Source organism: Bacillus sp. CH140a_4T (genome assembly GCF_008923725.1).
Lineage (GTDB): Bacteria > Bacillota > Bacilli > Bacillales > Bacillaceae_G > Bacillus_A.
This window is the reverse complement of the sequence record NZ_WBPF01000005.1, coordinates 230,687-288,357: the sequence shown is the minus strand read 5'-3', so window position 1 is coordinate 288,357 and position 57,671 is coordinate 230,687. Positions and strand designations below refer to the sequence as shown.

The following is a 57,671-nucleotide window of genomic DNA, read 5'->3' as shown; positions in this document are numbered from 1 at the left end:
AAAACGGATGACACATTTAAATAAAGGTACGAGAGAGTCGTTAGAGATAAGTCCTAACTTGTGGGCAGGTATTGGGCTTGTAAGAGGTGGTGCAGGTACTGCGCTTGTAGGAGATCCGCATACAGTAGCAGATAGAATAAAAGAATATGAAGCGTTAGGAATTGATACGTTTGTTTTATCAGGATATCCTCATTTAGAAGAAGCATATGAAGTGGCAGAACTGTTATTTCCTTTATTGAAAGAAGATAAGAAACAAGAAAATAAAATTGTTGGTGAAATGATAGCTGATGCGTATGCATTAAAAAAATAGTGAGAAATAAAGTGAAACTTTAATCCTTTGGGTGAATTGTCCCAAAGGATTATTAGTTGAACCAATCAGGCATTAACAGGCAGTTTCACCTATGTTTTGCTTCATTTTGTTTACTGCCTGTTAATACGGGATAAAAAAACTCGCAAGTATTTCACTTGCGGGTTTTCATCGTAAACTATTAGAAAATATGGTAAAATTAAAAAGTAACTTAAGGTACGGTTGGTTGTTCAATTATCACTTCTCCGAATAGGAGGGGGGTGATAATACATGAGTGAAATAGCGTTGCTACTGCAGGGTGGACTGTTTCTCGTTGCATTGTTAACGTTCGTCGTTGTTTTAATAGACAAGCTCAAAAAATAACAACCCACCTATGCCAATAGAATGTGGGTTGTTTTGTTTGTAAGAAACAAATAGGATAAATGAACAATCCAATCTGCTAAGTTACGTGGACTAGTGTGTAGCCGCACACTAGTCTTTTTTATTTATATACAATTAATAATTAGTTTATGTGATTGTATTGTTCTTTTCATACTTATTATAACACAGTGTCTTTTCATCAAGAAAGGAGACCGTATGTTCTGATTTCGATTAAATAGAAGGGGTTTTTTCTTTAAATAGCCCATCCATATACTGTTTTAAAGTTTGGACATAAAATTCCTGCTTACTTACATTATTTACGCCGACAATTGGTGATGGAAGTTCATACCTCTTTTCTGATAAATGAACGACAACATCAAAGATATCAAATAGACGAATGAAACAGAACAGGCCATCTTTATCGCTTAATAAAATAAAGTAATGGTTTTCACTATTTGTATTTAATGTATTCCATAAAGAACTTTTGCTTAAATCGCGAACAATATTCTTTTCTTTTAATTCCATGAAATCGGCGTTTGCTAGAATGTTAGAAATATCAATCGCATCTGGATCTTCAAAATAGCCATCAACAGCTTGTACAGCGAAAGTATAAGCCATTTTTAATACACTCATTTTGTATTTACGGTTATCTAAAAGTAATTCACGTTGAATAGAGCTAGCTACTTTCGTTACACGTTCTTCTTTCCAAATTTCATTATGTAGTGAAATATCGTGCTTTTTACATAGTTTCATAATTAATGCATTGGAATAAAGTATTTCATCACTTACTTCAACAACATCTGTCTCAGCAGCCGCAAGTTCCTCACCATGTTCATTCGTATAGAGCGGGGAATCAATTTGTTTTTTCATCTGCTCAATCTTAAATTGACTTAATTTATGCCGAATTAAGGGACGATCGATATTTGTTATCATTTGTTCATGACAAGTATCACAAATTGAGTTTGTGAAATAATATCCACATAATATTTCGGGGATGACATATTGTTCACTAAGTTCTTTCGTATCTTTTCTGCAAATGATGCATTGTGTCATTTTTATCACCTTTACCTACAAATTTGTATGTAATCTCATTGTAGTGTATTTATTGGCATTTTGGAATATTGTAAAGGAAAATATTATGTGAAATTCTTGCTTATTTTGGTACAATGAAGAGAAGTGCTAGTTTAAAGGAGGAAGTTTTTTTGAAATCGAAAGTGCACTTTTGGACATTAGAAGTGCTAATGGTTGTAGGAATCATATTTATTTGCACAAAAATATCGTTTCTATTTCAACCGATTGGTATCTTCGTATCAACGTTGTTTTTCCCAATCTTAATCGCATTATTTTTATACTTCATATTTAACCCATTGTTAGTCTTTTTGGAGAACAAAAAAGTACCTAGAGGTTTAGCGATTTTACTGTTATATCTTTTTATCATAACATTAACTGCGGTTGGAGTTGGGGTAGTTGTTCCAACAATCTCACAACAGCTAATGGATTTAGTAAAAAATATGCCAGGTTATATTAAAGAGGGAAAACTATACATACAAGATTTATCCCACCACAGACTATTTGAATGGTTATCTACACAAAATTATGTTTCCATTGAAACAATTGAAAAAAATGCGATTGAATACTTAAAGGAGATACCAAACACTATTACGTCGAGTGCAACGGCTTTATTTGGTATTATCACGAACGTCGCATTAGTGATCTTCACAGTACCATTCATTTTATTTTATATGTTTAAAGATGGACATGCCTTTCCAGGTAAAGCAGTAAGTCTATTACCAGAGTCTTACCGTGAAGAGGGGCTTCGCATTATTAAGGAAACGAATGAAACATTATCTGCATATATTCAAGGGCAAGCGCTCGTTTGTATATTTGTAGGTGCGTTTACTTTTATCGGTTATTTAATTATCGATTTACCGTACGCTTTCGTTTTAGGAATTATAGCAGCATTTACAAATATCATTCCTAACTTAGGTCCATTTATCGGTGCAGCACCAGCTGTTATTGTAGGTCTGTTCGTATCTCCGATGCAAGCGTTGTACGTAATTATTATCGTAACAATTGTACAACAGTTTGAAAGTAATATTATTTCACCGCGTATTATGAGTTCAAAATTAAATATCCATCCGTTAACAATTATTATTTTAATTTTAGGGGTAGGTAACTTTGCGGGAATTATCGGAATGATTTTGGCAGTACCAGTTTATGCAGTAACAAAAACAGTTGTATCGAACTTAGTGAGATTGTTTAAGACGAAACGAAGTAATCGAAAATAGTATAAGTTGAGAAAGATACACCGCTTTTTAAGTGGTGTATCTTTTGTTTATTACTCAATATTTAAAAGTGTACGGGTGTAATTTTATTATATATTTATTACACATCAAATATAACGATATACTTGTGTAATATTATGTCTATAAAACTATGTGGAATCCCTCTGAACTATCCAAATCATTTCTTTAGAACGTGCTATCAACATCATAATCGACTCCTTTCAATTTTTATATTTTAAAGATTTATAGGTGAGAGTAGTATTTGCTTCTACGATCTCGAATTTCGTCTATAACCTGTTTATATTGTTGTTCTTGTTTTAATTCCGCATCAGAATAGTTTTTTTCTGGATTGTAATTGTTAAAAAGAATAGATGAAACTTCATAATACATTCCTCCTTTCGAAAGGAATTATAGATGGCTACAGTAATGACTTTGACGTTCTTTTACTTCTTCCATAGCTTTATTAATTTGATGATCATGCAATTTCTCACTGTCCGAGAACTTAGTTTTTTGAATCGTAATTGTCAAAAAGAATACTTTAAATTTCATTAGTTTTTGCCCCTTTATTAATTATTTAGAAAAGACGGCTGTAATAAAAAGCTTGGTGCTCTTTCACTTCGTCCATAATAGTTTGAATGTGTTGCTCACGTAAAATCTCATTCTGTGAAGGCTTACGTTTTTTAATGGTGATTGTTAAAAAGAATGCTTTAAATTTCATTAGGATATTGCTCCTTTAAAAGTTATTTAGAAAAGACGGCTGTAATAAGAAGCTTGATGCTCTTTCACTTCGTCCATAATAGTTTGAATGTGTTGCTCACGCAAAATCTCACTTTGAGAAAGCTTACGTTTTTGAATGGTGATTATTAAAAAGAATGCTTTAAATTTCATGAAGGTATTGCTCCTTTAAAATATATTTTTAATATATATGCGTATAGTATGAACTTTTAATGTCAGTCATTTTATCAGTCAGTTGTTTTAATTGTTGTTTACGAATGATTTCATCTTCAGATAAAGTATTTTTCTGAAGTACAGTTGTAAAAAAGAAAATATGAAAAGTCATAAATGAATTCCTCCTTTCGAAAAGGAATTACAGGTGATCACAATAAAGCGCTTGGCGCTCCTTAACATCATTCATAGCTTTTTCAATTTGCTCGTTATGAAAAATTTCATCTTTGGAAATTGTATTTCTTTGAATCGTAATACTTAAAAACAATACGCTAATAGTCATCGAATGTTGCTCCTTTCTTTAAAAAATAATATAAGAGGCTAAAAAATCGCATAAAAAAGCCACAGGAAGATATAGTTCTCCTATGGCTGGGCGTCAAAAAGCCACAGGAAAGTATACGACCTCCTGTGGCGAATTTATGAATTAATAGAAATAAAGTGCGATTTTCAATTCTCCATTAGGGTGGTCGAATTTATATTTAATTGTCCAGAAAACACAGGTGCAGTTAACGCTAAAGTTAAAGCATGTAATTGTAATTTCATCATTTTGTTCGACCTCCTTTTAGAATATTTTTCTTACGTTAGTAAGTATATACAATTAATGGATAATTGTAAACAGGAAAATTGAAAATTTTTAATTTTGATTAAAATGCGTATATTTTAAAGGGTTTTGAGAAGAAGTATTGTAATGAACGAAATATCGATAAAAATGGGGGATGCTAAATGAAATATATGCATCGTAATATAATTGTTATGCTAACAATTTTTTTAATTATTTCTGCTTGTTCTAACGGAGAAAGAATAAGAGAAATATCTGATGTTGAACCTGGTGACTTTAAGAAATATGCTGGGACATACGTTGGTAATAACTCAGATATGATTGCAATTGTTAATCATTTACCCGGTGGTGAAACATTTCAAAGTATTAGTTTGGAGAATGAAAGCATAAAGGTGAACTATGGTGCAAATGGAAATGGAACTCTGTCAGCAGACATGGTTGCGACGTATTGGTTTGATAGTAAGTACACGATGGAGAAGAATTTTCTCTTTAACGTAATTTATCTATCGATTTTAGTACCAAATGCGAAAAGTTACGAGTTTCAAGTAGAAAATAAAAAATTCACTATAAAAAGAGAAGAAATACTATCAATCTTGTATGAAAAATTTAATGATTTTCCAAAAGAAGATGATATATGGGATAAAAAGAAAGTAATAAAATTCCTTAACGATAATAACGAAAAAATTACAATGCTTATGAATGATAAAGAGTTTCGGAAATCATTATTTGTTAAATATCCAGTGCAGTAGTTGAAATGATAGGAGGAGAAAAGGTGGAGTTAGTATACAAAATTACTTATCATAGAATGCAAGATCATTATTTATCTAAGTTATTACAGACAATTAGCCTCTTTAGTGAAGAAGATTTGTGGAAACAAGGGGATTCTGTTAATTCAATTGGTGGAATCGTACTGCATATTTGTGAACATATACAGAGAAATGCTAGTCGTTATAAAAATCCCAATATAGTTTTTGAAAAGGGAATCGAGGAGTATTTTCCAGTAAAACTACAACGTACTGAAGTTTTGCTACAGTACGTTGTAGAAGTATTTGATGAATGGGGAACAGCATATATACAAGCATGGGAAGAAAAAAGACATATTGATCTTCATAGTTTATTACATTTAGTGGAGCATACAAGTTATCATTTAGGGCAAGTAGTAGATCGTACAAAGTCTATAATGGGACAACAATTTAATTTTTGCCAAAATGGTATAAATGAAAAGAATTTGAGAACAAGAGTTGAAACTTCGAACTTTTAGAAAGAGAGTCATTCTTAAACGAATGACTCTCTTTTTTTATAAAAGAAATTTATGGAAATAAATATTTTTATGTGGTATGGTTAATTACATAAGTAATGAACCTATGAACCTAAGGTGGTGAAATTGTGAAACCTACTCTGGAGCAAAATAAATTAATATACTTACAAATTGCAGAAACGATCGAATCTGATATTTTAAAAGACATATTACTTGAAGAAGAACAAGTTCCATCAACAAATCAATTTGCGAAGATGTTACAAATAAATCCAGCTACTGCAGCTAAAGGGGTAAACGTATTAGTGGATGAAGGGATTTTATATAAAAAGAGAGGGATCGGGATGTTTGTTGCAAAGGGAGCGAAAGAAGTCGTACTTAAAAAAAGACAAAATACTTTTATGACCGAATATTTACCTAAAGTGTGGGAGGAAGCAAAAGTATTAGAAATATCAAAAGACGAATTGATGGATATGATTCAAAAAATTACGAAGGAGGGGAAATAGGGATGATTGCACTTGAAACAAAAGGTGTAACGAAAAAATATAAAAAGAAAGTAGCAGTTAACGAAGTAACGATTTCTTTGGAAGAGAATAAAATATATGGTTTGCTCGGTAGAAATGGAGCAGGAAAAACGACACTATTAAATTTACTTGCAGGCCAAATTACTTCAAGTAGTGGAAGCGTATCAATATTTGATGAACATGTTTTTGAAAATAGTAAAGCGATGCAAAATATTTGTTTTGTTAGAGTGAAAGAAGAAGCACATTTAAGTTATAAAGTAAAAGAAATTTTTAAGATGTGCAGCATGTTTTATAAAAACTGGGATGGAAAGTATGCTGAAGAACTCGCTGATAAATTTCAGCTTAATATGACAGTGAAATACAATAAACTATCACACGGCATGCAAACAGTCGTCGGCATTATTCAAGGGTTAGCAAGTAGGGCACCTATAACAATTTTTGATGAACCGACTACCGGTTTGGATGCAGCACATCGAGAGTTATTTTATAGTTTACTACTAGAAGATTACGGTGAGTATCCACGAACAATTATATTATCAACACATTTAGTAGAAGAAGTAACCCATGTGATTGAAGATGTAATCATCATAAAAGAAGGAAGGCTAGTTGTTCAATCATCAGTGGAAGATTTATTACAACAGGGTCATATTATTTCAGGGAAAAAAGATAAAGTGGATGAGTTTTCAATCAATAAGAAAGTAATAAATCGAGAAGTTTATGGAAATAAGGGGATTGCTATTATATGGGAAGAGCTTTCTAATGAAGATTATTACTCTCTTGAAAAGGAGGGTTTAGTAATTGATAGAATTACATTACAAAAACTATTTATTTATATAACTGGTGGTGAAGTGAAATGACGATGTTAATGAAGCAGTTGAAGTTACATATAAATTTTCATTATAAAGCAATTATAATATTTTGGATTGTAGCTTTATTAATAAACGGGACGTTAAATGCTGCTCATTTAAATGGAGCGAACATGGGTTATTTACCCGAAATTATCAATAACCCTTCAATAGCAATTATGTTATTTATAGTAGGGAGTGTTTTCCTCATACAAGATGATCTATTTCGTTTAGCTGTTTCATTCGGTGTAACGAGAATACAATATTTTATCGGAGCAATTTTTTATATTGTACTTCAATCTGCATTATTTTCATTTCTTCAAGTTACACTTTTACAAGATTTAAAATATAACGTAGTAAATGTTAATTTTGGGGAGCAATCGGTACAACAATTTATTTTGCAATTTTTATTTTATGTTACAACAGCATGTTTTTTCCAAGTGGTAGTAGTTTTTAAACAACGATTTCAATGGATTGGTCTTATGATTGGTGGATCCCTTTTCTTATCAACAAATAGTGTGCTTTATGGGGAAGCGGGGGTAACCGGTTTATTATTTACGAGTGATGGATCTTTAGTAGATATACCGTATTTTACTGTTATTTCAATTGGATTAACTGTTCTTTATATCATAACTAGTAGTATATTTATTCGTAAAGTATCATTCGAAAAAACGATTTGAAATAGTATTAGATTACTATAGAGAGAAGGATAGCAAATGGGAGACACATCTTCACTCATTACAGTTTTCTTATGCATTGCACTACTAATATTCTGGCGTCGTTATCGATCTATGTATAAACCTATAAAGGGAACTGGGCTACGTATTTTGTGGCCATTAGTATTTTTAACACCGAGTGTTTTATGGTTTTTTGGTCCCATACATCCAGCTATATTACAAGTAGTTATAGCAGTATCGATTGGAATTTTTCTCGCCGTACCACTTATAGTTTTAACAAATTATGAACGAAGAGCTGATGGGAATATTTATACGAAAAAAAGTGCAACTTTTTTAATTACTTTTATTGCACTTGTCGTTTTGAGATACTGTTCAAGACAATATATTGTTGACTTAGATCAGCAAACAATAGGTTTATTATTTTATGTTGTTGCTGTCTCGTATATTATCCCTTGGAGGATTGCTTGTTATATAAAATTTAGGAAAGTTTGGCGGGGAAATAATAATCATGCTTTATAAGAAAAAACTTTTCTTTTGAGAAGTTTTTTCTTTTTATATGTAATTGAAATCATTTGTTGAAGTGCAAGCTACCATACAATATTATGAATGTAAAAAAGATAAAGTAGGGGATATAAAAATGCGTACAATTTTACTTTTTCTAAACGACATGTCTATTAATGAAATAGAGGACATTAGGAAACAACATGATCCTTTATTCGGCTTAATCCCACCGCATATTACAATTGTATTCCCATTTGAAAGCTCGATTTCAAATGATGAGCTGAAATTACATATTCTAAAATTATCAAAAGGGATACAAGAGATAGAAATTGAATTTGCGAATCAAATTACGAATGAAGGGGAATATTTATTTTTACGAATTGAAAAGGGGCAAAAACAAATATAAGAATTACATGATTTGCTGTATACAGGCGCTTTATTACAATTTTTGAAAGAAGATATTCCGTACATACCGCATGTAACAGTCGGGAGAAAAGAAAGTGCTGAGCTAGCTGCTGAAGTAGCTAAGAAAATTCATAGTTTCCCTGAAAAGTTACAATGTGTAGTTGATAGAATTAGTGTAGAGCGAATTGGAGAGAACGGGGAATCAATTATTGAATTTGAAGTACTGTTGCAAAAAAGCTGACAAGTGTCAGCTTTTTTTATTCGTAACATGAAGTAAAGCACCAATCGCACCGCTATTACCACCATCTTGTAAAAAGATTGGTGTTTTATTTTGATATTTTGTGTAGCTACTAATAATATTTTGAAGGTGTACGTTATTACATAGAGTGGAACCAATATAAATAATATGGTCAATGTTTTTTGTTTCGGCGAATTGAAGGCTTAATGCAGTAACGACTTCACCGACAAGTCCTTGCACAGTTGCTAGTATATCAGCACTACTAAAATTTGAATCTGTTTTGGTAGCTTTTCCGAAATTGCTAGCAGTTAAGCTATTATCAATAGGAGAGAGAATACCACCATAAATATCTCCAACCGTAATATCTAGTTCTTTTCTATAGCCAACTTTTGTTAAAGGAATCACATCTTCAAAATGATCTATATTTGTTAACAATCTTGAAAGCCCCATAATAGTACCACCGCCAACACCAGTTCCACCAGCTCGAATATATTTGTCATTATAAACGTAATGAATGGAAGTACCTGTACCGATATTAGTTAAAATAAAGTTGTTTATATCATATCTCTCTTCTTTTAATATGTATCGTACACCTACAAGAGTAGCTTCAAATTCGTTTAGTTCTACTATTTTATATGAGTGTGAAAGTAGTTGCTGTAATTGTTTTGCTTTACCACCTGTAATACATATTTGTTTTATACGAGTATTTTTCTTAAGCCAATCTATTATTTTATCTAGTTCATTTGAATAAAATTTTTCGAAAACCAATTGCTTTCTTTCGTTCAAATAAGCAATTTTCGTTAATGTTCCTCCAGCATCAATACCGATAGTACTTTCCATTTTCCTGCTCCTAACCAAGTAATTTATTTACGCTGTTCATGTTGGTGAAACGAATTTGTAGGAGATAGATTCCCGTAGAATTACATAGTCTCTATTCTGCTTGATATATTAATAGCTTTTCTATCGTTACAATCGGCTGATTGTTAACAGTTGCAGTACCTGTACCGAGAATAAAACCTCGGCGATTGCGAGTTAGCTCATAATGTAAATCAAGTTTATCACCGGGATATGCTTTTCCGTGGAATTCAACCCCATCTAATGAGGAAAGGAAGCCTAAACTTTCAGAGTCATTTGGATGTACAAATGCACTAAGCTGAGCAAGTGCTTCTACAATTAACATATGAGGCATATGGTCTTGACTATCATTTATAAACCACTCATTATTTGTAATGAGTTTATATCCCGTAACGGACTCACCATGTTTTACATTGGTTACTTTATCAATCATTAAAAATGGAAAACGATGGGGAAGTGTGTCTTTAATATGCATATGAAAGTACCTCCAATGAATAATACCCCTGCTACAGTTAAGCAGGGGAGTTACCATTAATTTTTAACTAATTCATTTACTTTTTCAAGAGAAAAAATGCCACTATTTCTAATGTTTTCAACAACTTGTTGTAACACTTCTTTATCTTGAACGAGTGCAATACGTACAAAACCTTCTCCGTGAGGTCCAAATGCATGACCTGGTGTAACAACGACATTCGCACGATCCATTAACGCATAAGCGAAATCTATAGAAGTCCAGTCTTTCGGAATTTCGGCCCAGACGAACATACTACCAGCTGGCTTATCGACATTCCAGCCAAATGTGCGGAATCCATCAACTAAAGTGTCTCTACGTTCTTGATAAATACCGCGATTTTTCTCGCAAAACGAAGCACCATTTCTTAGTGCAGCTGATGCCGCTTTTTGAATTGGTAAAAACACACCATAATCAGTATTAGATTTAAACTGAGTAAGCGCACGAACAATTTCTTCGTTTCCAATCATATATCCAATACGGCTACCTGCCAAACTATAACTTTTTGACAAAGAGTTAATTTCTACTCCAACTTCTTTAGCCCCAGGTACAGAGAGGAAGCTGATTGGTTTATTACCATCAAAATAAAATTCAGCATAAGCAAAATCATGGACAACAATAATATTATGCTTTTTCGCGAATGCGATTACCTCTTTAAAGAAATCTTCATGAGCCATTGCTGGAACTGGATTTCCTGGGAAGTTTAAAATCATCATCTTCGCTTGATTAGCAATATCTTCGGGGATAGCTGCTAAGTTAGGTAAGAATTCATTTTCTTTCTTTAAAGGCATGTAATACGAGGTTGCACCAGCCATTTGAATTCCAGTTTCATAAGCTGTATATCCAGGATCAGGAACTAATATAATATCTCCCGGATTCGCATAAACCATAGGTAAGTGAACGAGTCCGTCTTGTGAACCCATTAATAATAAAACTTCTTTATCGGCATGTAATGTAACGTTATGAGTGTTGTTGTAATATTCAGTTACAGCTTCGTGAAATTCTTGAATACCACTTAATGTGTATCCGTAGCTTTCTTTTTCACTTGCTGTATGTACCATTTCTTCTCTTACGAAGTCAGCAGGTGGCATATCAGGATTCCCAATACTTAAATCAATCATTTTGTGACCTGCTACAATTTTTTCTTTTTTATAAGCCCCTAATTCACTAAATATAGAAGATTGGAATGCTTTCATTCTAGTTGCTAACGTGTAAGTCATCAAAACCCCTCCTAAAAACAGTGTTTTCTTTCTGCGTATTTAATTATTCTGAAAACACATATTTACATTTTATCATTTTTTTATGAAAATTAAAATGATTGACAAATTTAGAGGGAGGAAAACAAGGAGAAACACAAAATAACGCAGAAAATATTTTCTGCGTCTTATATGAAGTGTAATCATTTCTTTTTATATGTACATAATTTTTCAACTGCATAAAAGTATACGTTTAATTTGCCATCGACAATTTGTAAAGTTTGATCCGATGTAAAGGAGTTACCATAATCAATGTGATACACATTAGAATCCTTTACAAAGGAACCTTTGTATAAATCTTCTTTTTGCTTCGTTGTTTGCATTTCCACTAAGTTTTGAACAATTTTTTCTTTCTTTTCTTCTTTTACAATTGTTTCAAATTTATAAGAGGCAGGGCAAAGCCCATTTTTGTTGTCAACGACTTCCCAAGAACCGTATATATCATTATTGCTACATCCGCTAAGTAGAACGATGAATGTGGGAATAATTAATAAAATCTTTTTCATTTTGTACTCCTTTCTTTTCATTTTCAATAAACGTGCGAATACGATAGGACTAGTATAATAAATAAAGTTTAAATTTTTATAAAGAATTATTTAATTTCATATAAAAAATGGGAAAGGTAAGGTTTTTAAAATAAAAAGGCATGAATCTGTATTACATAAGATTCATGCCTAGTACGCTATTTTACATTTTGTTTTTTGAAGATAAATGAAGCGGAAAGAAGAATGACAATGCCGTTTAAAATATACATATTTACAATAGAAGAGGTTAGGTTAATTGATCCAAAACCAGCGTTATTGAATAAAGAAGTGAGTGTCGTGGTTGTCAAAAAAATAATAGGCGTTAGCAGTAAAAATAGGAAGCCTGCCACAATTCTTCTTTTAAAGTTATGTTGGGATAGGGAAATTGCTAAAAAGTTTATGATGCTAAACATAACGAATATAACAAAAAGGATAATAAATAACTGGATGCCATCAGCCATTTTGCACCTCCTATATACCATATTTATATATTATATTCGAAAGCAAAATGGGGTACTCCTTTAAATAATTTTAATAAGCGTAATAAATAAGATTTTATATAACAAAGAAGCATGGATTAATCTAATGATCCATGCTTCTTTAATTATGTTATAAATTCGCAGATTGGGAAGGTTGTTTTTCATATTGTTTCTGTTTAGATAGCGATATGAAAATAATTAATAATGAAATAACTCCGAAGATAAGAACCATATATTGCAGTCCAATCGTATCTAAGAAGAAACCTGTACCAAGTAAGACAATTTGGAACATAACTCTCTCAAACATATTACGGAATGAGAAGAGACGGCCGTGATAGCTTTTTTCCACTTTCGTTTGGAAGATTGTCGACATAATAGGGAAGAAGCAACCGACACTAAAACCAAACAAACCAAATGATGTAAGAGACATCCATTTTATATCGCTAAAGAACAATGATAAGTGTGCAAAAGCGGTACAAACAGCGAAGAAATATAGTGATTTTTCAGGTTTGTAATGGTCAGATAAACGTTTAATAACGAAGGCCCCTAACATAAATGCGATACCTTCAATGGTATATATAAAGCCTTTAATCGTTGGATCATGTTGCATTTCACTAATGTTAATTACCATTAAATTAAATCCAGCTATAAATAATAGAGGGATAATACTTAATATAAGTGCTGTAAAAGCAATAGGAATTCCTTTTAATATACGAAATACTTCCATAAAGCTATTATCTTTTGTAGCTTGTTTACTTGGTGTTGTTGATTTCTTATCTTCGAATTGTAGGAAGAAAGTTGAGAGGAATAATAAAGCGTACGCTGCCATTGAGAAGGCATACATATACTGTAAACTCATTATAACTAAAAGAATTCCACCTAGTGAAGTACCTGCAATACGAGCGATTGTACCTACATTCATATGTACACCGTTCATCTGTAATAACTCATGCTCACGTACGATAAGTGGAATTACAGATTGTAATGCAGGGAAGTAAAATGCTGCTGAAATTTGAAGAGCAACCATAAATGCAATCATAAAGGCAATGCTTTCAAATTGGATAGCGAAAAACATAAAAATAACACTAATAACGCGGCCGAACCCAGCGTATAGAAGAACTTTTTTCTTTTCATACTGGTCAATAATGCGACCAGCCATAGGACCGACTAGAACTCCTGCTAATAATCCGATAAATAATATAACGGATTTCATGAAATCAGAAGGGACATATTTTTGCATAAATTCAAGGTTACCAAGAATACCAAGCCATAAGCCTAGACCAGCAATAAACTCCCCAATTAAAACAATCCAAACATTTTTATTACGCCACATAATGTAAAACCTCTCCGTCTTTTAAAATGAAAAACTCGTATATAAAACCTCCGTATTTTATGTATTATTATTAACGAACTTTTTTAGAGTCAGAGTCTATATTACGTGTTTCATGAGTGGATTTCAATCTTTTTGATTTGTCAAAAATTCAATGTGTTAATACATGAAAAATAAGTAAATCAAAATGTAAAAAACTTCTGATTAGATATTCATTGAAAGTGAGGATAAATAAAATAAAAGCATCAAGAAAATATCCCGAGTAAATGATATTTTTCTGGATGCTTTTTATACTTTAGGCCGAAAATTCTTCTTTACGTGCTTCGAAAAATTCGTTACGACGTAAGTAATTATAAACTTTCTCGGAAACCTCTTCTTCTTCAGACATTAAGAAGCGATGATCAAAAGCATAGAATGATTGACCTTTAATTAGTTTTACGTAGTATATTTTACACGCCTCCTCTCGCATAATTGGTATTTACCTAATGTTATGATGGCCTATATGCTTGTGAATCATACTTGAAGTTTCAAAGGATAGAAGAAGAGAAGCTAAATAAATTATAAAGTTTTACAAAACTGTAATGTAATTATTGTGGTCTCCAATAGTTTATCCTAATCAAATAATATGTATTTTACATATCTTTAAAATAAATCTTTATATTTGAATGTTATAATTATAAATAGTGAACGGAGGTGAGTATAATAGAAATCCATTTATATGAGGTAAATCCATCTAATGTGTTTATAATTAAAACTCCAGTCCAAGGTGAAGTTTATACATTTCTTCTTCGTAAAAATGAATTAGTGGGGGAAAGCCTATGTTTAGTAGTAAATGAAATGGAATATGTGTTATTACATGAAGACAAGGCTATTAAATCAGGGATTATTCTAACTAATCAATTAAGAAAAGAGTTGTTTGAAGGTTGGTTATGGATTAATGTGAATGAATTCGGATTAAATAGAAGGAAAGTAACGAAGTCAGAATTAGAAATATATAAATATATAAAGCAAAATATCAATATTGACCTATTTTATTATTAGTAAATTAAGAAGAGTATTCCTCTATACGTAGTTCAAAAACATTATGCTGTAAGTAATTATAAATCTTCTCGGAAACACTTTCTTTTTCTTCAGACATTTAGAAATGAAATTGAAAAGAATAGAACGATAGACCTTTAATTAATGTTACACGTCTGATCAATGAGCATTGTTACTTATCGAATTTTATGATGGCCTATATGCTAGTCAATCATATTTGGAAATAGAAGCTAAATAAATTGAAAAAGCTTACAAAAATGTAATGTTGTTGTCACGTTTTCCGATAGTTAAAAACAATTACTCTCTTCTATACTACAAATAAGTTACATAAAATAAGGGGGAAAAAGGTGGATGAAGTAATTGGAGAAGTAGTAGCAGGTATTTGTGAATTTGTAGTTGAAGTAACGGCGGATGCTATTGGTAGCCTACCTTCAGGAAATGAAGAAAGGGAAAAAGAAACTATATAGAAAGCTAAAAAACTGTGAGATATATTCTTACGGTTTTTTTTATTTTTTCAAAGCAGCATATAATCTATCCAAAAGAGGAATTGAAAATATGAAATAGAACTTATTAGTTATCTGAATCGTGTAAATAACAATAGAAAGAAGATGATAAAATGAGTAAAGAAGAGCTTGTAAAACAACAGTTTGGTAATAATGCGGAAAAGTATGTGAAAAGTAAAATTCATGCTAAAGGACCAGATTTACAATATGTAGTTCAACAGGTAGAGTCTCGTCATAATAATCGTCTTCTTGATATTGCTACAGGCGGTGGGCATGTTGCGAATGTATTAGCCCCATTGTTTCAAGAAGTAGTTGCTTTAGACTTAACAGAAAAAATGTTAGAGAATGCGAAAAAATTCATTGTAAGCAATGGACATGAAAATGTATCTTTTATCGCTGGAAACGCAGAAAGTTTACCGTTTGCTGATCGTTCTTTTGATACGATAACATGCCGAATTGCAGCACATCATTTTACGAATCCAGCTCAGTTTATTTATGAAGTAAATCGTACGTTAGAACATAATGGATTGTTTATTTTAATAGATAATGTTTCACCGGAAAATAATGAATACGATACATTTTATAATTTTATAGAAAAAAAGCGGGACCCGAGTCATGAACGTGCGTTGAAAAAAACAGAATGGATTGCCTTGTTAGAAAAGAACGGTTTGCAAATGCAGTCATGTCTAACTTTTGACAAGAAATTTGATTTTGACTGGTGGTGCGATATGATGAATGTACCTTCGCAGAAACGTATGAAGTTAACAGAATGTATGATGAAAACACCAGTTGAAATGCAAGAATTCTTTCATATTCAATTTGAAAATAATAAAATAGATTCATTTTATACTGAAATGGCACTGTTTGTATGTAAAAAAAGTGCGACATTAAAAAGATAAATTTCTTGCAGTCTTTTCAAAGTACGTTATACTTAGTACAGAGAAAATGAGAATTGAGGAAAAGTAATAATGATTCGCGTACGTATTGAAGGAACTGAAGAAGAAATGCTTGAATTTATGGAGAAAATGCCGGACATTCCTGGATTTGAAAAAACTCATATGAGAGAACCGAGAAAAGGAAATAATCCGAAATACAATTCAAGTAAAAATGTATTAGCATATTTATCTTATAAAAAGATTGAAGTCGCCAATAAATAGGCGGCTTTTTTAGTTTGCATCGTTTCACAGCCTTGTCTTTTTCACATAATAATAATAGTAGATTATGCTGAAGAGGGGTGAGGATAGTTAATAAGAAAATCATCTTTTTTGGAGACTTTGGTATTGACGATGCTGTGGCGTTAATTTATGCAAATAAAACATGTCAATTAGATATTATAGGTATTGTTGCTGAATATGGGAATGTATCGCGAGATATTGTAACGGAAAATGTGTATTTTTTAGAAAGATACTATGCTACAGAAGTAAAAATCATTGAGGGTGCAGCAAGACCGATGACAGCTGAAGAACCTTTGTTTTTTCCTGAAATTCATGGGGGTCACGGTTTAGGTCCAATTATTCCACCTGATACGAGGATTTGTAAACGGGAAAATTTTTGTGAATTAATTAAATTAATTGAGCCTTGTCCAGAAGATATTATTATCGTAGCGACAGGACGATTAACAACTTTGGCAACGTTATTTTTATTATATCCAAATGTAATGGATAAAGTATGTGCGTATTATATTATGGGCGGTGCTTTTTTATTTCCTGGTAACGTTACTCCTGTATCAGAAGCAAATTTTTACGGAGATCCAATTGCCGCAAATATTGTAATGAAGTATGCAAAGAATGCGACTATTTATCCGCTAAATGTAACGCAAGAAGCACTAATTACTCCTGAAATGGTGGATATTATTAATAAAGAAGGAACAGGGCAAGCGAAATTGATTAAACCGATGATTGATTTTTATTATGAGAACTTTTATAAAAAAGAATACCCGGGTATTGCTGGAAGTCCGATTCATGATTTACTTCCATTCATTTCTTTTATAAATGATGATATTTTCGAATATAAAAAATCTGCAGTTTGGATTAGTACGACAAATGATGTAACAAGAGGACAAAGTGTGGCAGACTTTAGAAAAATAGCTGAGCCGACAACGTTTGATAATAGGCCTATTCAAAAAATTGCGGTTGGTTTTAACTATCCGGCTTTTAAAGAAGAATTTATGCGAACGATATTAAAGCCAGATTGTCCTTAATATATGGATCAGTATAAATTTTTAGTTCTAAAAAGATCATTCATTTTTCTGAAAGAACTTAATGATTGAGCGGTATGAATAACTAATGAAAAATGTAACATAACTAATGGTAAGCAATTGTTTCTAATTATAATTTGATTTGTGAAATATAAAGGAGGTTATCATATGATTTGGTCTTTAATCGTCGGTGGTATATTAGGATGGTTTGCAAGCTTAATTACTGGAAAGGACGTACCTGGTGGTGTAATTGGCAATATTATTGCTGGTATTATCGGTTCTTGGATTGGTACGAAATTACTTGGGAGTTTTGGCCCAGTAATTGGCGGATTTGCAATTATTCCAGCTTTAATTGGAGCGATTATTTTAATTTTCATTGTAAGTTTCTTATTACGAGCAATGCGGAAATGAATGCAAGGACTGTTTACATTTGTAAGCAGTCCTTTTTATATGTTATGCTAGTATTATACAATCAGGAGGTGTCAGCATTGAAAACATTTACAGTAAATTTCCATCAAGAAGATAATGCTAAAGCGACAACAGTACATAAATTAAGTGAAGAGGATTTCAACAAAGCAACAGAAAAAGGCACTCGTCATCTATTTGATTTAGATACAAACGTTGGCTTCTTCGTATTCTTTGATGCAGAAGATGCAGAAGGAAACGATCAATACTTAATGTTACAATACGAAGGCGATCATGAAGAGCCAACTGCGTGCTACGGATTTGATTTGAAACTATACTATCAATTTTTAGCACTATACTTAAATGATCTTGAGTTCCAAGGTGAAACAGACGAAGAAGAGGAAGAGTATGGTCCAATTCATCATTTAGCTCATTTACTTTATCATATTGTTGAAGATGGTAAGTCAATCGAAGTGTAAAAATACATATGTAAAGCTGTCCTTTTTGGACAGCTTTTTTCATTTTCTAAAGCAAAATATATAAAACTTTTGCTATAATTTTATATATCTCGATAAATATATGAAATGAATAGGAAGTGAAGTATTTGTTTACGATTGAGAGCTATAAAAATTCGATAATAAATGGACTCGAAGCAAAATCCTCTGATTTGATTGAAAAGTTAAAGGTAACAACAGAGCATAATTATTATAAAGAAATAGATTTATTAGATTTTACTGCTTTTGTTCAGTCATTTGAACTGTCTATCGTTATGTTTTCAATGGATGGGGAAGCGAATGAAGTTTTTTATGAAGGAACTGATAAAGGGATTTTTTCTGGTAGCTATAATGTAATGGACGATGTTACATATTATACGTTCAGTGGTGAAGAATCTGATGAATTTTGGGATTTTTACGAAAAAAATGATGAAAAGTTATCTGAAATTGAAATGAAAGTTATAGTAGAATGGTTTGCGACTTGCTGGAATAAAGCTGGTGGCATGAATGTTACATTACCATCGTACTTTAGTTTTCATGATTATGATGAATGTTACGATTTGCATAATGGTAAATGGATTTCTGATGGTGATAAATGGTTTGATTAAACAGAAAAAGCAACAAAGAAGGCTCATCTTTCTTTGTTGCTTTTTCTACGTTTAAGGAAGGATTGCTGTGTAAATGACGAGAAGGGATATATAAGGAGATGAGAAAAATGATAAATAATACAATTCCAAGTTTTTTAAAATTATGGGAAAGTGACGATTTAGAATTAGAAGTCCTCAATCAATACTTTACTTCGAATACAGAGATATTTGAAGAATACTTTAAGTATCATTGTCCACATACGAGCGAACGTCTTTCGAATGCCATTAAACAATATCCTGCAAAAATAGAAGATATTCGTATCATTGCAGAAACATTACCGACCATTATTCAAGAGATAACGAATGAATATCATTATAAATATAACTTTGATTTAAATATGAAATTTCATTTATTTGTTGGAGGGTTTGGTTCAAATGCATTTGTGGAAAGGGAAATCATTGGAGACATATTTTTTGCGGTAGAAAAATTATCTCCAGATTTGAATCATCTTCGTGTAATTGTTGCTCACGAAATAGGACATATATATCATAATGTTAAGTTACAAAATGATGGAATGGATTGGAGTAAAGCCGAGTGGACTGACGCGGCAGTTAGTTTGTATCGTGAAGGTGTTGCAACATATTTATCAAAACAAATTATGAAAGGTTTAAATGAATCAGTGTATTACTCATATAACGATGATGGTGAACGTTGGTTACAATGCTATATAGAAAATGAAGAACATATAAAGAAACGTTTTTTGGAAGATTATATAGAAGGATGGACGTTAGAAAAAGAGAAAGAGTGGTTCCGGTTATCTGGCGGACAATATTTTGGATACAACCGACTTGGTTATTTTTTAGGAACAGCTTATGTAGAATATGTTGTGCAAGCATTAAGAGAGAGTGAAGCATTTACTTTTTGGAACAAACACGATTTGAAAAGTAGTGTAATGGATTGGTTATCAAGATGAATAAGATTATGATAGGGGGCTGAAATGTATGAAAGTGTATGTAAAGGTAGTTATATTATTACTCTCTTTTACATGCCTATTTTCATTAGCAGCATGTAAAGGGACAGATGAAAAGAAGGAAACAAACCAAACATCAGAAAATAGTAAAAACGAACAGAATAATTCTTCTGAAGACAAGAAGGAGCCTGAAGCAGAATCAAATAATGAAGGATCAACAAAACCAAAGACAGATTCAAGCACGAAAGATACAGTAATAAATCAAAAATCAATTAACCACATTAAAGATTTGTTCGAACTAGCGAAAGAAGGAAAAGTACCTAACGCTCCGTTTGCAGCACATACAGGAGATATTGAAGAAATAGAAAAAGCGTGGGGGAAAGCAGATAAAACGGAACAAGCAGGTAACGGAATGTACGCTACCTTTACAAATAAAAATGTTAGCTTCGGTTTTAATAAAGGCTCACAAGTTTTTGATGTACGCTCCTATCATGCAGAGCTAAAATCAATTACATTACAAGAAATAGAGAAAGCATTAGGAAGAGCAGCTTCAGTTAAAGTAAATGGGGAAGACAAAATATATGTATATAAAGTAAACAATCAGTTTGAGTTAAAATTCATTATTCCAAAATCGACTGGTAAGGTAAATCATATTTCGGTATTTTCGCCAGAAGATAGTATTAATAACATGGCAGGGTAAAAAAGGATATCACAATAGTCTTGAGACTTTTGTGATATCCTTCTTTTTTACTGTTAAAAGGATTAAGAAAGCAGCTTATAAAATATGAGGAATATGCTCCGAAATGTCTTTTTTTAGTTTATTACGCTCTAAATTTCGAACAAAAAGAGCTTGCATAATTCCTCCAGTTATTAAGAAACAAGCGCAAATATAAAATAGCATACTACCATCTAGTTGACTTAATAAAACTGCACCAACTACAGGGCCACACGTTCGAGATATATCCCAATGTAACCCGTAAATCGAAAAATACAATCCACGTTGATCTGGAGGAGCGATTTCTGAAACGAATCGAAGTAAATGGTTTAAAGCGATACTTTGCCCAATGACTAAAAAGAATAATGTGAAGAATAGGGACGTGATTGTTGCTGAAAGCCCGTAGCCAATCGCAGCTATCGTATAGCAAGTGTAAGAAATAAGGATAATTTTCGCCATGGAAAATCGTTCAGACCATTTCACGAGAAAAATTTGCAGAATGATTTCCATAATAGCTTTGCATGTTGAAATAAAAGCGAGTATGAATACGAAATCTGGAAATATATCTTTAGCGAAAATACGATAATTTGTTTCAGTTTGTGCATAAAAAAAGCTAATAGGAAGTGTAGAAATCATAAGTCCCAAAACGGCGTAATGTTTGTGTACAAATTGTTTTGGAGATGATACTTCGAGTTTTTGTGTTGTTTTTGTCATTGCTGGAGCAGTTTCTGGAAGCTGCGTCCAAACAACGACTGCATATACCATCAGTGTAATGCTTTGCATTATAAATAAATATTCAGGGTGAGTACGATAAAAGATAGCGCCAATTATTGGACCAATTACGGAACCAATTGCAGCCGTCGTATGCAAAAGAGCAAAAATTTCTGCTTGTTGTTTTTGTTTTGTTAAATCAGCAATTTGTGCACGTTGAGCGGGAATATATAAGGAACGGCCCACCCCATTTATGACGTATAACATTGCAAATATAAAAACAGATTGAGCAAAGATGAAGCTGCCAATTGCAACGCCTTGTAGCAATAAGCCGAGTAACATAATTTTCTTTCGCCCATATTTATCAGTGACTCCCCCAGCAATAAGTGTAAATACGATGTCTGAAAGAGGTTGTAGACCGAAAATGAGCATGGTTATTATTATATTACCGTTTAACATTTTATTAACGTAAATAATCATTATGAGAGCTAACATAGATTCAGTTGTTCGGGTTAATAATTCGCCGCACAGTCTTATAATAATTGGTTTGTTATAACGTATTAAGAGATTGTTCAATATTAATTCCTCCTTTCTATATTGAAATGATAAGATGAAAGGAGAAATGGAAAAAGGGTAGAAACAAAAGGGGTTATTTTTCACCTTTTAGGGGGATTATGATGTTTATTTTAGATCAATATATTGAACTATGGTGTATCTATGGTAAAGGTAGACGAGAAGGAGAGCAATTAGAAGTAACAGTACAGATGATAGCAGAAACATTATTTTGTACGGAGCGTAATAGTAAATTAATTATAAAAAAATTAGAAGAGTTACATTGGATCACTTGGTTTCCAGGTCGCGGGAGAGGGAATCGTTCTAAATTAATATTTCAAATGCAACCAATGACATTAATTTTAGAGAGAGGAAAAGAACTAACGAAAAAAGGAGATGTGAAAAGTGGAATCTCATTTGTGGAACGCTACAGCTCACGATTTCCTTTAGTAAAGAAAGAGTATGAAGCTTGGATAGATTCATTATTTGGTCATCAAATAGAAAGGACGCCCGAAGGAAGAGAAGATGTCCTTCGTTTGCAAGTACGAATGAATCTAGACATCGCTTTAGATCCGGTTTACGCTACGATGCGATCAGAATGTCATATGGTTAAACATATTTTTGATACACTCGTATATGTAAATGAGGAAACAAATTCTATAGAACCAAGGCTTGTTTTTCACTGGGAATATAGTGATGCTGATAAGGTTTGGACATTTTATTTAAGAAAAGGCGTTTATCTTCATAATGGAAGACGACTTACTGCACAACATGTTATACAGTCATTGAATCGATTTATGAAAGCTGAAAACAACCCACACGCATGGATGTTACAACATGTTGAAAGTGTCCGTGCAGTGGATGAATATGTTGTTGAAATTCGATTACATACTGAAAATATGATGTTTTTACATATGCTTAGCGCAGAACAGTGTTCTATCGTAAATGAAGATGAGGCAGGAAACTTCATTGGTACAGGCCCATTTATATTACGAGAGAAGAATGCACATTTATTTGTACTAGAAGTACATGATTTATATTATCGTGAAAGACCTTTTCTTGACCGAATTGAACTAATGAATGTAGAGCAAAATGTAAATACGTATGACGTGTTAGTCAAGGCGCAGTATAAAGATAAAGAAAAGCCTAATAAAGAGTTATCTCGGCTTGAATCGAACGTAACATACGTAACGTGCAATCTTGTAAAAGAAGGGCCGATGCAAGATGAGCTATTTCGAAAGGTACTATATCAAATTATTCATGGCGATAAAATTGTTCAAGAACTCGGCGGAGAACGTGGAGAAGTGGCAAAGAAACTAATATTAGTAAATGAAAGCATAGTAGAGATTGAGGAAGATATAGATTGTTTAATGAAAAGGAGTACGTATCATAATGAAGTGTTACAACTCTATACATTTACAGGACAAGATCACGTTGAAGATGCACAATGGATACAAAAAGAGTGTGCGAAGTACGGGATTCGTGTAGAAACTAATTTTCTTGAGATAGAAGAGTTATTGGAAATGAGTACGATACAAAAGGCCGATATGATGCATGATAGTGCAACAATTAGCGAGCGAATAGAAGATAGTCTGCTATATATGTTTCTGACAAAAAACAGTTTTATTCATGGGCAAAGCAGCATGGACTTTCATAAAAAGTTGTCCCCTTATTTTAAACAAGAACAATTAGAGAAAAGAGTTACATTGTTACGCGATATTGAGGACACTTTGTTACGTCACATTCATATTATTCCTTTATACCGTAACAAACAACAAGTAACTTCTCACGAAAAAGTACAAAATATAATGATTAATTCACAAGGATGGATTGATTTTTATGAAATATGGTTTACATGTTGATATATAAGGGTTCTTACGCATTTTATAGGATGCGTGAGAACCCTATTTTTTTGTGTGAAACGAGGTTGTTTTGCACATTGTTACGCTTCTTATGATAAAAGTCCATTTACAACGTAACAGTGTTATGTTACATTGTTGTTAGGAAGGAGTGTTATACAGTTGAGTACAGATTTAATTTCAAAAAAAGATTTATTAGAACTAACTGGTATTTCATACGGACAGTTATATAGGTGGAAAAGAAAAAATTTAATACCGGAAGCTTGGTTTGTACGAAAGTCAACATTTACGGGTCAAGAGACATTTTTTCCGAAAGAAAAGATATTAGAGCGTATTGATAAAATCCAAACGATGAAAGAGGATTTATCACTTGATGAACTAGCAAATATGTTTTCACCGAGTGTAAGAGAAATCCTTTTAACAAAGGAAGACCTTTTACGTAAAGAGATTGCATCAGAGCCAGTTTTACAATTCTTCATAGAACAAACGAATAAAACAACAGAGTTTCAATTTGTAGATATTCTTTATGTGTATATGCTTGAAGAATTACTACAATCAGGAGAGATTAGTTTAGAAGAAGGAAAAATGGTCTTACAAGTTTTACGTGAAAATTATGAAGCGATTAAGCATAAAACTTGTGATTTAATCATCGTCCGAAAGTTAGGGATTTCTACTTGTTTCTTAGTTTCAAACGTAGACGATTTAATTTTTGAAAAAGGCACCAAAATTGTTTTACGCGAAGCGATTATGAAATATACCGAAGCATTAAAAACTAAACTGTTGTAGTGGAGGAAAAAGTATGCGTACAGATAATTTGATTATAAATGGTTACGGTTCATCGAATGGCGGCGAGTTTCATAAAGTGCAATTAAACGGAAAAGGGACTGTTACTGGAAATGTTGAATGTGACCAATTTGAATGTAACGGTTACGGTGCCGTTACTGGGAATTTGAAAAGCGGCAATGCAAGAATTAGTGGATCTGGTAAAGTCGAAGGCACAGTACATGCGGAAACGATGCGAATTGATGGGAAAGCAACAATTACGCAAGATGTAAAGGCAAACAGTTTGAAAATTGCAGGAAAAGGTACAATAGGTGGAAATGTCACTGGTGAAGAATTTAAAGTCAATGGTCAAGCAACGATTGATGGGAATTGTGAAGTGGATACTTTTTCTTCAGAAGGACAATTTACAATTGGTGGATTATTAAGTGCCGATGAAATAAATATTAATATTCACGGTACATGTCGAGCGAAAGAAATTGGTGGTCAAACGATTAAAGTAAAACATAGACTAAGTACTTTTAGTAGACTGTTTAAATCGGTATTTGGTATGCAATTAGAGGCTGAACTATTAGAAGGTGACAATATCGATATTGATTATGCTCACATAAAAACGGTAAGAGGAAACAATGTTACAGTAGGAGCGAACTGTGAGATTGAATTGATTGAATATACTGGTGTTCTTACTGTTGATAAAAACGCAAATGTAAAAGAAATGAAGCAGGTTTAATGGGAGGGAGAAAATAATATGGAACATCAACATAGTCTTACTGTCAATGGTTCTGGTAGTTCAGCAGGCGGGGATTATAACAAAGTGAAGATTCGTGGTGAAGGAACGATTTCTAATGATATGAGCTGTAATGAATTTAAAACGTACGGCACGAGTGAAGTACGCGGTAATATGAAAGTGAAAAATTATGTCGTGTATGGAGATAGTGAAGTACAAGGAAATGTAACTGCGGAATATGTAAAAGTATACGGAAATACACAAATGAATAGTGATGCCCATATTGAAAAAACGAAAGTAAGAGGTATGATAGAAGTTAAAGGGAAGTTTACTGGTGATTTCGTAGATGTGAAAGGCGCCTTAAATGTGAAAGGAGATATTGAAGTTGAAGAACTATCACTAACTGGTGGCCTTGAAAGTGATGGATTACTTAATGCTGAAAATATTGATATTTCACTTCGTTATGAAGGAAGTAAAGTGAGAGAGATTGGTGGTAAGAAGATTACCGTTCATAAAAAAGCGAGATTTATTCCATTTTCAAGTCATGCTGGAAGCCTCCAAACGTCTATCATTGAAGGAGATGAGATTTATTTAGAGCATACTATCGCTGAAGTAGTAAGAGGAAACAACGTTACCATTGGTCCAGGTTGTGAAATTAGTGTTGTAGAATATCATACTAGTTTTAACCAAAAAGGTAATGCAGTCGTAAAAGAACATAAACAAATATAAGTAGTACGAGGGAGAGCAAGGTTATGGTTGAGAAGAATAATAAGCTCGGCTTTGTTGTGGCGGGCTTATTGCTAGGTATTTTAATGGCATCAATGGATAATACCATTGTCGTAACAGCGATGGGAACAATCGTTGGTGACTTAGGAGGCCTTGAAAACTTTGTTTGGGTCGTTTCTGCCTATATGGTCGCAGAAATGGCAGGTATGCCGATATTCGGTAAACTATCAGATATGTATGGTAGAAAGAGATTCTTTATTTTCGGTTTAATCGTCTTTATGATTGGTTCGGCACTTTGTGGTACTGCTGAAAATATTACACAGTTAGGTATTTATCGTGCCATTCAAGGTATTGGCGGCGGGGCATTAGTGCCGATCGCGTTTACTATCGTTTTTGATATTTTCCCTCCAGAAAAGCGCGGAAAAATGGGTGGATTATTCGGAGCAGTATTTGGTTTATCAAGTATTTTTGGTCCATTGCTTGGTGCGTATATTACAGATTACATTAGCTGGCATTGGGTATTTTATATTAACTTACCCCTTGGCGTTTTAGCACTTATTTTTATTACATTCTTTTATAAAGAGTCACGAGTTCATAGAAAGCAAAAAATTGACTGGTTTGGTGCAATTACTTTAGTTGGTGCAGTAGTTTCTTTAATGTTTGCTTTAGAGCTTGGTGGACAAAAGTATGATTGGGATTCTAGTTTTATTTTAAGTTTATTTGGTGGATTCGCTATTTTAATTATTGCATTTATATGTATTGAACGTAAAGTAGAGGAACCGATTATTTCATTTGAAATGTTTAAACAACGTTTATTCGGAATGAGTACTATTATTGCTTTATGTTACGGTGCTGCGTTTATGTCGGCAACTGTGTACATACCGTTATTCATTCAAGGTGTATACGGCGGCACTGCAACAAACTCAGGATTATTACTTTTACCGATGATGTTAGGATCAGTCGTAACAGCGCAGTTAGGCGGATTTTTAACTACGAAGCTTAGCTACCGAAACATTATGATTATTTCTGCGGTTATTATGCTAATTGGACTATTCTTATTAAGCACATTAACGCCAGAAACAAGTCGTGCATTATTAACAGTGTATATGATTATTATCGGATTTGGAGTTGGATTCTCATTCTCTGTACTAAGTATGGCAGCTATTCACAACTTCGGTATGGAACAGCGAGGATCTGCGACTTCAACAAGTAACTTCATTCGTTCGTTAGGAATGACACTAGGTATTACAATCTTCGGAATGATCCAAAGAACAGGTTTCCAAGATCAATTAGAAGAAGCTTTTAAAGGTATGAGCGGAGGAATGAATACAAACGCTTTAGGAGATTCAAGAGCTATTCTATCAGAATCGGCAAGATCTAAAATCCCGCCGCAAATATTAGATAAAATTATTGATGCTCTTTCTAGCTCAATTGTCCAAACATTTATGTGGGCATTGGTACCAGCTGGTTTAGCATTCATATTTATTTTCTTTATGGGAAATGAGCGCATGGTAATTAAGAAACAACAAACAAATAAAAAGAGCGAAACATCAAAAGCGTAATGAAAAAGCTCCTTTCCAATTGGAAGGGAGCTTTTTCGTATGTACGGATTGAGATTAGCCTTCGATGATTTCGTATTCTTCGTCTGCTAATAATAATATTTGTGTTTTCTTACCTTTGTTTTGTACTTCGATTACATCGTAAGCACCTAAGTCTCTTACTTTGCTTTGAGAAACGTTAACCATCACTTCAATAGAATCAATTAAGATATCTTCTTCAATGTATGATTCAGGCAATGCCATATCTTCCGTATCTAATACACATGCGTATAGATTTTGTAAGTTTTCAGCAGTTGGGTTTTGTTCTTCAACATCAATAATGTTTTTTACTGTTTCCATATTTTCTTCTGTTGCTTGGTATACTTTAATTTTAGCCATTGTTTTAATCTCCTTTATAACGTAATCGTAGAGGCTACACTTCATTATAACGTTTTTTTCATGAAAGATGAAATTGTTATATGTGTTTATAGGGGAATTTATGTGTTATTACTCATTTTTAATGTGCTGAGTAGGTACTATATTCATACGTTAAAGTTATATTATCCAAGTTTTTCACATCGAGTGGATACCTCAACATCTCGAACTGCTTGAAAATCGAGAGTGGAGCTGGTAATACTGAGATAGAAGAGATGAAAAAGATGATATTGAATGACGATAATACGTACACATCAGTTGTTCAAGTGACTAAAGTATATAAAAACGGAGGAACGGAATCATTTGTTTATAAGAATGAGTTATTACTTATTTCTTTAAATGAGCCCTCAAACGAGTATTGAGGGGTACTACATAATAGAAGATAATAATCTGTTACTATTCATTAGATGTTATAATACTTTTATATTTATGAATAATATAAAAGTATATGGAGTTTAGTATACATTTGCTTATATGTAGAAAAAAGTAGAAGTACATTGATTCTAACGAAAGAAGGAATGTGAATGATATATGAAGCGAATATACATACAAGAGAAAAATTAGTTACAATGTTCGAAGATTTCAATAACGTTGTTTTACTTTCTTATTTACAAGGACATATGGGTACTGCTTGGGTAAATGATCTTGAAAATCCAACAGTAGCGCAAGTTACGGTAGGGATCTTTACATTTTACGCTGGTGATTCGAATGCGAAAGAAACTGAAGAATTAGTGCGTAACATTCCTGATAGAATGTTAGTAATCGTAAATAGTGAAGATTGGAAAAAGCGTTTAGAAACATGTTACGAAAGAAAAATAGATAAGTTTTTACGCTATAAATTCAAACGGATTGTGGAAGTTTTTAATCGTTCAAAATTGCAATCTTTTATATCAGCGCTTCCAAAAGGATACGAGTTACGAAGAATAGATGAACATATCGTAAATATCCCTACACTACATAAGGTCTCTGAAGATTTTATAAGTCAATTTCAATCAGTAGAAGATTATTTAAACCGAGGTATAGGGTATAGTATTTTGTACAACGGAGAAGTTGTATGCGGTGCATCATCATATAGCATTTATGATAATGGGATTGAAATTGAGGTGGCGACTGATCAAAATCATAGAAGAAAAGGATTGGCAACTTTAGTTAGCGCGGCTTTAATTTTGGACTGTCTAGACAAAGGGATATACCCAAACTGGGATGCAGCAAATACTACATCTGCTAAACTAGCTGAAAAGCTAGGATATGTTTTTGATAAGGCGTATGATACTTATTTTGTGGATAATAGATGAAATTATTTTTAAATAAAAGAGCAGCTAGCAAAAGCTAACTGCTCTTCTCCAAGGGGGAATGGAGAAATACATTCATGTTATTTACATTATTAACGGAACAGTGATTTTTAATCAAGCAACTATAATAATTTAGAAAAAATATCTTTATTTAATCCTGAGGCTCCGATTAAGAGTACTGATAGAAAAACGATTGAAAATATACTTTTTTTAGGTTTATTAAATTCTAGGTAAATGTTAATAATGGCACCAATTGCAACAGCAATAAAGATAAAAAGTCTTACTACATCTAGCATGAATAACGCTCCTTTTAATTACTTTATTGTATTATATAGGAATTTCCCTTCTGACTAGTTTGTTGGAATACGATTTAAGGTAATTTTAAACAAATTAATCAATTACAAAAAAGTAATGCTAGGAGAGAAAGGAAACATATGTAGTAACTGTACCTCTTCTAGAAGCTGATGGTGACCAAATAAAGTACGGTTATTATCTGAGTAGAAGAAGTAATTAATATTTTTATATACGTTCTCTTTAGTCGCACTTACAGCTTACATAATAAAACATGCTTATCATAATGATCTAAACACCAATTATATTTTTTTAGAATAATTGGATGAACCGCTTCTTTCGTAGTATCGACCTCAGTATAGCCATATTTATTATAAAAGTTTTCTAATTCCTCAAAAGGAAGACAATATACATGTTGTACTTGTAATTTCTTCGCAGTTTCTACTAAAAATGAAACAAGTTCCTCAGCTAAGTGTAAACCTCTAAATTTAGGAAGAATAAAAATCCCGCCCATCTCTAAAGTATCTACATCTATTTTAACTAATCGACCAACACCTGCATAAGCATTCTCGTATGTAATGATTGCCACCATATCTCGATTTAAATCACTTCGTACAAATCCTATAGCGTCATATTGTTTATTAACCCATTCTAAATCATTAGAGGTGGCTAGTTGAATACTCATTTGTATCACTCCTTTGGAAAATTCGATATATTTTTATTATACAGAATGTAAAGCGGTTAAATTTAGATGATTTTAATAACAGTTCAAGTTTTGAAGAATAGTGCATACAATATAAAGTCTTTTCCTTTCTTCATTTAAGTTTTACGTATATAATTTAAAAGTACTATTTTTATTTTATATTTTTTATATTTATAACAGAATAGAGGTTTAAAAATGGGTGTTAAAATCATTACGGATAGTGCGGCGGATTTACCGGTAGAATTGCTGCAAGCATATGATATTGATTTAATTCCACTCCGTGTTTATGATGAAGCAGAAACAGAGTATTTAGATGGAGTTACATTAGAATCAGTTACATTATTGCAAAATATGAGAGAAGGCGCTGTTTATAGAACATCATTGCCTTCACTTGAAACTTTCCAAGAAAAATTTGTTTCTTATGCAAAAGAAGGTAATCCTTGTATATATTTAGCTTTTTCATCTGAACTGTCTGGTACATATCAATCGTCAGTAGTTATTAAAGAAGAAGTAAAAGAAACATATGCTGATTTAGATTTAGAAATTATCGATACGAAATGTGCTTCGCTTGGTCAAGGGCTTGTTGTATTAGAAGCTGCTAAGATGGCAAAAGACGGTGCATCAAAAGAAGATATTTTAAAACGTGTTGATTTTCTAATGAATCATATAGAACATATCTTCACAGTAGCTGACTTACAGTACTTAGTGAGAGGTGGGCGTTTAAGTAAAGTAGCTGGTTTTATCGGTGGTTTACTAAACATTAAGCCGATCTTAAACGTGGAAGAAGGAAAACTTGTACCACTTGAAAAGGTAAGAGGAAAAAAGAAAGTACTAAGCCGAATTGTAGATATTATGGAAGAGCGCGGAAAAGACCTTAAAGGTCAAACAATCGCTATGACTCATGGCGATGACTTAGAAACAGCTGAAGCGTTAAAAGCATTAATTACAGAAAGATTTGGCTGTGAAGTATTTATCGTAAATACAATTGGAGCGGCAATCGGAGCTCATACAGGACCTGGTGCGTTAACATTGTTCTTCTTAAATGAGGTAGAGTAAAGGATTGATCTTTTGATCAATCCTTTTTTCTTATTAATCAGTAATAATCGGTCGATATGGTATTGGTGAAGATAAAATCATTGAAGTTTTGACTGTTCCAAATGGTATAACAAAATCAATTAATTCCTCTAATTCCTTCATAGAGTGAACCGCAACTTTTAAGTAATAGCTACTTTCACCTGTTACTCGATGACATTCGAGTATTCTATATTCTTCGTAGATTTTCTCCTCAAATTTTTTACAAGGAATCTTTAGATTTTCAATTCTTAAAAATGATTGAATTGATTTTCCAACTGCATCTAATGATATCCGTGCGGTATATTTTTCAATTATTCCAGTATCTTGTAATCTCTTTAGTCTCTCGGTAACACTAGGGCGGCTGAGGTGTAAGTGTTCGGTCATTTCTGTAATTGTCATTCTGGCATCTTCTTGTAGTAATAGCGTTATTTTCTTATCAATTTCATCCATGAATTATGCTACTTTGCAAAATTGAAAGTAAATTTCTTAAACAAATACATAATAGAAAGCCTTATGTAAAAATACATACACTTTTGTATATTGAATAGACTGATAACTTTCTATAATTAAAATATAAATAGAGGTGCTTGTAATGTCTAATCATTTTGACGAAACAATTTCTATTAAAAGAGGAACAGCCTTATATGTCGGAGCAGTTTTAGGATCGGGAATCCTTATATTACCTGGTATGACAGCGAGTGTAGCAGAAGGGAATGCGATTGTTTCTTGGCTTGTTATGATATTATTTAGTATTCCACTTGCATTTACGTTCGCTTTTTTATCGATTGAGTACTCAAGTGCAGGTGGAATTGCCACGTTTGCAGAAAAAGCTTTCGGTAAAAATATAGGTGCTTATTATAGGATGGTGTTTTTTTATTGCGGGTAGCGTTGGTCAAATCGTAGTCTCAATGACTGGTGGAATGTATATAGTGAGAGTGCTTGCTTTATCACCATATTTCTCTTACGTTATAGCGCTTATTATTTTAAGTATTTCAATTGGTTTTAATTTATACGGGTTAAAAATGAGTGGTTGGTTTCAAGTATGTATTGGTGTATTAACTTTCTTTATTTTAATTGTAACGATTATTAGCTCACTACCTTATATTGAAATGAAAAATATAAATGTACATATTTCTATGCATGAAATAAATCCAATTTTAGAGGCATCATTATTAATTTTTTGGTCTTTTTTCGGCTGGGAAGCTATTGCAAGTTTAGCTCCAGAATTTAAAACACCTAGAAAAAGAAATATTATTTTATCTACGGGATTTGCGATTGTTATTATTGGAGTTTTATATATAGGTATTGCGTTATCGGTAATTGGAATGAAATCCTATTATATAAATGCTGATAATACTACGGCTCTCGTGCTTGTAATGAAACAAACATTAGGCGAGCGATTTGCATGGATAATTGGATTTGTAGCTTTTATAATTTGTTTAGGAACGACAAATGCATTTATCGCAAGTATGGGTCGCTTAGGTTATTCATTAGGAAAAGCTGAAGTTGCACCACGTTATTTAGCACATATAAATAAAAAAAGAGAAACCCCAACAAATGCAGTAAAAGTTGTAGGTTGCACTGCAATAATAGGTTTGTTAATAAGTTTCGTTTTCCATATTAGTATAGATAAAATTGTATTAATACCGAATTCGTTAGGAATTGTTACATATATAGTCGGTACTGCGGCTGGAATGAAATTAATAAAGAATAGGTTAGGTAAAATTTTTTCTATAGTAGCTTTTACATGTTGTGTAGTTATTTATCCTTTTATTGGAGGAGTAATACTGATTCCAGTATCTGTATCGTTTATCTGTTTATGTTATGTACGTTTCAGTAGCAGAAGAAAGGAGTATTAATAAGAATGCGTTTGTGGAAATCTAAATATTTAAAGATATTAAAATTTTCTTGTTTCATATATAATTGTGTAGGGAGAAACAACTGTAACTATTTGTAAAAATAGGAGGCGGCTAAAAATTGCATGAAATTGCTAGGTGGAATTTAGATCGATTGTATTTGATTGAAGATATTCTAACTCCGATATTGGGGTTGAAAGAACAATATTATGCGACAAAAGATGTAGGGATCCTTTCAAAACTTATACAAGCTATTGAAAAGGCTGAATATTATTTGTATTGCCGATCGGCTGAAGAAAGTGTTTCATCTGACCTTACTATATTGACTACGGCAGTAAAAGATCTGAAAAGGGAAGTACAGTAAGTAATACAGCAAAGTGCAATGGAAACTTCCAATAATATTAATACTAATTTAATAAAAGAAGAACTACATGCATGGGAAAATATGTACATACAATTAAGAAATAAGATAGAAATAGAGCACAATAATAAACAAATATCATTTGGTCAAGCAAATAATATTGCAATGAATAGTAATAATGAAAAGGAAAGAGTAGAAGTATTCGAGTTATTAACAAATGCCCTACATAAGGAAAAAGAAATCTTTGCTACTGTATTGAATCAAATAGGGAGATTACGTAATACAAAGAGTAATGAATTAGGAGGCAGAGATATTTTAACTCAATCTTTACATGCGAATGGTATTACTGAAACTGTATTATTAAAAATGTGGAATGCGACAGAAGAAAATCTTGATAAATTAGTAAGTGTTTTAAACGTGTTTAAGAAGGGGGAAGCTTCGATCACATGGCATGAACTTATGACAGTAAAGGAAAATAATGAGATTAATATCCCTTTTTCAGTAGCAGTTCAAAACATATACGATGCGTTTGAAAATATAGATAAAGAATTAGCAGAATTTGCACGTAATGCAATAGAGAGTGGATGGGTAGATGCGGAGCCAAGAGATAATAAAGCACCAGGCCGGTTTTGCGCTCCTTTCTTCAGTGAGAAAGAATCGCGAATTTCAATGCGTTATGACGGAAGTATAGATAGTGTAAGAGTACTTGCGCATGAACTAGGACATGCTTGGCATTTTTATAATATGAGCTTTGAACAATCTACTTCTTTTTTAGATGATTATTTGCCAATGAGTACAGCAGAATCTGCGTCTATATTCTTTGAAACCGTGCTTATAAACTATCTAATTCAAACAACAGATAGTATAGATATAAAAAAGTCATTGCTTAGTTGGAAAATAAGAAACAGTTTTAATTATGTAATGGCAATACGAGCATCATTTGAATTTGAGAAGAACTTTTATGAAAAGTGTAAAGAAGGTCCTTTAAGTGCTGATGAAATCGAGAAATTATCTATAGCATCACAAGAAAAAGCATACGGGCATGCATTATTAGAATACCAGCCGTTTGTTTGGATGAAATATGTTCAGTTTTATATAGCAGATGTTCCATTTTATAATTATCCATACACATTTGGGTATTTAGCTAGTTTTAGTTTAATAGAAATAGCTCAAGAAAGTAAAAGTACTTTTCATTCGAAATATAAAGAGTTTTTACGAGAAACAGGAAAAGCTCCAGTAGAAGAGCTTATGAAAAAACATTTTGAAATAGATATAACAAGCTATGCATTCTGGGATAAAGCTTTTAGACAAATTTCGAAAGATGTTGATGAATATTTGCAACTGATGTAAAGAACGCCAAGTTAAGAAAGGATAAGTAAGATGATTGAGCCATTATGTAATAAAAAAGCTGCAATGATTTTTCAAGAGCTGAAAGTGGAGTGTGAGTCTTTATTTAAGTTTAAAATTCGAAATGCAATACCTATTCATCGTGGTTGGCTAAATTTAAAGTGGAAACTCGAAACGAATGCAGGATTTTTTGTATTAAAGCAATATAATAAAGAACGGTACAAAATGTATAACCCAGAACTTTTAATACAAGCATTACAACAACAGCAAAGACTACATAATAATGGTGTAAGTTGTCCAAAGCTCCTAACTTATAAAAATAATGTAATGCATACATCAAAAAATAATGAAAGATTTATAGTTTTAGAACATAAAGAAGGTAATCTAATTTTACCAGGAAAATTGAATGAAAAGGAAATCTACTCTCTTGGTAAGACAATAGGTCATATGCATAAATTGTTAAATGATGGCTCTTTAATAGAAGGAAAAAAACCTAAATTTGTTCCGCCTACTAAAGAAGAAAGGTTGAAACATTGGGAAGATAAAAGGAGAGAAGCAGAACAGCTAGGAAAAGAACATATTCTCTCCCGTATAAAATTACAGCAAGAAGCAACACAATTAGTAAATATAAATCAATTTTATAATAGTAAAAGCGGATGGGTGCACCGTGATCTATGGGTAGATAATTTCTTATTCCATAACGATGAAGTCTCAGCAATTCTAGATTTTGATCGGATGGATTATGATTATGTCGAATTAGATATTGGGCGTGCGGTTATATCTTGTGCCTTACATAATGGAGTATTAAATAAGAGTCTAGTTGCATCATTTTTAGCGGGATACCGTCATAAATTAGACTTTCCAGTAGGGAGTATTGTTCGGGCAATTCAAATGCTTTGGTATATGGAGAGCACATGGTGGATCCATGCCAATATGGATCAGCAAAGTGTACCACCTTCACGCTTTGCGGATGAAATGAATTGGATAGCTGAAAATTACAGTGCCTTACATAATATATTGGCAGATTTATAAGAAAAAAGGAGACTACATTCATGAACAGAATCGGCATTATCGGAGCAATGCAAATTGAAATAGATTTACTTTTAGAAAAACTAGTTATAGAAGAAAAACAGACGATTGCAGGAATGCCTTTTTACGTTGGAGAATTTATGGAAACCGAAGTGATTGTCACAAGATGTGGTGTAGGGAAAGTAAATGCAGCCGCATGTACGCAAACATTAATTCATAAATTTGATGTAGATGCTATTATCAATACGGGTGTTGCTGGAGGGTTACACGGAGATGTAAAAGTTGGTGATATCGTTATTTCAACGAATGTTACCCATCATGATGTAAGTAAATCTCAAATGAAAAACTTATTCCCGTTCCAAGAAGAGTTTATCGCAAATAAGGAATTAATAGAGTTAGCACGTATTGCATGCAATAGTAGTGATTTACACATGGAGGTTCATGAAGGAAGAATTGTAAGCGGTGAATGTTTTGTTGAAGATTCAAAACTAAAAGCGAAATTAATAGATGAATATGCGCCGCTTTGTACAGAAATGGAAGGTGCAGCAATTGGACATGTTGCTTATATAAATGACGTACCATTTCTTGTTATAAGATGTATTTCTGACAGTGCAGACGATGAAGCTCAAGTTTCCTATGATGATTTCGCGAAAACAGCCGCAAATTATTGTTCAGAAATTATAGTTGAGATGCTGAAAAATAAATCAAGTAATACTTATAGTTCAAAAGGAGAGAATGACATGTTACAAGCATTAATTTTTGATATGGACGGAACGCTATTTCAAACAGATAAAATCTTAGAATTATCGTTAGATGATACATTTGCCCACTTAAGATCACTACAATTATGGGATACGGTAACACCTATTGATAAATACCGTAAAATTATGGGTGTGCCTTTACCGAAAGTTTGGGAAGCTTTATTACCGGATCATTCTCTTAAAATAAGAGAACAAACGGATGCATATTTTTTAGAAAGATTAATTGAAAACATTAAAAGCGGAAAAGGTGCTTTATATCCGAACGTAAAAGAAATTTTTACATATATAAAAGAAAATAATTGTTCAATTTATATTGCTAGTAATGGTCTAACTGAATATTTACGAGCAATCGTATCTTATTATGATTTAGATCAATGGGTTACTGAAACGTTTAGTATTGAACAAATAAACTCACTTAATAAAAGCGACTTAGTAAAAAATATTTTAAATAAATATGATATAAAAGAAGCAGCTGTAATTGGGGACCGGTTATCTGATATAAACGCAGCTAAAGATAATGGCTTGATTGCGATTGGTTGCAATTTTGATTTTGCACAAGAAGATGAACTTGCGCAGGCGGATATAGTAATAGAAGATTTACTGGAGTTGAAGGGGATATTGCCTATTGTGCAGAGAAAATAATTCATTCTAAAAAATTATATAATTGTATAAAAAGCCTTCTTTCACTAACGTAGTAGAATTCATTTGTGATAGATCAGTAATAGTTTGATTTGTTTTAAAACTGAGTAGAGGATTATAAAGTGTGCAGTTTTGCCAATTCCTATATGTCGTATTCCAAGGAGTAAAATATGCTTAAAGATAATTTTAAAATTGGTAATATTCCTACGGTTTTATGGGGAGATAAAAGTGAAAAAATTTTTATTGCAGTACATGGAAATATGTCAAATAAGGAAGATGCAATTATTCAAATATTAGCTGAAGCAGCCAATCAAAAAGGTTATCAAGTATTAAGCTTTGATTTACCTGAGCATGGAGAAAGGAAAAATGATAATACACCTTGCAAAGTACAGTTTTGTGTTAGTGAATTATCTATAATTATGAATTACGCAAAAGAACATTGGAAAGAAGTAAGCGTGTTTGCATGTAGTATCGGAGCTTATTTTAGCCTTGTAGCCTATCAAAATGATGTGATAGAAAAGGCATTATTTTTATCACCAGTAGTTAATATGGAACGAATTATCAAAAATATGATGAAATGGTTTAATGTAACACCAGAAATTTTGCAAAAAGAAATGACTATAGAGACACCGATTGGTCAAAAGTTATATTGGGATTATTTATGTTATGTAAAAGAACATCCTATTAATACATGGAATACGGATACATATATTATGTACGGGGCCAAGGATGAACTGTGCGAATTTGAAACTATTAACGATTTTAGAAAAAAACATCGTTGTGAATTAGAAATCATGGAGACGGGTGAACATTATTTTCATACTGCCGAACAGTTAAAGATATTTGAGCAGTGGTTATACAAACATATCAATTAATAAATTATAATTTATCTTAAACCTGTTAGAGAAGAATAGTGAATATATAAACTAATATTATATTTGAGAGACATTATAAATGTAAAAGTATTCACTTAAACAAACAATCGCCTTAGTCCAATAAGAATTAAACAACTTTATTAAAGATTTTTGAGTACAAATACCTTTAAACGTATAGAAATGAAACAACTTTAAAGAGCTTTAAAGAGCTTTAAAGAGCTTTACCCACATTAGAGTGTAGCAAGGCTCTTATATTTTCGTAATAAAATAAAACAACTATATTATCGATTTACATCTGAATTGAAGAATAGCCATTCTACGAATTGAATAAAGTAACAACCATAAAATGCTCAGAACAAAAGATTCTTGAGCATTTTTACGTATTTTTATATTAAGGGGGAACTCACTTGAAAGATATACATATTCAACAAATTGAAGATTTAATGATATACGAACACGATTGTCTTGTTCAAGAAAGCAAAGAAGAAGGATTTAATTTTCTAATAAGACTTATAAGTGAATATGAATATAAAATAAACATATTTAATAAAACTGGTGAATGCTTATATGGCATTTTTCAAGGGGAAAAGTTAATTGGAATAGGAGGATTAAATGAGGACCCATATACAGAAAATAATAAGATTGGTAGGGTGAGGAGATTTTATATTTCAAAGGACTACCGTTGTATAGGGATAGGGAACTTGTTATTAATCCGACTATTATCTCATGCGGAAAAGTATTTTAAAGTGGTTGTTTTACATACAGATACAAAGCAAGGTGATGCGTTTTATACTGCAAATGGATTTGTGAAAGGAGAATTTTATAAAGGATCTAGTCATTATAAAGTATTATATGAGTAAAAAAAGGGACCTCTGCTTATAAAAATAAGCTTATGAAGTCTCTTTTTTCTAGTCAATTATGTTTAACATTCATTTCTTTCAATAATCCCTTCGGATCACCTTTTACATAATAAAAATGCGGATTATTTTCATCATCGTAAAGCATAATATAAGGCTTTTGATTAAGTGGTAGAAGAATTAGTACTTCATCAATTGTTGTATGTAACCATTGATTTGTAATAGAAACTGGTTTAGATAAAGGGATTTTTATCATGTGACCATCTTTCGGAACGACGTTTAAGTTTTTGAACGGACCAGTAATGGATTTAGCATATTGAACAGCTTCTTTTTGAATAGCTGGATCTAAAGATTGTTTTTGAACGACCATTTCTTTTTGACAATCAAATACTTCAATTTGTTGATTACTATTTGCGAACACATTTGTTGATAATAAGAAACAAAGAAGAGTAATGACCCCGATTTTTTTAATCATAATACAACACCTCGTCTTTACTATCCCCTTAAACGGTTCAAATATTTTTCTGTCACATTGATGTAACAAAGAAGTTGTATAATACAATTGATTTTTGTTTAAAAGCAATGGAGGATCATGTATGAGAGTATTAATAGCAGATGATGAACAAGATATGTTAAGGATTTTAAAGGCTTATTTCGAGAAAGAAGGCTTCGAAGTTTTATTAGCGAAAGATGGAGAGGAAGCACTTCAAATATTTTATGATGAGAAAATTGATTTAGCTATTTTAGACTGGATGATGCCGAAACATAGTGGTATTACTGTTTGTCAGGAAATAAAAAAGAACTCAAGCGTTAAAGTATTAATGCTTACAGCGAAAAGTGAAAGCGAAGATGAACTAGCGGCGCTTCAAAGTGGTGCAGATGAGTACGTAAAAAAACCATTTCATCCAGGCGTACTCATTACACGAGCGAAAAAGTTAATACAGCATGATGATGTCATTCAAGTTCAAGATTTGAAAATAGATTTCACTAAAAATAAAGTTTATAAAAATGACAAAGAGTTAGATATTACAAAAACAGAGCTAGAATTAATAAAGTGTTTTTTAAATCATAAAGGCATGATTTTAACTCGTAAAAAATTGTTAGATATCGTATGGGGATTTGACTATTTTGGTGAAGAGCGAACTGTTGATACACATGTAAGAAGATTACGTAAAAAAGTAGGAGGAAATATTATAAAGACGCACCGCGGGCTAGGATATAGTTTGGAGGAACAGAGTGAATAAACTTGGAAAAAAGCTATTTCTCAGTATTTCTTTAACTGTGGTTCTTATTTTTACGATATCGTTATTATTAATTAACTATCTTTTACCGAAATATAATATTTACAAAACGCGAGAAAGTTTAGAAGGTATAACAGCACAAATACAATCCATACCGAGCAATCAACTGGATGAAGCGATTACTAGCATTGAAAATGAGGGGAATGTTACGATTACGTATACATCGATAAACGATTCAGAAGATCATATTAATGAAGAGTTACGTATGCAACTTACAAAGAAAAGAGTTGCCCTTAATAAACTTTGGATTACAAAAGAAGAAATAATGAAAGTAAAGAACTTCGGGCATTCGAATAAAATATATGATCAAGAGAAGATGAAATCTAGTTTTTTTGTGAAATATATTGCGAAAGACAATTTGCTGATTTTAGTAGGAGTTTCGATCGCACATTCAAATGAAGTGATAAAAACGTTAAACTCATTTTATTTGTACATATTAGGTGTTACGATTTTTCTTATTGTCGTACTTGTATGGATACTTTCAAAAACAATTACGAGACCATTGAAAGAATTAAGTGATGTTGCAGAAGATATTTCAAATTTGAAATTTGAACGAGCGAAAGTGAAAACAAATGATGAAATTGGAGACTTAGCTAATAGTATTAATATCATGAGTGATAAACTACATGAAGCGCATCAAAATTTAACAGATCGAAATGAACATTTAAAACGATTTATGGGTGATGTGACGCATGAATTAAAAACTCCGATCGCATTAGTGAAAGCATATTCTATGGGAATAAAAGATGGTTTAGATGATGGTACATACATAGATACTATTATTAAACAAACTGATCAAATTTCGAACTTAATTGAAGAGTTATTACGATTTTCTAAACTAGAGAGAGATGTTTTACAAAAAGAAGAATTCTCTATTAAATCACTAGTCCAAAGTATATTAGATAAGCATAAGATTGAGTTAGAGTCGAAAGAAATAGATTTGCATGTGAACTATAATGTTGGTGATGCGGTTGTTTATGCAGATGTAAATAAAATGAGAATGGTGTTTCAAAATTTAATATCTAATGCGATAAAATATACAGCAAATCAAAATATAAAAATTACTTTAGAAGAACGAAATGAAAGTGCATATTTTCAAATTCAAAATGGTATGAATGCGGAACAGATGAAAGATATCGATAAAATTTGGGAACCTTTTTACGTCTTAGAATCTTCTCGTAGTAAAGACCATTCAGGTACAGGATTAGGCTTAGCGATAGTGAAAAGTATTTTAGAGAGACATGGTTTTGACTATGGAGTATCTACTATAGAGGGAGAAATACGATTTTATATTAATATGAAGAATGTTTAATTCAATACTATTAGGAGCATCGTCTATTATTAGGCGATGTTTTTTATTGATTATAAGAGAGTGGTAAATCAGGATATATAATCTTGAAAGCTCGTTGGAAGAGTGTTCTATAAATTTCTCAAGTTTTTGTATAAATTATAAACTGAATTTTCAGTAATTTTATTGTATAGTAAAAGGAGACATATATGGGGAGGAAAGAGTATGGGGAAAAAGAAAATAGCAATTACATTATCAACAATTTTATCTTTATCAGTTACATCGGGAGTTTCTAGTATGACTGCGTATGCAGACAATAAAGAAACAAACTACATAAATGAGAATGATGTGAAGTTAAATGGGAAAGTTTCAGAAGGGGTACAATCAAATACGAAGATCGAATTAGAAAATGGGATGACAAAACCAATTTACTCGCTTGATGAAGCAATTATCGAAAATCTATTTGTAGAGACGGAAGTTGATAGTGATCGAGATGGGAAAAAGGATCGTGTATCAGTAAAAGTTATGCGTCCAAAAACTGATTCGAATGTGAAAGTTCCCGTTATTTATGAAATGAGTCCATATCGAGCTGGCTTAAAAGATGTTCCTGTATATAATGTAGATGAAGAATTGTATGCGTATGAAGGGAAACCATATGGAGCTGTTAATCTTGGTTCATACGGAAATTATTATGTGCCGAGAGGTTATGCAGTTATTTTAGGCGAAAGTATTGGAACTGGAAAATCAGATGGATGTCCGACTACTGGAGATGAACAAGAAATACTAGGAACGAAATCTGTTATTGATTGGGTGAATGGACGTGCGAAAGCATACACAGAAAATGGTGAGGAAGTTAAGGCTGATTGGTCTACAGGAAATGTAGGGATGACTGGCGTTTCTTATAATGGTACGTTACCGAATGCTGTTGCGACGACTGGTGTTGAAGGATTAAAAACAATTATTCCAATCGCAGCGATTAGTAGTTGGTATGATTATTATCGTGCAAACGGTGCAGTCATCGCGCCAGGTGGATACCAAGGAGAAGATACAGACAATATGGCTGAAGCAGTACTAACAAGGGAAAATCCTGAAGTTTGCGGACAAGTAATAAAAGAGCTAACAGCTGGACAGGACCGAAAAACTGGTAATTATAATGATTTTTGGGATAAACGTAATTATGTAAAAGATGCTAAAAATGTTAAAGCAAGCGTATTTGTTGTGCATGGTTTAAATGATTGGAATGTTAAGACGAAGCAGTTCGCGCAATGGTGGGATGCGCTTGGAGAAAATGATGTTCCTCGTAAAATGTGGTTACATCAAGGTGGACATGGTGGAACATCAACGAATGACTGGCAAAGAACACAAAATAAATGGCTCGATTATTGGTTGTATGGAATTGAAAATGGAATTATGAATGAACCAATGGTTGATGTACAACGTGAAAATAAAACTTGGGAAAAATTAAAAAATTGGCCGGATCCATCGGCTGTGCCGTCAAAAGTTCGTATGTATTTAAGTAACAAAGCAGTTAATATGCCATTAAGTATGGGCTCTGCAAATAAAGTTTTCTCATTCGTAGATGATGCGAAAATGAAATCAAACCAATTAGTAGCAAACCCAGAATTAGAAGTAGCCAATCGATTAGTCTATACAATGCCGGTATTACAAAAGGATATGAAAATAAGCGGTACACCAAAGATTTCAATTACAGGAAATATTGATCGATCTGTATCAAATTTAACTGCTTTACTTGTTGATTATGGAGGAACGAAGCCGGAAATCGTAACGAAAGGTTGGATGGATCCACAAAACTTAAAGAGTATAGAAAATTCAACAGCGATTCAACCAGGTAAAGATTATACATTTACATGGGACATGCAGCCAGATGATTATGTATTTAAAGCGGGGCATCAAATTGGGGTCGTTTTAATTGCTAGTGACTATGATTATACAATTAGACCGAAAGCGGGCACGAAGCTTATAGTAAAATTAAGTGAAGTGACATTACCAATTGTGAAATAAATAGTGATGGATAAAGAGCTTACTACATAGTAAGCTCTTTATATTTTGAAAGGGAGAGTTCAATGTGAATTTTTATTGGTGGATACAAAAATGCTTACAATAAATAAAAAAATGGCATTTATGATCAATAGGCCACTAAAGATAAGCCCAGCAAAGCCTCCAGCGAATCCATCTTCTACTTTTTCACCAATAACGTGCAAAGTGGCGAAGAAAGTATGAAAAGCCCACTGGCTACTTTCCATGTTCGTTTATACTTCTTTGCTATAAAGAAAATCAGTATATTAAAAGAAATAAGAAGAAAAACAAACCCAATTAATGAATTCATCGTATCCTCCTTTCAGTAAAAATGAAAAATCTGATTTTTCATTTTCTATATTTTCATTTCGAAGGGAATATTATACAATATGATTATATTCTATGGAAAGCGAGTGATATATTATGACAGTCAGCTCTTTCGAATTTTCATTAAAAATAAAGGTACAGGAAGATTAATTGAAAGAAAATCTTCCGTACGTAAAAAACGGAGGAGAAAATAAATGTTTAGTTTTTATAGTACACTTTGCACGGAACTTTATGATTTCACTAAGCCTGTCGGTTATTCTTTAAATGGTGATATTGAGTATTACCAAGAACGTTTAAAAAATTGTAGAGGAAGAATTCTCGAAGCGGCAGTAGGATCAGGGCGCGTCATCATCCCACTTCTTGAAGCTGGTTTTACAGTAGATGGGATAGATTATTCATCTGAAATGCTAGATTCTTGCCGTATACGATGTAAAGAGAGAGGATTACATCCTAATTTATATGAAGGAAGCGTACAACAATTTTCACTGCCACATAAATATGAGGCAATTATCATTCCTACTGGATCTTTTTGTTTAATTGAAAATCGTACAGATTCTATAAACGCATTGAAATGTTTTTATGAACAACTTGAACGAGGTGGTCGGTTAATCGTAGATATTATGCTTCCACATGACTGGAAGACTGGTGAGATTCATACATCGACTTTTTCTTTGCCGAGCGGTGACGGAATTACATTAGAAAATAAATCAATTGAAATAGATTGGAGGAACCAAGTTACTCTATCATATTTAAAATATGAAAAATGGAGTAAAGGGCAGTTAGTACAAACAGAACTGCAACGCTTCGCGCTGCGCTGGTATGGAATAGAAGAGTTTAAACTTCTGTTAGAAAGTATAGGTTTCTCTAATATTACTTGCTCTGCTGACTATGTTTATGAAAAAGAACCGTCAAATGCAAATCAAATGATTACTTTTGAAGCTATGCGAAACGAAAAATAAAGAACTATCTATGAATACAAGGCAGTTGATACAATATCGGCTGCCTTCTTTCAATTGTATATTACTTACATGTAATTACGTTTCCTTTGTCCAAGCATTCTTCTACTAAATACATATACTATTTATATTAAAGGCAGTCATTTATTTAAATAGAACTGTTATTTTTCTATAAATGATATTTTAGAGAAGTAGGGGGATAAATTTGGAGAACGAAGCACAAGATAGAATTGAAAATCAAGTGTATTCAAATCGGGTATTAAGATCAGAATTTGATGCGAATTGGGAAACCTGTATATCAAAAAGTGGGTATATAATTTATGTGGCAACAAGTAACAATGCTGAAGTAATAGTACTTCTTGCAGATGGTTCAAGTAAATTATTAATTTTTGAAAAAGGCGGTAAAGTAGTAGTAGGCGGTGGTGGAACAAGTCATTACAGTAAGCCTCCATATTGCAAGAAATATTTAAGGTAGAACATGTATTTGAGAAGAAGCTGGAAAACGGTTCGTCATTCATGTTTAGAGCATGTATGACGAACCGTTTTTTATTTATATAAATCATTTTAGAAGAATTTGATTTATTACAAATGAATCGGAGGATCAGGAAATTAGAGGGGAATTGTACGGATAAGAATTCGAATTATAATATAAGTTTGGAAGAAACATATAAGCAATTTAAAAAAGCATTTCCTATTTCGAGAAATGCTTTTTCTATGTTATAGTATAATAGTGTTTTAAAACGATGTTATTTTAATACATTTCAAATTTTGTTGTGTATTATTTTTATATTAAATTAGTTGTTTAATTATTTTTTTATATAAGGAGTAATAATTAGAGAAATGAAAAATATAGACTTTATACTAGAAAGTGACGAGGCATTAAAACCGTCTGAACGATTAGTACTATTATTATTAGAGAAGCATAGAATGTTATATACGAACGATCTATTAGCATTATCTAATTTATCATATAAAACATTAACGGATTCATTAACGGCGCTAGTTTTAAAATCATATGTATTAAAGGAAACAGGTAAGGGAAGAAGACAGAATTGTTATAGATTGGTATGATAAAACTGCTGATTTTAGAGGGTTTATATTAATGTTTTTCGAATGTAAGGATAATTATAATTTTAGTTTTCGAATGAAAAACATAATGCAACACATAATTAAATATTTGGATTTCATTTTTGTTAATGTAATTCTATTATTATTAAAAATAGAAAAATAAAATAAACTGCATAAAAAAGAATTAGAAAAACAATCCATTTTTAAAACGGATTGTTTTTCTATTAGAATAATATTATTTGATATGTTGAAAGTATGAATGATTATTCTATGTCGCTTGTATACTTTTCAGGTAATAATTCCATTACGTTACATTTTACAAGCTCACCATTATAAGAAAGTATAACGTTCGTATTTTTTCCATAATCACTTATTAATTCTCGACACATACCGCATGGAGCAACAACCCAACATTTTTGTATATCTTCATGAGGGTGTGGGTGAGCAACTGCTACAATGGTATCAAATTCATGATCGCTTTCTGAAATAGATTTTCCAATCGCCATAGCTTCACCACACACTGTTATTCTTCCAACGTTCGCTTCAACATGCACTGCTGCATAAATATTACCTGTTGTAGTTCTTACAGCTGAACCGATATGATGACGGCCATATCTATAGTTTTTTTCGATTACTTTTTCAGCAGCTGTAATTAAATCATAGTCTTCACTATTTAAAGGCATTACTTGTAACATAGTTTCTCCTCCGTATTAAACATGATTATTTTTATTTTAACAGAAAATTTTAATATTTAAAATAAAAGATAGAAATTAGAACGATAATATTATTATGTAAACTGTTGTGTTAAAAGGAAAATATAATAATCAATAGAACATATAGAAGAGTATGCTTAAATATTTGAAAGATGGGATAGCAGCATATGATATTGCATTAGAAAAAGGATACGAGCACCTTTTACAACATTTAAAACAGGAAGTGAATGTATGATAAATAAGTGGAGTGTAGGCATATTTTTATTTAATGAGGTAGAAGTGTTAGATTTTGCAGGGCCTTTTGAAGTTTTTTCTGTAACCGAAGCAGATGAAAAAAAACCATTTACTGTTTATACAGTTAGCCAAAATGGAGAAATGATTACAGCAAGAAACGGATTAAAGGTACAGCCAGATTATAGTATTGAAGATTTACCACCAGTTGATATTTTAATCATACCAGGTGGTAAAGGTGTTCGGGAAAGTGAAGTGAATAATGAAACTATAATAAATTGGGTCCGACAGCAAATGAAAGAAGTAAAGCTAATGACTTCAGTTTGTACGGGGGCGCTATTACTTGCGAAAGCTGGTTTACTGGAAAATTTAAAAGCAACAACGCATTGGGCTAGTATTCAAACTTTCAAAAAAGATTTTCCGAATGTAGAAGTAATGGAGAATGTGAAATTTGTAGATGAAGGACACATTATTACATCGGCAGGTATTTCAGCTGGTATTAACATGTCATTTCATATTGTGAAAAATTTGTTAGGTGTGGAGATTGCTGCGGAAACAGCCAAAAGTATGGAATATGATATTGATTTGTAAAATAAAAAAGTCCAATTTGGGCTTTTTTATTTAGCAAAGTTTCTTAACAGGTGATCTATGCTCAAAAATTTAGTTCAGAAACAGTAATTTTAGTTTTAGCGAATATACGACAATTTATCTTTTTTCTCCTTGTAAGCATGTTATTACAAGGAGAAATTTCGTATGTAAAAAAACTCTTCTACAATAGTAGAAAAAGAATAACAGAAACTACTATTTTATTGCAGCATACATAAAAAAATTCAATGTAAATATGGAAATGTCGTCGAATGCTATCTTTAATTGGTTAATTTGTGAGATATTTTTGTGAAGGAGCTTATTTTATAAGAATAGAATTAAAGTTAGTAAGAGATTATGCCGATGGTAGTGAAAATATATGTGTTAGGGGGATTTCATAATGAGGAAACTCAAGCGAATAAATGTTCCTAATATACAAGAACAACTATCACAGTCTAATGAGAATCGAGCAATTAATAAGAAAAAACTAAGGCGATTTATATTCATGTTTATATTTATTGCGGCGGGTACTTTGTACGTTCAATTTATTTTAACGAAACAACAAGAAATAATCTTGGAAAAAAAAGATACAATAACGAATCAACAAAAACAATTGGTTTCTTTAAAGAAAAATCAGGCTTCTTTAAAGACTAACATAGAAAATTTAACAGATGATGAGGAAGAAATTTTGAAGTTTGCGAGAAAAGAATATCAGTTTTCTAAGTCAAATGAAACTATATTTGTGTTGCCGAAGTAGTGTAGTAGAACAGTTAGCGATAGCTAACTGTTTTTTCATGTATGAATGGCATGGTACAAGAAACAATCACATATTGTAAAAATGAAGAGTTTGAGCTGTATTCATAATTATGGAATATATACCAAAATAAATGTTGTTAAAATTCTGTCAATTGCATTATAATATAAGGTAAGCGGATACATTTTTTAATCAAGGTTGAGTTTATCACTCATACGACTATTAAGAAAACCGTTATCCCGTATTAGAAAGGAAGATAGCTGTGTACGCTTCAAATACAATTTATGTCGTAGGAGATGCGAAAGCACCTCAAAATAATCCCATTACTGAAAAGTTTAAAAGTTATTTTGTAGCGTTTGTACTTGTTAAGGAGACTGGGGAAATTGTAGATGCAGATTGCTCAGCGACAATTGAATTAACATCACAATTTGTTAAATATTTGTTTCTACATAAAAATATTAACGATCCATTATTAGTAACAGAAATAAAAAAAAGATACTTCGGCTCGTCTCAAAAAGCACTACTTGTAGCATTAAAAGATGCACAGAAAAAATATAATCAAATCGCTGCTTTGTCTACCTATTCCTAGACAAAATCCAGCCATAAGAATCTTCTTATGGCTGGATTTTTTTATTTCACATTTATGGGCAGTAACTTTCTTACATGAAAAGTAAGTGATTAATTGCCCGTAAAAACCTAATTTATTTTTGTGGATTAAGGTTCCACTTTGTCAGACCATGAAAGGATGAACAATATGAAAATCACTGATGTAAAAGTAAATCGTAGACGTGTTAATCTTCACACACCGTTTAAAACAGCGCTTCGTACCGTAACTGAAATAGAAAGTATAGATGTATATATTCATACTGATGAAGGAATTTTTGGCAAGGGGGCTGCAGCTGCAACACCCGTTATTACAGGTGATTTCGCTAACGGGATTGAAGAGGCAATTTTAGGGCCGATGCGGTCCTGTTTAATTGGTCAAGATATCATTCAATTTCAGAGGTTACTACAGCACATTCAAATGAGTTGTATTGGGAATCCAAGTGCGAAAGCGGCGGTAGATATCGCTTTATATGATGTGTATTGTCAATATCAAAACGTTCCACTTTACGCATTATTAGGCGGGAAGAAAGAAATTCATACAGATATTACTGTTAGTGTAGATGAGCCTATCATTATGGCGAAAGAGGCAAAGAAACATGTAGAAAAAGGATTTCAAACTTTAAAAATTAAAGTGGGGAAATCTGCTCCTTTAGACTTAGAACGTATTGAGGCGATTCGAAATAGCGTACCCAAAAATACGACGTTACGATTAGACGCAAATCAAGGGTGGACTCCAAAAGAAGCAGTTTCTATCATTAAAGAAATGGAAAACCGCAATTTAAATATTGAATTTATTGAACAGCCTGTTCATGCGAAAGATTGGAATGGATTAAAGTACGTCAAAGATCATGTACAAACGCCCATTATGGCAGATGAAAGCATATTTTCAGCGAGTGATGCATTGAAAATCGTTCAAGGAGGATATGCAGACTTAATTAATATTAAATTAATGAAATGTGGTGGTATACGTGAAGCGTGGCGTATTGCCGATATCGCCGAAACAGCTGGTGTAAAATGTATGGTCGGTAGTATGATGGAAACTTCAATTTCTGTTAATGCTGTAGCCCATTTAGCAGCTGCCCATCCTAATATTCATTACTTCGATCTCGATGCACCGCTTTGGTTAATGGAAGAACCAGAAGGAATGACTTATTCTGGGTCAAAGGTAAACCTTCAATCGACAGTGAATAGTAAATCTTAGGAGAAAAGACTAGTAAACTATCTTTTAAGGGGGATATGTATGAAAAAAGTAGGAACTGCATTTTTAACAACTTTATTTATATTTTCATCGTTTACATCAGCAAATGCTGAAGAAAAGAAAGATAGTAAGGCGTTTATCGATGTATCTGCTGCAACACTTTGGACTGCACCTGATTCATTACGGCCAATTGATGCACCGAGCGCTACAAATCCAGTTGATTTGTGGAAGTGGACGAAATCAATGACGCTTGATGAGAAACTTTGGTTAACAAATGCAAATAAACTAGAAACACAAGCGCTATTAGGTCAAGAAGTAACAGTTGTTGATAAAAAAGGGGACTGGGTGAAAGTGTTAGTCCATGGTCAGCCAACGCCGCGAAATGAAGAAGGCTACCCAGGATGGATGCCTGAAAAACAGTTAACATATAATCAAGAATTTGCAGATAAAACAAATGAACCTTTCGTATTAATAACGAAACCGACAGCCATTTTATATATAAATCCTTCTGAAAAACATAAATCGCTTGAAGTGAGCTATAATACGCGACTGCCGCTACTTAGTGAAGATACGATTTCATATCGCGTGTTGTTACCAAACGGACAGAAAGCTTGGCTACGAAAAAATGATGGCACGGTTTACCGTTCTCAAAATGATATTCCACCCCCGGCGGCCGATGATTTAATAAACACTGGAAAAATATTTTTAGGGTTACCTTATATATGGGCTGGTACAAGTGGCTTCGGATTTGATTGCTCTGGATTTACACATACGATTTATAAATCACACGGTATTACAATTCCACGGGATTCAGGTCCGCAATCGAGAAATGGAGTTGCAGTTGATAAAGAGAATTTACAAAAAGGAGATTTAATCTTCTTTGCACATGATCAAGGAAAAGGTAGTGTTCATCATGTGGGGATGTATATTGGTGACGGAAATATGATTCACTCGCCGAGAGCTGAAAGATCAGTAGAGATTATACCGCTAAATACACCAGGATATATAGAAGAATACGCTGGTGCTCGTCGTTACTTACCTTAAAAAGTAGAGGGGGTTTTCAAATGAAAAAAGTTGTTCGTTACTCATTAGTTAGTACTTTATTAGCTTCTTCATTTCTAGTTGGTTGCGCAAAAGAAAAAACAACGACGAAGCCAAAAGATGAGAAAAAAGTATTACAGTTATTAGAAACAGGTGAAATTCCGTCTTTACATTCAGGGAAAGTAACAGATGCGGTATCGTTTAACGTTTTAAATAACGTAATGGAAGGATTATTCCGTTTATCGAAAAATGATGAAGTAATTGAAGCTGGAGCACAAAAATATGAAGTGAGTCAAGATGGGAAAACATATACATTCCACTTACGTGATGCGAAATGGTCTAACGGAGATCCAGTAACAGCACAAGATTACGTATACGCTTGGAAGCAGCTTATTAATCCAGATACAGCTTCTCAATATGCATACATTGCATACGATGTGAAAAATGCAGAGAAAATAAATAAGAAACAACTAGGGTTAGAGGAATTAGGAGTAAAAGCAAAGGATGATAAAACGTTCGTTGTAGAGTTAGAACATCCTGTACCGTATTTTACGAAACTACTTATTTTGCCGTCCTTCTATCCAATTAACGAAAAATATGCGAAAGAACAAGGTGATAAATACGGATTAGAAGCAAATAAAGTGGTATATAACGGTCCATTTACATTATCGGAGTGGAAGCATGAAGCGAGTTTTACAATGAAGAAAAACGATAAGTATTGGGATAAAAAAGAAGTGAAGCTAGATGAAATAAACTATCAAATTGTAAAAGAAATTTCAACTGCGGTAAATTTATATGAAACAGATAAAGTTGATAGAGCTGTCATTTCAACAGAATTCGTAGATAAATATAAAAATAATAAAGAGCTTAAACAATATACAGATCCGGTTATGTACTTCTTCCGATTCAATGAAAATGTACCGATTCTTAAAAATAAAAATGCACGTCTTGCGCTAAGTACAGTGTTTGATAAGAAAGGACTTGCGAATTCATTTTTAAATGATGGTTCAGTTGCTGCTAACTATTACGTACCTAAAGGGTTTTTAAAAGGTCCAGATAAAAAAGACTTTAGAAGTACAGCAGGTGAGTTTAATAAGACTGATGTAAAACAGGCGAAAGAATATTGGGAAAAGGCGAAGCAAGAAACAGGTACAAATGAAGTAACGCTTGAGTTATTAAACTATGACTTAGAAAACTTCAAAAAAGTAGGAGAATACATTAAAGAACAGCTAGAGAAAAATTTACCAGGCTTAAAGGTAAATGTAAAATTACAACCACATACGCAAAAACTAGTATTAGAGAAGAAAAAAGAATATGAAATGTCACTTTCACGCTGGTTACCGGATTATCCAGATCCAATGACTTACTTAGAAGTATTCCTTTCTGGAAGCAGTGTGAACAACACGGGATATGCAAACCCAGAATATGATGCGTTAATTAAGAAGATTAAAACAGAATTAGGTAATGATGAAAAATCTCGTTGGAAAGCAATGCAAGATGCTGAGAAAATGTTACTTGATGACGCAGTAATTGCACCAGTATTCCAGCGAGGATTATCGTACTTACAAAAGCCATATGTGAAAGATTTATATGTACATCAATTCGGTCCAGCTACAAGTTTAAAATGGGCAGATGTACACAAATAAAGGTATGGGGAAACAGACTACACATGTGTGATAGTCTGTTTTTCTTATTTAAAGTTAGATATATAGTTTATGGTATGATTTACTAGGATATAAACAGTGTTCGGAAGGCAATGATGTTGAATATAGTGGACGTATCTTATTTTGAATTTAATTCATCATCTGATGGGTTATAGACATTTTATATGTTTTTTCGCTGTTTAAAAATAAAATTATTACATAAATTCCAGTGTGAAATTTATGTAGAATCTTGTATAATTAACGTGTTTCTATGGAAACATTTTCTTGTGCTATTTATATAGGACTTAATAGAACAAGGAAAGAAATACATACATGTATATAATAGATAAATAGAATGGAACATGTATAGAGAAAAAGGAGAGAAATGATGGCGTGTCAAAAACAAGGGTTACAATTTAATAGCGATAGAAAGAGGAAGAGACGATGAAAATGAAGCATGCTTTTGGTCCCATAATTTTAGCGTGTGTGCTTTTTTTTATTATCATACTCATTCCATCGAAAAGTTTAGTATCACTTATTAGTGATAAAAAGGTAGAAGATGCGGCAACTTCCTTACAAAAAGAAAAATTGCAAAGTGTTTTCTTGCAGCAAAAAATGTTAGGGGATTCCCAGTATTTACCGATGTATGGTTCATCTGAATTTTTACGAATGGATGCATATCATCCGTCTAATTACTTTAAAGTAAATCCCGCAGGTTTTACACCATATTTAATGGGAATTGGCGGTACGCAAAGTTTAGCTCATATATTGAATATGACGTCTACGATGGATGGATTAGAAGGTAAAAAAGTAGTCTTTGTTTTATCGCCACAATGGTTTACAAAGACAGGGGTATCACAGGGGGATTTCACTAACAATTTCTCTAAACAACAAGCATATCATTTTATTTTTAATGATGAAATAAATTCTGAAATGAAGAAGCAAATTGCGAAACGACTATTAGACTATAAAGTTGTTCAAAAAGATGATATATTAAAAAATTCATTAGAAGGTATTGTATATAATGATACGAAACATAACATAAAAGCAGGTTTAGTCAAACCACTTGCTTATATGCATCGAAATATTTTAGATCATAGAGATGTATTTAACTCTTTATTTAAGATTGAACCGATGAAAGAAAAAACAAATATAGGACTACGTTCAATTTCTTGGATAGATGCACGTAAACATGCGGAGGAAGAAGGGAAATTGGAATCTACTACAAACACATTCGGAATTGAAAATCCGTATTACTATAAACATAATTTAAAGAAAAAATTAAAAGGCTTAAAAAACTTTAGAGCAAATGAATCATATGAAGAATCACCTGAATATGATGACTTACAAATTGTTTTAAATATTTTTAAAGAGAAAAATGTAAAGCCACTCTTTATTTCTGTACCTGTAAACGGACCGTGGTATGATTACGCTGGTTTCCCTAAAGAGCGCCGTGAAGTGTATTATAAAAAAGTTCGGGAACAAGTTGAAAAAGCAGGATACCCAGTAGTTGATTTCTCTGGCCATGAATATGATAAGTATTTCTTAAAAGATACAATTCATTTAGGCTGGAAAGGCTGGATTTATTTTGATGAAGCAGTGCAAAACTTTTATACTGAGAAATAAGTGTGGAGAAAAAGGAACGGCTATAAGCTGTTCCTTTTTTAGTATAGAGGATTTTGATGTGGGCAATTCGGAAAGGCATGTATATCTTGGATTTGTCTAAAATCATAATGCTTCATTGCGAACTGCGCTTGATAAAGGTATTCATATACATATAATTGACCATCATGTGCTGAACATAATACACCAGAAGTTCCTTGACCATTTAGGAAGGAAATACCGATAGGGCGTCCAATTAAGTATTGTATTTTTTGTTGCCAATGCATAGGGGAATCACTCCTTTTTTGATAATGTACGAAAGGAATGATGGGATTGTTGCTTATCCATGTAAATGTTAAATTGGAGAACATTTTTGTGATTTTTATAGATTAGTCAATTTCAATAAAAAACCGCTAACATTCGTAATGAATATATAGCGGTTTGTATGTTCACTTAAGCAAGATTTTTACGTTTCTTTGACCATTTTTTTAGGATGAAGTATAGAAGGATAAGTATGACACCGCCAATTGCGAAAGACTTCACATACGGTCCCGCAATATCGTTTATATTCTCCCAATTTTCACCTAGTTTTTCACCTAAATAAATGAATATGATAGACCAAGGAATGATTGCAAGTGCTGTTAATGTAGTGAAGCGTAGTAATGGCATTTTTGTAATACCAGCAGGAATTGAAATCGCATGACGTACTACTGGAATAAAGCGTGCAGTGAAAATTACACCAGTTCCGTAACGATTAAACCAATCTTCAGCTGCATCTATATGTTTTTTATGAATGAAAATATATTTTCCGTAACGTTCTAATATAGGGCGTCCACCGTATCGTCCAAGCCAATAAATAAAGATTTGAGCAATAACGCCGCCAATTGTACCGAATACAACTGCACCTACAAATGAGATACTCCCATTGAATACTAGGAATCCCGCATAAGCAAGGACAATCTCACTTGGGATAATCTCAATCATAAGTCCAAGCATAATGCCCCAATAACCTAATCCTTCAAAAAACGTTAATACTGAATGAATAAAACTACTTACCATTGTTGCACCTTCTAGTTTATGTATTTTTGAATAGGTGAATCTAATACTTAATAACATAAAAGATTCACTATGTGTAGATTATACCTTATTTGTATAGGGGATTGCTATTTCAATTCTTTTATGTCTCCGATAAGTATTATAGTAAATGATAATGTGTTGGAAATTCCCTATTATGATATGGGCATTTAATTTACACAGTGAGAAGGATAATATAAGCATAATAAGAATCAAATTTATGGACCATTTTCTATTTAGGATAGAGATATAATTCGGTTGATAAAAAAGTATTTCAAAGGGTGGCTTATAGGTTCAAGAATTTAAAAATAATTCAAGGAGAATAAAAATATAAATATCTCTTATCAATTAGACAGGTACTTCACTTTCAAATAACGAATTATAATGTTAATAAAATTTTATAGAAAATTAACGTGATGAAGGTGAAAATATGAAAAAAGCATTATTAGACAAGGCCTCATATCTACATAAAGCAGAATTAGAACAATTACATAAAGCTATATTAGTTTCCGAGAAAGCTCATGAAGGCCAATTTCGCGTTTCGGGTGAGCCCTATATTACTCATCCATTTGAAGTTACAGAAATTTTGTTAGATTGTAAGGCAGATATTATAACTTTAGTTGCAGCATTATTACATGATGTGGTGGAGGATACAGATTATACAATTGAGTATATACGTGATATATTCGGTAAAAAAGTGGCTGATATTGTAGAAGGATTAACTAAAATTGATAAAAAACAAATCCGTAATAAAGAAGAGTATGAAGCAACAAATTTAAAGAAATTATTGTTAGCTACGCAAGGAGATATAAGAGTAGCTATTATAAAAGTGATAGATCGTCTACATAACATGAGAACTTTACAGGTGAAAGCTGTAAAGAAACAAGTTCCTTATGCAAATGAAACACTCAAAATTTTCGCTCCGATATGTAAAAGACTAGGGCTATCACATATTCAACACGAGTTAGAAGATTTAGGTTTTTATTATCTTAACCATTCTAAATATAAGGGAATGAAAATTATTTTACAAAATTATGTTAAGTTATTAGAGGGTTTATCTCAAAATATCATGCAAGATATAAATAATTTTTTAAATCCATCTTTAATATTTGAAGTTAACTATGAAGTAAGCCCTATTTATACAGCTTATTCTCGTCTCCAAGATATTCAAGACATTACAGCAGTGTCCAAAATAGTCATCACGGCCTCAAATAATTTAGACTGTTATAAAATATTGGGAGTTATACATCAACTATACCAACCAATTCCATATCAATTTGAAGATAATATAGCAGTTGAAAGTGATGTATTAAACAGATACTTAAAGACTGAAGTGGTGATCAATAACCATGAAATAGTGATATGTATTGAAACAAAAATAAATCAGGAGATACGAGATAAAGGAGTATTTCATGTACTTACAAAAAGTATAACTGATAAGGAGATGCAAAATATAATTCATAAATTGATGGATCATTTTATTAAGACAAATGATCTAGTAACTCAAGATGCGATTGAATTTTATGATTTAGTATCATATGAACTATTCCAAGATAACATTGTAGCATTTACTCCTAAGTTAGATTCCGTGAACTTACCGCAAGGTTCTACTGTAATCGATTTTGCTTTCGCATTAAACCCTGAGAGTGCTAAGTATATGTCAGGTGCTAAAGTTAATGGTATAAATAAACCGATAACAACGAATGTTTCACATCTAGATATTGTTGAACTTGTGGTAACTGAAAACATAAGTAATGTAAGACAGGATTGGTTAAATTTCGCTAATAGTTCAAAAGCTCAATTCGAAATTTATAAAGAGTTACAAAGATGAATGGATTAAATTTATTGAGAAAACTTGTTCGAAATTTAATAGAATGAAATGATCATTTTTGAATTAATAATAGGCGATTATGATTTTTTATAATTATTACCTAAAAAATAGAAGCATTTCTGCTCCTATTTTTTATGGCTTCACATCTAAATTTTGTAAAAATAAAGTTGCAGTTACGTAACGTTTCGCTAACATTTGTACATATGCAGTATGTACAGAAAGAGTGGCGATAATAAT

The 57,671-nt window shown here is 32.4% G+C and carries 65 protein-coding genes and 8 pseudogenes (2 of these 73 running past the window's edge); 48 read left to right on the top strand and 25 right to left on the bottom strand.

All coding sequences use genetic code 11. The annotated features are described in order from the left end of the window. Positions 1–310, top strand: partial view of an FMNH2-dependent alkanesulfonate monooxygenase gene (ssuD, locus tag F8162_RS02535; RefSeq protein ID WP_151635179.1) — the final stretch only. The gene continues 803 nt to the left of window position 1, outside the view; 310 of the gene's 1,113 nt are visible here — the last part of the coding sequence; its start codon lies beyond the left edge, outside the window; its stop codon occupies positions 308–310. 267 nt (positions 311–577) lie between these two features. Then, entirely contained in the window at positions 578–670 is a 93-nt protein-coding gene (locus F8162_RS28980; RefSeq protein WP_001289320.1) for a putative holin-like toxin, read from the top strand. Positions 671–898: 228 nt separating this feature from the next. Here the strand turns inward: F8162_RS28980 and F8162_RS02530 are convergent, their stop codons facing one another. After that, a complete protein-coding gene (locus F8162_RS02530) occupies positions 899–1,720 on the bottom strand; it encodes an HNH endonuclease (protein WP_151635181.1) in 822 nt (273 codons plus the stop codon). 149 nt (positions 1,721–1,869) lie between these two features. On the opposite strand from F8162_RS02530, the gene F8162_RS02525 reads away from it, so the two are divergent. Then, positions 1,870–2,955 carry an AI-2E family transporter gene (locus F8162_RS02525; protein ID WP_151635183.1) on the top strand — a complete coding sequence of 362 codons (1,086 nt, stop codon included), beginning with the start codon at positions 1,870–1,872 and terminating at the stop codon, positions 2,953–2,955. 240 nt (positions 2,956–3,195) lie between these two features. Here the strand turns inward: F8162_RS02525 and F8162_RS02520 are convergent. The 6 genes and pseudogenes from F8162_RS02520 to F8162_RS02495 all read right to left on the bottom strand — a co-directional run bounded on the left by F8162_RS02520 (position 3,196) and on the right by F8162_RS02495 (position 4,180). Next, positions 3,196–3,335, bottom strand: a pseudogene (locus F8162_RS02520) (YrzI family small protein). A gap of 25 nt (positions 3,336–3,360) precedes the next feature. Next, a complete protein-coding gene (locus F8162_RS02515) occupies positions 3,361–3,501 on the bottom strand; it encodes a YrzI family small protein (protein WP_151635185.1) in 141 nt (46 codons plus the stop codon). Between the two features lie 25 nt (positions 3,502–3,526). Beyond that, a complete protein-coding gene (locus tag F8162_RS02510; protein ID WP_151635187.1) occupies positions 3,527–3,670 on the bottom strand; it encodes a YrzI family small protein in 144 nt (47 codons plus the stop codon). A 26-nt stretch (positions 3,671–3,696) separates the two neighbouring features. Continuing rightward, positions 3,697–3,840: a YrzI family small protein gene (locus tag F8162_RS02505; protein ID WP_151635189.1), complete on the bottom strand. Its 144-nt coding sequence runs from the start codon at positions 3,838–3,840 to the stop codon at positions 3,697–3,699. A 28-nt stretch (positions 3,841–3,868) separates the two neighbouring features. After that, positions 3,869–4,012: a YrzI family small protein gene (locus tag F8162_RS02500; RefSeq protein WP_151635191.1), complete on the bottom strand. Its 144-nt coding sequence runs from the start codon at positions 4,010–4,012 to the stop codon at positions 3,869–3,871. A gap of 27 nt (positions 4,013–4,039) precedes the next feature. After that, positions 4,040–4,180 (bottom strand): YrzI family small protein, encoded by a 141-nt coding sequence (locus F8162_RS02495; RefSeq protein WP_000156189.1) that lies wholly within the window; start codon positions 4,178–4,180, stop codon positions 4,040–4,042. A gap of 440 nt (positions 4,181–4,620) precedes the next feature. Here F8162_RS02495 and F8162_RS02490 point away from each other — a divergent pair, with 440 nt between their 5' ends. From F8162_RS02490 to F8162_RS28975, 7 genes and pseudogenes are all read left to right on the top strand, one after another. Beyond that, positions 4,621–5,205, top strand: coding sequence for a DUF4825 domain-containing protein (locus F8162_RS02490; RefSeq protein WP_151635193.1), 585 nt, complete (start codon positions 4,621–4,623; stop codon positions 5,203–5,205). A 23-nt stretch (positions 5,206–5,228) separates the two neighbouring features. Further along, positions 5,229–5,717 carry a DinB family protein gene (locus F8162_RS02485; RefSeq protein WP_151635195.1) on the top strand — a complete coding sequence of 163 codons (489 nt, stop codon included), beginning with the start codon at positions 5,229–5,231 and terminating at the stop codon, positions 5,715–5,717. A 125-nt stretch (positions 5,718–5,842) separates the two neighbouring features. After that, entirely contained in the window at positions 5,843–6,217 is a 375-nt protein-coding gene (locus F8162_RS02480; RefSeq protein WP_000805192.1) for a GntR family transcriptional regulator, read from the top strand. Positions 6,218–6,219: 2 nt separating this feature from the next. Next, positions 6,220–7,092, top strand: coding sequence for an ATP-binding cassette domain-containing protein (locus tag F8162_RS02475; RefSeq protein WP_151635197.1), 873 nt, complete (start codon positions 6,220–6,222; stop codon positions 7,090–7,092). Beyond that, positions 7,089–7,760 carry a DUF4052 family protein gene (locus F8162_RS02470; RefSeq protein WP_151635199.1) on the top strand — a complete coding sequence of 224 codons (672 nt, stop codon included), beginning with the start codon at positions 7,089–7,091 and terminating at the stop codon, positions 7,758–7,760. Before F8162_RS02475 ends, F8162_RS02470 begins: the two co-directional genes overlap by 4 nt. A gap of 36 nt (positions 7,761–7,796) precedes the next feature. Next, positions 7,797–8,276 carry a CcdC family protein gene (locus F8162_RS02465; protein WP_151635201.1) on the top strand — a complete coding sequence of 160 codons (480 nt, stop codon included), beginning with the start codon at positions 7,797–7,799 and terminating at the stop codon, positions 8,274–8,276. A 118-nt stretch (positions 8,277–8,394) separates the two neighbouring features. Then, positions 8,395–8,904 (top strand): annotated as a pseudogene (locus F8162_RS28975) (2'-5' RNA ligase family protein). Positions 8,905–8,910: 6 nt separating this feature from the next. Here the strand turns inward: F8162_RS28975 and coaW are convergent. The 7 genes from coaW to F8162_RS02425 all read right to left on the bottom strand — a co-directional run bounded on the left by coaW (position 8,911) and on the right by F8162_RS02425 (position 14,304). Continuing rightward, positions 8,911–9,741 carry a type II pantothenate kinase gene (gene coaW, locus F8162_RS02455; protein WP_151635203.1) on the bottom strand — a complete coding sequence of 277 codons (831 nt, stop codon included), beginning with the start codon at positions 9,739–9,741 and terminating at the stop codon, positions 8,911–8,913. A 91-nt stretch (positions 9,742–9,832) separates the two neighbouring features. Next, on the bottom strand, positions 9,833–10,231 hold the full coding sequence (locus F8162_RS02450; protein WP_151635205.1) for a 3-hydroxyacyl-ACP dehydratase FabZ family protein: 399 nt from the start codon (positions 10,229–10,231) through the stop codon (positions 9,833–9,835). A 56-nt stretch (positions 10,232–10,287) separates the two neighbouring features. After that, a complete protein-coding gene (locus F8162_RS02445; RefSeq protein ID WP_151635207.1) occupies positions 10,288–11,487 on the bottom strand; it encodes an LL-diaminopimelate aminotransferase in 1,200 nt (399 codons plus the stop codon). Between the two features lie 179 nt (positions 11,488–11,666). Next, positions 11,667–12,029 (bottom strand): hypothetical protein, encoded by a 363-nt coding sequence (locus F8162_RS02440; RefSeq protein WP_151635209.1) that lies wholly within the window; start codon positions 12,027–12,029, stop codon positions 11,667–11,669. 176 nt (positions 12,030–12,205) lie between these two features. Continuing rightward, entirely contained in the window at positions 12,206–12,508 is a 303-nt protein-coding gene (locus F8162_RS02435; protein WP_151635211.1) for a hypothetical protein, read from the bottom strand. A gap of 148 nt (positions 12,509–12,656) precedes the next feature. Next, positions 12,657–13,859 (bottom strand): MFS transporter, encoded by a 1,203-nt coding sequence (locus F8162_RS02430; protein ID WP_151635213.1) that lies wholly within the window; start codon positions 13,857–13,859, stop codon positions 12,657–12,659. A 292-nt stretch (positions 13,860–14,151) separates the two neighbouring features. Then, entirely contained in the window at positions 14,152–14,304 is a 153-nt protein-coding gene (locus F8162_RS02425) for a YqbF domain-containing protein (RefSeq protein WP_151635407.1), read from the bottom strand. A gap of 290 nt (positions 14,305–14,594) precedes the next feature. Here F8162_RS02425 and F8162_RS02420 point away from each other — a divergent pair, with 290 nt between their 5' ends. The 9 genes from F8162_RS02420 to F8162_RS02380 all read left to right on the top strand — a co-directional run bounded on the left by F8162_RS02420 (position 14,595) and on the right by F8162_RS02380 (position 20,751). Further along, the gene (locus tag F8162_RS02420; RefSeq protein ID WP_225990135.1) at positions 14,595–14,897 is read left to right on the top strand and encodes a hypothetical protein; all 303 of its coding nucleotides are present in this window, start codon (positions 14,595–14,597) and stop codon (positions 14,895–14,897) included. A gap of 613 nt (positions 14,898–15,510) precedes the next feature. After that, positions 15,511–16,296, top strand: coding sequence for a class I SAM-dependent methyltransferase (locus tag F8162_RS02415; protein ID WP_151635217.1), 786 nt, complete (start codon positions 15,511–15,513; stop codon positions 16,294–16,296). Positions 16,297–16,365: 69 nt separating this feature from the next. Beyond that, positions 16,366–16,554: a DUF3970 family protein gene (locus tag F8162_RS02410; RefSeq protein WP_151301009.1), complete on the top strand. Its 189-nt coding sequence runs from the start codon at positions 16,366–16,368 to the stop codon at positions 16,552–16,554. 77 nt (positions 16,555–16,631) lie between these two features. After that, on the top strand, positions 16,632–17,597 hold the full coding sequence (locus F8162_RS02405) for a nucleoside hydrolase (protein WP_151635219.1): 966 nt from the start codon (positions 16,632–16,634) through the stop codon (positions 17,595–17,597). Between the two features lie 165 nt (positions 17,598–17,762). Then, positions 17,763–18,005 (top strand): GlsB/YeaQ/YmgE family stress response membrane protein, encoded by a 243-nt coding sequence (locus F8162_RS02400; RefSeq protein WP_088096705.1) that lies wholly within the window; start codon positions 17,763–17,765, stop codon positions 18,003–18,005. A gap of 77 nt (positions 18,006–18,082) precedes the next feature. Continuing rightward, the gene (locus tag F8162_RS02395) at positions 18,083–18,478 is read left to right on the top strand and encodes a hypothetical protein (protein ID WP_000847587.1); all 396 of its coding nucleotides are present in this window, start codon (positions 18,083–18,085) and stop codon (positions 18,476–18,478) included. A gap of 125 nt (positions 18,479–18,603) precedes the next feature. Further along, on the top strand, positions 18,604–19,101 hold the full coding sequence (locus tag F8162_RS02390) for a hypothetical protein (RefSeq protein ID WP_151635221.1): 498 nt from the start codon (positions 18,604–18,606) through the stop codon (positions 19,099–19,101). A gap of 107 nt (positions 19,102–19,208) precedes the next feature. After that, positions 19,209–20,054, top strand: coding sequence for an aminopeptidase (locus tag F8162_RS02385; protein ID WP_151635223.1), 846 nt, complete (start codon positions 19,209–19,211; stop codon positions 20,052–20,054). 28 nt (positions 20,055–20,082) lie between these two features. Beyond that, complete coding sequence (locus F8162_RS02380; protein ID WP_151635225.1) at positions 20,083–20,751, top strand: YjgB family protein; 669 nt, start codon at positions 20,083–20,085, stop codon at positions 20,749–20,751. Positions 20,752–20,826: 75 nt separating this feature from the next. Here the strand turns inward: F8162_RS02380 and F8162_RS02375 are convergent, their stop codons facing one another. After that, a complete protein-coding gene (locus F8162_RS02375; protein ID WP_151635227.1) occupies positions 20,827–22,053 on the bottom strand; it encodes an MDR family MFS transporter in 1,227 nt (408 codons plus the stop codon). 101 nt (positions 22,054–22,154) lie between these two features. On the opposite strand from F8162_RS02375, the gene F8162_RS02370 reads away from it, so the two are divergent. The 5 genes from F8162_RS02370 to F8162_RS02350 all read left to right on the top strand — a co-directional run bounded on the left by F8162_RS02370 (position 22,155) and on the right by F8162_RS02350 (position 27,683). Next, positions 22,155–23,891, top strand: coding sequence for an SgrR family transcriptional regulator (locus tag F8162_RS02370; RefSeq protein WP_151635229.1), 1,737 nt, complete (start codon positions 22,155–22,157; stop codon positions 23,889–23,891). A 159-nt stretch (positions 23,892–24,050) separates the two neighbouring features. Continuing rightward, positions 24,051–24,674, top strand: a complete 624-nt coding sequence (locus F8162_RS02365; protein ID WP_151635231.1) for a YhbD family protein — start codon at positions 24,051–24,053, stop codon at positions 24,672–24,674. A gap of 13 nt (positions 24,675–24,687) precedes the next feature. Next, positions 24,688–25,398: a bactofilin family protein gene (locus tag F8162_RS02360; protein WP_151635233.1), complete on the top strand. Its 711-nt coding sequence runs from the start codon at positions 24,688–24,690 to the stop codon at positions 25,396–25,398. A gap of 18 nt (positions 25,399–25,416) precedes the next feature. Next, on the top strand, positions 25,417–26,124 hold the full coding sequence (locus tag F8162_RS02355; RefSeq protein ID WP_151635235.1) for a cytoplasmic protein: 708 nt from the start codon (positions 25,417–25,419) through the stop codon (positions 26,122–26,124). Between the two features lie 23 nt (positions 26,125–26,147). Then, positions 26,148–27,683, top strand: a complete 1,536-nt coding sequence (locus tag F8162_RS02350) for an MDR family MFS transporter (protein WP_151635238.1) — start codon at positions 26,148–26,150, stop codon at positions 27,681–27,683. Between the two features lie 54 nt (positions 27,684–27,737). Here the strand turns inward: F8162_RS02350 and F8162_RS02345 are convergent, their stop codons facing one another. After that, positions 27,738–28,058, bottom strand: coding sequence for a hypothetical protein (locus F8162_RS02345; protein WP_151635240.1), 321 nt, complete (start codon positions 28,056–28,058; stop codon positions 27,738–27,740). 173 nt (positions 28,059–28,231) lie between these two features. Here F8162_RS02345 and F8162_RS02340 point away from each other — a divergent pair. Together F8162_RS02340 and F8162_RS02335 are read left to right on the top strand one after the other, a co-directional pair. Further along, positions 28,232–28,456 (top strand): annotated as a pseudogene (locus F8162_RS02340) (hypothetical protein); the annotation flags it as partial. Positions 28,457–28,618: 162 nt separating this feature from the next. Continuing rightward, on the top strand, positions 28,619–29,389 hold the full coding sequence (locus F8162_RS02335; protein WP_151635242.1) for a GNAT family N-acetyltransferase: 771 nt from the start codon (positions 28,619–28,621) through the stop codon (positions 29,387–29,389). Between the two features lie 119 nt (positions 29,390–29,508). On the opposite strand, the gene F8162_RS28625 is transcribed toward F8162_RS02335, so the two are convergent. Together F8162_RS28625 and F8162_RS02330 are read right to left on the bottom strand one after the other, a co-directional pair. Beyond that, a complete protein-coding gene (locus F8162_RS28625; RefSeq protein WP_192797595.1) occupies positions 29,509–29,682 on the bottom strand; it encodes a hypothetical protein in 174 nt (57 codons plus the stop codon). Positions 29,683–29,930: 248 nt separating this feature from the next. After that, entirely contained in the window at positions 29,931–30,362 is a 432-nt protein-coding gene (locus tag F8162_RS02330; RefSeq protein WP_151635244.1) for a GNAT family N-acetyltransferase, read from the bottom strand. 213 nt (positions 30,363–30,575) lie between these two features. On the opposite strand from F8162_RS02330, the gene F8162_RS02325 reads away from it, so the two are divergent. After that, positions 30,576–31,436, top strand: coding sequence for a DegV family protein (locus F8162_RS02325; RefSeq protein WP_088082017.1), 861 nt, complete (start codon positions 30,576–30,578; stop codon positions 31,434–31,436). Positions 31,437–31,469: 33 nt separating this feature from the next. Here the strand turns inward: F8162_RS02325 and F8162_RS02320 are convergent, their stop codons facing one another. After that, entirely contained in the window at positions 31,470–31,904 is a 435-nt protein-coding gene (locus F8162_RS02320) for an Lrp/AsnC family transcriptional regulator (protein ID WP_151635246.1), read from the bottom strand. A 142-nt stretch (positions 31,905–32,046) separates the two neighbouring features. On the opposite strand from F8162_RS02320, the pseudogene F8162_RS02315 reads away from it, so the two are divergent. The 6 genes and pseudogenes from F8162_RS02315 (at position 32,047) to F8162_RS02290 (ending at position 39,182) form a co-directional block, all read left to right on the top strand. Next, positions 32,047–33,313: pseudogene (locus tag F8162_RS02315) on the top strand (APC family permease). Between the two features lie 118 nt (positions 33,314–33,431). Continuing rightward, positions 33,432–35,021: pseudogene (locus tag F8162_RS02310) on the top strand (M3 family metallopeptidase). 30 nt (positions 35,022–35,051) lie between these two features. Then, positions 35,052–36,050 carry a phosphotransferase gene (locus tag F8162_RS02305; RefSeq protein WP_151635248.1) on the top strand — a complete coding sequence of 333 codons (999 nt, stop codon included), beginning with the start codon at positions 35,052–35,054 and terminating at the stop codon, positions 36,048–36,050. A gap of 20 nt (positions 36,051–36,070) precedes the next feature. Further along, positions 36,071–37,450, top strand: coding sequence for a 5'-methylthioadenosine/adenosylhomocysteine nucleosidase (locus F8162_RS02300; RefSeq protein ID WP_151635250.1), 1,380 nt, complete (start codon positions 36,071–36,073; stop codon positions 37,448–37,450). 167 nt (positions 37,451–37,617) lie between these two features. Next, the gene (locus F8162_RS02295; RefSeq protein ID WP_151635252.1) at positions 37,618–38,322 is read left to right on the top strand and encodes an alpha/beta hydrolase; all 705 of its coding nucleotides are present in this window, start codon (positions 37,618–37,620) and stop codon (positions 38,320–38,322) included. A gap of 407 nt (positions 38,323–38,729) precedes the next feature. Continuing rightward, a complete protein-coding gene (locus F8162_RS02290) occupies positions 38,730–39,182 on the top strand; it encodes a GNAT family N-acetyltransferase (RefSeq protein ID WP_151635254.1) in 453 nt (150 codons plus the stop codon). Between the two features lie 52 nt (positions 39,183–39,234). Here F8162_RS02290 and F8162_RS02285 read toward each other — a convergent pair whose 3' ends face one another. Next, on the bottom strand, positions 39,235–39,654 hold the full coding sequence (locus F8162_RS02285) for a hypothetical protein (RefSeq protein WP_151635256.1): 420 nt from the start codon (positions 39,652–39,654) through the stop codon (positions 39,235–39,237). A gap of 121 nt (positions 39,655–39,775) precedes the next feature. Here F8162_RS02285 and F8162_RS02280 point away from each other — a divergent pair, with 121 nt between their 5' ends. The 3 genes from F8162_RS02280 (at position 39,776) to F8162_RS02270 (ending at position 43,790) form a co-directional block, all read left to right on the top strand. Continuing rightward, complete coding sequence (locus tag F8162_RS02280) at positions 39,776–40,423, top strand: response regulator transcription factor (protein ID WP_078417962.1); 648 nt, start codon at positions 39,776–39,778, stop codon at positions 40,421–40,423. Then, complete coding sequence (locus tag F8162_RS02275) at positions 40,416–41,792, top strand: sensor histidine kinase (RefSeq protein WP_151635257.1); 1,377 nt, start codon at positions 40,416–40,418, stop codon at positions 41,790–41,792. The genes F8162_RS02280 and F8162_RS02275 overlap by 8 nt, the downstream gene beginning before the upstream one ends. Positions 41,793–41,993: 201 nt before the next feature. Next, a complete protein-coding gene (locus tag F8162_RS02270) occupies positions 41,994–43,790 on the top strand; it encodes a Xaa-Pro dipeptidyl-peptidase (protein WP_151635259.1) in 1,797 nt (598 codons plus the stop codon). Between the two features lie 59 nt (positions 43,791–43,849). Here the strand turns inward: F8162_RS02270 and F8162_RS02265 are convergent. Then, positions 43,850–44,115: pseudogene (locus tag F8162_RS02265) on the bottom strand (hypothetical protein). Between the two features lie 211 nt (positions 44,116–44,326). On the opposite strand from F8162_RS02265, the gene F8162_RS02260 reads away from it, so the two are divergent. The 3 genes and pseudogenes from F8162_RS02260 (at position 44,327) to F8162_RS02250 (ending at position 46,159) form a co-directional block, all read left to right on the top strand. Next, positions 44,327–45,091, top strand: a complete 765-nt coding sequence (locus F8162_RS02260; protein WP_151635261.1) for a class I SAM-dependent methyltransferase — start codon at positions 44,327–44,329, stop codon at positions 45,089–45,091. Positions 45,092–45,293: 202 nt separating this feature from the next. After that, positions 45,294–45,558 (top strand): annotated as a pseudogene (locus F8162_RS02255) (hypothetical protein). Positions 45,559–45,928: 370 nt separating this feature from the next. After that, on the top strand, positions 45,929–46,159 hold the full coding sequence (locus tag F8162_RS02250) for a hypothetical protein (protein ID WP_000789031.1): 231 nt from the start codon (positions 45,929–45,931) through the stop codon (positions 46,157–46,159). Positions 46,160–46,419: 260 nt separating this feature from the next. On the opposite strand, the gene F8162_RS02245 is transcribed toward F8162_RS02250, so the two are convergent. Then, entirely contained in the window at positions 46,420–46,851 is a 432-nt protein-coding gene (locus tag F8162_RS02245; RefSeq protein ID WP_151635265.1) for a cytidine deaminase, read from the bottom strand. 169 nt (positions 46,852–47,020) lie between these two features. Between F8162_RS02245 and F8162_RS29405 the strand changes: the two are divergent. The 8 genes and pseudogenes from F8162_RS29405 to dltD form a co-directional block, all read left to right on the top strand. Further along, positions 47,021–47,104, top strand: a pseudogene (locus F8162_RS29405) (ankyrin repeat domain-containing protein); the annotation flags it as partial. After that, on the top strand, positions 47,101–47,691 hold the full coding sequence (locus tag F8162_RS02240) for a DJ-1/PfpI family protein (protein WP_151635267.1): 591 nt from the start codon (positions 47,101–47,103) through the stop codon (positions 47,689–47,691). The pseudogene F8162_RS29405 and the gene F8162_RS02240, both read left to right, overlap by 4 nt. Before the next feature lie 394 nt (positions 47,692–48,085). Beyond that, the gene (locus F8162_RS02235) at positions 48,086–48,442 is read left to right on the top strand and encodes an FtsB family cell division protein (protein WP_151635269.1); all 357 of its coding nucleotides are present in this window, start codon (positions 48,086–48,088) and stop codon (positions 48,440–48,442) included. 259 nt (positions 48,443–48,701) lie between these two features. Continuing rightward, complete coding sequence (locus F8162_RS02230; protein WP_151635271.1) at positions 48,702–49,028, top strand: DUF3870 domain-containing protein; 327 nt, start codon at positions 48,702–48,704, stop codon at positions 49,026–49,028. Between the two features lie 156 nt (positions 49,029–49,184). Continuing rightward, positions 49,185–50,246, top strand: coding sequence for a dipeptide epimerase (locus tag F8162_RS02225; RefSeq protein ID WP_151635408.1), 1,062 nt, complete (start codon positions 49,185–49,187; stop codon positions 50,244–50,246). 39 nt (positions 50,247–50,285) lie between these two features. After that, the gene (locus F8162_RS02220) at positions 50,286–51,287 is read left to right on the top strand and encodes a C40 family peptidase (protein WP_151635273.1); all 1,002 of its coding nucleotides are present in this window, start codon (positions 50,286–50,288) and stop codon (positions 51,285–51,287) included. Positions 51,288–51,307: 20 nt separating this feature from the next. Next, complete coding sequence (locus tag F8162_RS02215) at positions 51,308–52,930, top strand: peptide ABC transporter substrate-binding protein (protein ID WP_151635275.1); 1,623 nt, start codon at positions 51,308–51,310, stop codon at positions 52,928–52,930. Positions 52,931–53,371: 441 nt separating this feature from the next. Then, positions 53,372–54,553: a D-alanyl-lipoteichoic acid biosynthesis protein DltD gene (gene dltD / locus F8162_RS02210; protein ID WP_151635277.1), complete on the top strand. Its 1,182-nt coding sequence runs from the start codon at positions 53,372–53,374 to the stop codon at positions 54,551–54,553. 38 nt (positions 54,554–54,591) lie between these two features. Here dltD and F8162_RS02205 read toward each other — a convergent pair whose 3' ends face one another. Next, positions 54,592–54,816 carry a hypothetical protein gene (locus tag F8162_RS02205; RefSeq protein WP_061664649.1) on the bottom strand — a complete coding sequence of 75 codons (225 nt, stop codon included), beginning with the start codon at positions 54,814–54,816 and terminating at the stop codon, positions 54,592–54,594. 166 nt (positions 54,817–54,982) lie between these two features. After that, positions 54,983–55,588 (bottom strand): DedA family protein, encoded by a 606-nt coding sequence (locus F8162_RS02200; protein WP_151635279.1) that lies wholly within the window; start codon positions 55,586–55,588, stop codon positions 54,983–54,985. Between the two features lie 445 nt (positions 55,589–56,033). Here F8162_RS02200 and F8162_RS02195 point away from each other — a divergent pair, with 445 nt between their 5' ends. Then, positions 56,034–57,434 carry an HD domain-containing protein gene (locus F8162_RS02195; protein ID WP_151635282.1) on the top strand — a complete coding sequence of 467 codons (1,401 nt, stop codon included), beginning with the start codon at positions 56,034–56,036 and terminating at the stop codon, positions 57,432–57,434. A 132-nt stretch (positions 57,435–57,566) separates the two neighbouring features. Here F8162_RS02195 and F8162_RS02190 read toward each other — a convergent pair whose 3' ends face one another. After that, positions 57,567–57,671: the final stretch of a DUF1836 domain-containing protein gene (locus F8162_RS02190; RefSeq protein ID WP_000447227.1), read on the bottom strand. Its footprint extends 660 nt past the window's final position; only the last 105 of its 765 coding nucleotides appear in the window; its start codon lies off the right edge, out of view; the stop codon is at positions 57,567–57,569.

Bases quoted from the DNA above. Each gene is read 5' to 3' on its own strand.
- F8162_RS02505 (WP_151635189.1), bottom strand. From the start codon at position 3,840: ATGAAATTTAAAGCATTCTTTTTAATAATCACCATTCAAAAACGTAAG.
- F8162_RS02280 (WP_078417962.1), top strand. From the start codon at position 39,776: ATGAGAGTATTAATAGCAGATGATGAACAAGATATGTTAAGGATTTTA.
- F8162_RS02335 (WP_151635242.1), top strand. From the start codon at position 28,619: ATGATATATGAAGCGAATATACATACAAGAGAAAAATTAGTTACAATG.
- F8162_RS02205 (WP_061664649.1), bottom strand. From the start codon at position 54,816: ATGCATTGGCAACAAAAAATACAATACTTAATTGGACGCCCTATCGGT.
- F8162_RS02235 (WP_151635269.1), top strand. From the start codon at position 48,086: ATGAGGAAACTCAAGCGAATAAATGTTCCTAATATACAAGAACAACTA.
- F8162_RS02270 (WP_151635259.1), top strand. From the start codon at position 41,994: ATGGGGAAAAAGAAAATAGCAATTACATTATCAACAATTTTATCTTTA.
- F8162_RS02350 (WP_151635238.1), top strand. From the start codon at position 26,148: ATGGTTGAGAAGAATAATAAGCTCGGCTTTGTTGTGGCGGGCTTATTG.
- F8162_RS02245 (WP_151635265.1), bottom strand. From the start codon at position 46,851: ATGTTACAAGTAATGCCTTTAAATAGTGAAGACTATGATTTAATTACA.
- F8162_RS02415 (WP_151635217.1), top strand. From the start codon at position 15,511: ATGAGTAAAGAAGAGCTTGTAAAACAACAGTTTGGTAATAATGCGGAA.
- F8162_RS02410 (WP_151301009.1), top strand. From the start codon at position 16,366: ATGATTCGCGTACGTATTGAAGGAACTGAAGAAGAAATGCTTGAATTT.
- F8162_RS02200 (WP_151635279.1), bottom strand. From the start codon at position 55,588: ATGGTAAGTAGTTTTATTCATTCAGTATTAACGTTTTTTGAAGGATTA.
- F8162_RS02475 (WP_151635197.1), top strand. From the start codon at position 6,220: ATGATTGCACTTGAAACAAAAGGTGTAACGAAAAAATATAAAAAGAAA.
- F8162_RS02445 (WP_151635207.1), bottom strand. From the start codon at position 11,487: ATGACTTACACGTTAGCAACTAGAATGAAAGCATTCCAATCTTCTATA.
- dltD (WP_151635277.1), top strand. From the start codon at position 53,372: ATGAAAATGAAGCATGCTTTTGGTCCCATAATTTTAGCGTGTGTGCTT.
- F8162_RS02490 (WP_151635193.1), top strand. From the start codon at position 4,621: ATGAAATATATGCATCGTAATATAATTGTTATGCTAACAATTTTTTTA.
- F8162_RS02385 (WP_151635223.1), top strand. From the start codon at position 19,209: ATGATAAATAATACAATTCCAAGTTTTTTAAAATTATGGGAAAGTGAC.
- F8162_RS02515 (WP_151635185.1), bottom strand. From the start codon at position 3,501: ATGAAATTTAAAGTATTCTTTTTGACAATTACGATTCAAAAAACTAAG.
- F8162_RS02220 (WP_151635273.1), top strand. From the start codon at position 50,286: ATGAAAAAAGTAGGAACTGCATTTTTAACAACTTTATTTATATTTTCA.
- F8162_RS02530 (WP_151635181.1), bottom strand. From the start codon at position 1,720: ATGACACAATGCATCATTTGCAGAAAAGATACGAAAGAACTTAGTGAA.
- F8162_RS28625 (WP_192797595.1), bottom strand. From the start codon at position 29,682: ATGCTAGATGTAGTAAGACTTTTTATCTTTATTGCTGTTGCAATTGGT.
- F8162_RS02380 (WP_151635225.1), top strand. From the start codon at position 20,083: ATGAAAGTGTATGTAAAGGTAGTTATATTATTACTCTCTTTTACATGC.
- F8162_RS02285 (WP_151635256.1), bottom strand. From the start codon at position 39,654: ATGATTAAAAAAATCGGGGTCATTACTCTTCTTTGTTTCTTATTATCA.
- F8162_RS02500 (WP_151635191.1), bottom strand. From the start codon at position 4,012: ATGACTTTTCATATTTTCTTTTTTACAACTGTACTTCAGAAAAATACT.
- F8162_RS02370 (WP_151635229.1), top strand. From the start codon at position 22,155: ATGTTTATTTTAGATCAATATATTGAACTATGGTGTATCTATGGTAAA.
- F8162_RS02195 (WP_151635282.1), top strand. From the start codon at position 56,034: ATGAAAAAAGCATTATTAGACAAGGCCTCATATCTACATAAAGCAGAA.
- F8162_RS02225 (WP_151635408.1), top strand. From the start codon at position 49,185: ATGAACAATATGAAAATCACTGATGTAAAAGTAAATCGTAGACGTGTT.
- F8162_RS02325 (WP_088082017.1), top strand. From the start codon at position 30,576: ATGGGTGTTAAAATCATTACGGATAGTGCGGCGGATTTACCGGTAGAA.
- F8162_RS02260 (WP_151635261.1), top strand. From the start codon at position 44,327: ATGTTTAGTTTTTATAGTACACTTTGCACGGAACTTTATGATTTCACT.
- F8162_RS02320 (WP_151635246.1), bottom strand. From the start codon at position 31,904: ATGGATGAAATTGATAAGAAAATAACGCTATTACTACAAGAAGATGCC.
- F8162_RS02240 (WP_151635267.1), top strand. From the start codon at position 47,101: ATGATAAATAAGTGGAGTGTAGGCATATTTTTATTTAATGAGGTAGAA.
- F8162_RS02305 (WP_151635248.1), top strand. From the start codon at position 35,052: ATGATTGAGCCATTATGTAATAAAAAAGCTGCAATGATTTTTCAAGAG.
- coaW (WP_151635203.1), bottom strand. From the start codon at position 9,741: ATGGAAAGTACTATCGGTATTGATGCTGGAGGAACATTAACGAAAATT.
- F8162_RS02355 (WP_151635235.1), top strand. From the start codon at position 25,417: ATGGAACATCAACATAGTCTTACTGTCAATGGTTCTGGTAGTTCAGCA.
- F8162_RS02470 (WP_151635199.1), top strand. From the start codon at position 7,089: ATGACGATGTTAATGAAGCAGTTGAAGTTACATATAAATTTTCATTAT.
- F8162_RS02510 (WP_151635187.1), bottom strand. From the start codon at position 3,670: ATGAAATTTAAAGCATTCTTTTTAACAATCACCATTAAAAAACGTAAG.
- F8162_RS02295 (WP_151635252.1), top strand. From the start codon at position 37,618: ATGCTTAAAGATAATTTTAAAATTGGTAATATTCCTACGGTTTTATGG.
- F8162_RS02250 (WP_000789031.1), top strand. From the start codon at position 45,929: ATGAAAAATATAGACTTTATACTAGAAAGTGACGAGGCATTAAAACCG.
- F8162_RS02300 (WP_151635250.1), top strand. From the start codon at position 36,071: ATGAACAGAATCGGCATTATCGGAGCAATGCAAATTGAAATAGATTTA.
- F8162_RS02495 (WP_000156189.1), bottom strand. From the start codon at position 4,180: ATGACTATTAGCGTATTGTTTTTAAGTATTACGATTCAAAGAAATACA.
- F8162_RS02465 (WP_151635201.1), top strand. From the start codon at position 7,797: ATGGGAGACACATCTTCACTCATTACAGTTTTCTTATGCATTGCACTA.
- F8162_RS02440 (WP_151635209.1), bottom strand. From the start codon at position 12,029: ATGAAAAAGATTTTATTAATTATTCCCACATTCATCGTTCTACTTAGC.
- F8162_RS28980 (WP_001289320.1), top strand. From the start codon at position 578: ATGAGTGAAATAGCGTTGCTACTGCAGGGTGGACTGTTTCTCGTTGCA.
- F8162_RS02400 (WP_088096705.1), top strand. From the start codon at position 17,763: ATGATTTGGTCTTTAATCGTCGGTGGTATATTAGGATGGTTTGCAAGC.
- F8162_RS02215 (WP_151635275.1), top strand. From the start codon at position 51,308: ATGAAAAAAGTTGTTCGTTACTCATTAGTTAGTACTTTATTAGCTTCT.
- F8162_RS02345 (WP_151635240.1), bottom strand. From the start codon at position 28,058: ATGGCTAAAATTAAAGTATACCAAGCAACAGAAGAAAATATGGAAACA.
- F8162_RS02450 (WP_151635205.1), bottom strand. From the start codon at position 10,231: ATGCATATTAAAGACACACTTCCCCATCGTTTTCCATTTTTAATGATT.
- F8162_RS02330 (WP_151635244.1), bottom strand. From the start codon at position 30,362: ATGAGTATTCAACTAGCCACCTCTAATGATTTAGAATGGGTTAATAAA.
- F8162_RS02435 (WP_151635211.1), bottom strand. From the start codon at position 12,508: ATGGCTGATGGCATCCAGTTATTTATTATCCTTTTTGTTATATTCGTT.
- F8162_RS02360 (WP_151635233.1), top strand. From the start codon at position 24,688: ATGCGTACAGATAATTTGATTATAAATGGTTACGGTTCATCGAATGGC.
- F8162_RS02430 (WP_151635213.1), bottom strand. From the start codon at position 13,859: ATGTGGCGTAATAAAAATGTTTGGATTGTTTTAATTGGGGAGTTTATT.